Consider the following 40,389-nt stretch of genomic DNA (forward strand, 5'->3'; position numbering starts at 1 on the left):
GCCCGGCTCGACGTCCTGCCGGGTGCAGTACGCGGCCGACTCGTGGAACAACGGACTGGTCGCCACCATCACCGTCACCAACACCGGTCAGGCCGAAGAACTCGATGGCAACGCGGGCCATGCCGGTCGACGGAAGGCTGTGCCCGGCGCCCTGGATGCTGTACGCCTCCACCCGCACGGTGCCGGACGTGTCGGCGTAGCGGCGTCGGTTCCAGTTGGTCTGCGGGGCGTCCGTGGACGTGGGGGTCTGACTGAGGCCGGCGACATTCGTCCACTGCTCGATCCCCTCCTGCAAGAGCTGGAACGGGATGAGGTTGTCGTTGGTGCCGTGCCACAGTTGCACCCGGGGACGGGTTCCGCTGTAGCCGGGGTATGCCTGCCGGACGGCATCGCCCCACTGCTGCGGGGTCCGGTCCATCCGACCGTTGACGCACTGGCTGCTGGTGGGGGGAAAATCGGCGGCGTTGGCGAAGCAGTTGAACGGCACGCCCATGAACGCCGCGCCGGCCTTGTACACGTCCGGGTAGAGCGCCATCAGGGCCTGGGTCATCATTCCGCCCGACGAACTGCCGGTGGCGTACACCCGCTGCGGGTCACCGCCGTACTGGCGCTGCGCGTAACCGACCATCGACATGATCGAGACCGGGTCGCTGCCGCCGTCGCGCCGCTTGGCCGCGGCGGACCACACGTCGAAGCAGTTGCCGAAGCCGGCCTGCTGCGTCGCGGTGGGGTAGATGACCAGGAAGCCGTACTGGTCGGCGAGGCGGGCGAACTCGCTGCCCGAGTAGAAGCCGGTGCCGGATCCGCCGCAGCCGTGCATGGCCACCACGATCGCCGGGTTCGCCGGCCGGTTGTCCGGGGCGTAGATGTGCATCCGCATGTTGCCCGGGTTGCTGCCGAAGTTCGTCACCTCTACCAGGGACGCGGCGGAGGCCGGCGGCGGGGCCAGAACGACGCCCGCCACGGCGACGAGGAGTGCGACGGCCAGAGATCCCAGCGCCGCTACGGTTCGGTTCACGTCCACCTCCGTGGAGTACGAATCGACACCGGACCGGGCCACGGCGATCGCAGGTGTCTGTCGACCGAGGAGAAGGACCGGCATCGCGAGACGGGAGGTGCTGCCCTACGGAACTCGGTGTCCGTCCACCTCGCCCTGCCAACGGTGCATTTCATGCCAATCCGCGGCTCGCGTGCAGCCAAAGTATGGGCTCGGGTCGACCGGCACGGCAAGATGCTTGTAGATATCGATAATTTCGGAACACCATGATCGCGCTTTTCCACGATCGGATCGACCCGGCCGGTGGCACACCGATCCGCGGCGCGACGTCGTCCGGCTGGAGCGACGTGATCCCGTCGAGTGCCGAGCGTGGGTTGACCGCCTTGCAGCCACGAGCCGAGTGACCAGGCGGCCCCTTCTGCGCCTGCAATGCAGAAGGGGCCCCGGCCGCGCTACGGGTACTGCTTGAGATAGACGGGCGCACCTACCCGGTCCATGCCGGCCGCTTCACCGACGCCGTTGACGACGTGGTCGATGGTGCCGGCGCTGAGGTTCACCGTCATGATGTGGCGCAGCCGGATACCCGGCCGCACCGGCACCTCGAAGCCGTTCTCGGTCCGGATCGACGGGTTGTTCTGGTTGAACACGTAGACGCCGCCGCCGTAGAGGGTGTGGTGCCGCACCCGGTCGCCGACCTTGTAGCCGGCCCAACCGTTGACCTTGCCGTTGCGCCAGTCGGCCTGCGTCGGCGGGTCGTACGGCAGCTCGTTCTGGTAGAGGATCGTGGTGCCGTGCTCGCCGTTCCAGACCGTGTTGTACCGCTGGAAGTGCTCGACGAACAGGCCGGTGGCGGTCACGTGGTCGCCGTTGATGACCGCACCGTAGCGGCCGGTGTTGGTACGCCACCGGTCGGTGTCGCCGTTGACACCCTCGGTGAAGCCCTCGACGCCGTGGTCACCGCGCCACACCCAGGTGTGGTCGATCAGGACGTGGTCGCTGTTGACCTCCAGCGCGGTGTCCGTCTTGCCGATGTGCGGCCCGCCGACGCGGAAGTACACGTCGGACAGCGTGATCGGGTTGTTCGGCGTGCTGTGGTTGCGGCCGTGCTTCTGGCCGACCCGCAGCAGCACCGGCGACTCCTTGCGGCCGGCGTCGATGGTGACCCCGGCGACCACCACGCCGGGTACGCCGGCGACGTCGAGCGGCACCGCGCCGTTCACGGCGGTGAGGGTGGCGTGCCCGATGCCGAGGACCACCGTGTCGGGGCGGCGCACCTCGATGCTGCGCGCCACGTCGTACACGCCGGGGGTGAGCAGTAGGTGCTTGCCGCGGGCGAGTTGGGAGTTGATGACCTGCACCGAGTCGGACGGCCGGGCGACGAAGAAGTCGCCGATCGGGATGGTCCGTCCCGGCGTCACGCCGGTGGCCCAGGTGATCCCTCGGGTGTCGCGGCGGGCGACGGGTACCCGCACCTGGTACTTGCCCTTGGCGTCGACGAAGAGGTACGGCTTCTCCCGGCTGACCGGGGTGGTGTCGAGCGTGGTGTACGGCGGGTCGGGGAACCCGGCGTCGTCGGGGGCGCCGACCACGCCGGAGAAGACCTGGTTCCACACGCCGTTGGACCAGCTTCCGATCTCGCTGTCGCGGGTCAGCCACTGCTGTTGCGAGCCGTTGATGGTGTCGGGCAGCCGGGAGTCGGCGATGAAGCCGCCGCTGGCGTACTGCGGCCCGTTGGTGCAGTAGTCCATCAGCGACAGGCCGCCGCCGCTGATGTCGAGCCGGCGCATCGACACCGCCTGGGACACCGCCCAGAAGTTGGCCGAGGCGCGGCATCCGTCCTGGCCGGCGGCGTTGACGCGGAGCGACAGGTTGGACAGGGTGCGCCAGAAGTTGACCAGCGCGATGCAGTTGCCGGTGCCACCTTCGGTCAGGCAGCGGTTGTACGCCTCGATCTTGCCATTGATGACGACGTCGGTGGGGGAGGCGCCCAGTCCGGAGATCTCGGTGTAGTAGCCGACCTTGATCTGCAAGGGCTGGTCGGTGGTGCCGTAGCTACCCGGTCGGAACAGGTAGGCGTGCCGGGTGGTGCCCATCTCGTTGTCGACCTGCGCGGCGTGGGCCGCGTCCAGGGTCGCCTGGATCTGGCTGACCGGCATGCTCGGGTCGAAGATCGTGACGTTGGGCCCGAAGACGGGCGTGGTGGGGCGTGGCGGGCCGGCCGAGACCGGGGTGTTCGTGGCCACCGCGGTGGTGGTCAGCACGAGGCCGAGGGCGAGTGCCCGGCCGAGTCGCCGGCGGGAGCGTGGTGGGGTCGGCATGCGTTCGTCCTTCCCGTCGGGCCCTGTGCTCTCCGGCCCGACGACGTGGTGGACCCCGGCGTGAGAGCGCTCTCTTGCCGTGGCGGACTTGTATCACGGTGTGAAGGAACTGGGTTGAGATGTTTCTACCCCGTAACGCCGCCGCGCGCCATGGTCCAGACCATCGATTTCTTGCCCGGCCTGGCTCCACAGGGGAGGCCGCCGTCGAGGACGGGGTTCCCCGGAGAGCTTTCGGATCGTGACGGTCGTCCCGGCCGGATCGGGCGATCCGGCCGGGACGGAGCGGGTCAGCTGTCGGCGGGTGCGGCCCGGCCGCCGCCGCGCCGCGCCACGATGCCCAGGACGACGTCGACGACGAGGAAACCGAGCAGGGTCACGCCGAACCACGGCAGGGCCCAGCCGACCGCCACGGTCAGCGGCACGCCGAGCAGCAACGCCCACAGCGGTAGTCCGCGTAGGCCGCCCCGGGCCGGTGGCGCACCGACCAGGGCACGCCGGTCGGCGCGGGTGGGGCGGCGTTGCCACCACATGCGGTAGCCCCAGACGATGACGCAGAGCAGGCCGATGGCGAGTGCGGCGAGCAGGATCTGGTTGACCACGCCGAAGAGCAGGCCCATGTGGGCCTGGACGCCGAGAGCGCTGACCTTGGCCAGGAAGGGCCAGTCGGCGAAGTCGCTGCGGGCGGTCACGATCCCGGCGTCCGGGTCGACGGCCACCCGGTCCCGCCCGACGGGCCAGAGATTGTCGGTCTGGGCGACGCTCCAGGCGGTCCCGGGCTCGCCCGGGCTGATCTCGATCGGTCCGGACAGGCCGGCGTCGCGGGCGACGGCGAGGACCCGGTCGAAGGTCGCCGGGTCGGCCGCCGCCGTCGGCGCACCTCCGTGCTGGTGTTCTCCACCGCCGTCGGCCGGGGTGCCGGTCAGGCTGGTCGACAGGCCGGGCCGGGTGGCGTCGACGGCGGCCAGCCCGGCGGCGAAGTTCTCCCCGGCGAACCGGGACCAGGTCAGCCCGGTCGCCGAGAGGACGAGCAGTCCCAGGGCGAGCCAGACCCCGGTGGTGGCGTGCCAGCCCCGGGTGCGTCGGACGCCCTTGGCGGCCGAGAGGTCCGGCACCAGCAGGTGCTTCACCCGACCACGGCCGTTGCGGCGGCGGCGCCACCACAGGATCACCCCGCCGAGCGCCAGGACCCACAGCCAGCTGGCGGCGATCTCGGAGTAGTGCCGGCCGAGTTCGCCCAGGTGCAGGTTACGGTGCAGGTCGTCCAGCCAGGTGGTGGCGGGCGTGGAGCCGAACCAGGTGGTCAGCTGCCCCGTCACCTCGCCGGTGTGCGGGTCGACGTAGACGGTGTGCTGCTTTTCGCCGAGTTCCGGCAGCGCGAACACCACCTGCGTGGTCCGGTCGTCGACGCCGGGGGACACGGCGGCGAGGTCGCCGTCCGGGTGGGCGGCGCGTGCCGCGGTGATCTGCTCGGTCAGCGGCCTCGGCTGGTCGCCGACGTCGGCGACGGTGAGCTGGTCGCCGTAGAGCGCCTGGTCCAGCTGCGGTGTGACGGTGTACGCCAGGCCGGTCAGCGCGGCCACCACCAGGAACGGAGCGACCAGGATGCCGGCGTAGAAGTGCAGGCGGACCAGCAGCGCCGCCAGCGGTGACGGACGCCGTTGCGGGCGGGTGGCGGGCGTGCCGTCGGCGGCCGGTTCCGGGCCGGGGGAGGACTCCGGTGTCGGCGCACCGGACAGTTCGGTCAGAGACATGCACTTTTCCGATCGGACTAGAGGTGTACGTGTGGAGCTGGCCCGTGCCCCCTCGGGTCAGTGCTGTCGCCGTCGCCCGGATGCCCGCAGCCTGAGCACCTAGTCGCATGCCGGACCCCGCCAGTTCCCGGAGCCCCGGCCCGCGTCGAATCGCCCGGCAATATTCAATCTATTCATGACGGGCGTCCAGAATTTCTTGACATCTGATGGCCGGTGGCTGACCATGGCCAACACGGCAGGGTGACCCCACTCACACCCGAAACGCACTACAGGTCCGAGGCATCCGCCGGTATTGACGCACCCCACCACCTCCGCCCAGGAAGGGCCTCGTCAATGAAGAAGGTCATGACTCTCGGGCTGGTCGCCGCGGTGGCGATCGCCCTCACTGGATGTACAGACTCAGATGCGACCCCGTCCGACCAGTCCGACGGCGAACTGCGACAGGTACGGGTCGCGGCGCTGCCCATCACCGAGACCGCCGCGTTGTGGGGCGGCATCAAGGCAGGCATCTTCGCCAAGCACGGACTCGGGGTCGAGGTGCTGCCCGCGCAGGGCGGCGCCCAGGCCATCCCCGCCCTGATCAACGGCGACATCGAGTTCGCCATCGGTCAGCCGTTCGGTCCGTTCCGGGCCGACCTGCAGGATCTCGGCGTCGTGGTGATCGGCAACTACGCCTCCTCCTACGCGGAGGGCGACGACATCAACGCCGTCGTCGCGTCGGCGAAGTCCGGCATCACCCGCCCCGCCGAGCTCGCCGGGCGCCGGGTGGCGGTGAACAGCCTGGGCGCGGCCGGCGATGTGACGATCATGGCGGCGGTGGAGAAGGACGGTGGTGACCCGTCCACGATCAAGTTCGTCGAGGTCGCCTTCCCCGACGCCCCGGCCCAGCTCGAGGCCGGCAACATCGACGCCGCCTGGGTGCCGGAGCCCTTCGTCACGCAACTGCGTGGCCGTGGCGACACCTTCGTCGTCGCGCCCTACCAGGCAGTGGTCCCCGGGCTGACGACCCTGACCGCGATCACCACCAAGCAGCGTACGGAGTCCGACAAGGAGCTGGTCGCCGCCTTCTCGTCGGCCATGAAGGAAACGCTCCAGTGGGCGCAGGACCCCGACAACGAGGCCGACGTCCGTCAGGCCATCAAGGAAAACCTGCAACTGCCCGAGGCGGTGGCGGATTCGGTGAAGCTTCCGGCCTTCGGCTGGGAACTCGACCGGGCGAGCCTGGAGACCCTCGCGACGCTCGCCGGCAAGTACGGCGTGCTCGACCGGCAGCCCAACTTCGACCGCCTCATCCAGCAGCAGTAGCCAGCGCGGTCCCGCCCTCCCCGGTGACCGGCCGGGGAGGGCGGGACCGCCGACCACGGGAGCGACATGCACGTATTATCCGTCCGACGCCCCCGCTCGCTGCGCAAGCCGCTGCTGGGCGCCGTCGGTCTGGTGGGATTCCTCGTCGTCTGGCAACTGGTTCCGACCCTGGGCCTGGTCAACTCGCAGTACCTGCCGTACGTCACGGACGTGCTCGTACGGCTCTCCGAGGAGTTCGGTGACCTAGCCTTCTGGCGCAGGCTCGGCTTCACCATGACCTCGTGGGCCATCGGCCTGTCCGTGGCGACGTTCGCGGCGGTCGTCCTCGGTACGGTCGTCGGTCTGGTGCCCTTCCTGCGCCGGGCGACCCACACGATGGTCGAGTTCCTGCGCCCCATCCCGTCGGTCGCCCTCATCCCCCTCGCGGTGCTGCTGTTCGGCATCCAGATGCAGGCCGCGCTCGTCATCATCATCTACGCGTCGTTCTGGCAGGTGTTCGTGCAGGTGATCTACGGCGTCGCCGACGTCGACGCGGTCGCCCGGGACACCGCCCGCAGCTTCGGCCTCACCCGTCGGGAACGCCTGGCGTATCTGGTGCTGCCGACCGCCCTGCCGTACCTCATGACGGGAGTCCGGCTCGCCGCGGCGGTCGCGCTCATCCTCGCCGTCACCTCGGAGATGGTGATCGGCAATCCCGGCCTCGGCCGGATGATCGAACTCTCCCGCTCCGCCGGCGACGCCGTCGGTCTGTACGCCCTCGTCGTGGTCACCGGGCTGCTCGGGCTCCTGGTGAATCTCGTCTTCCGGTTCGTCGAGCGGCGCTCGCTGTCGTGGCACCAGTCCGTACGAGGGGAGGAGGTCCGTTGACCGCGCAGACCGGCCGGATCGCGGTGCGGCCACGCGGGCGGGGTGTCGGGCGCCGGGTGGCCGAAGGCTTCCTCTACCCGCTCGGACTGCCCTTCCTGCTCCTGGTGGTCTGGGGCATGGCGTCGACCGCGTCGGAGAACCGGTTCTTCCCCGGACCGCTCACGATCTTCGAAGCCTTCGGGGACACCTGGGTCGGTCCGGCGTTCGTCGACGACGTGCTGCCGAGCCTGTACCGGCTCGCCCTCGGCATCACCGCCTCGATCGTGATCGGCATCGCCGCCGGCACGCTCATCGGGCTGTTCCAGTGGCTGCGGGAACTGCTCGAACCGCTGCTGGAGTTCTTCCGGGCCATTCCGCCACCCGTGCTGATCCCGGTCGTGATGCTGCTGCTCGGCATCACCGACACGATGAAGGTGGTCGTCATCGTCTCCGGCGCGGTCTGGCCGATCCTGTTGAACACGATCGACGGTGTCCGGGCCACCGACAGCGTCATGTCCGAGACCGCTGACTCGTTCCGGATCACCTGGTGGGAGCGGCTCTGGTTCCTTGTGCTCCCGGCGGCGAGCCCACGCATCATGGCCGGCGTCCGGCAGGGCCTGTCGGTCGCGCTCATCCTGATGGTCATCTCGGAGATGTTCGCCTCGTCCGCCGGACTGGGTTATCGGATCGCGTACTTCCAGCGGAACTACCTCATCGCCGAAATGTGGAGCGGCATCCTTCTGCTCGGCCTTGTCGGCGTCCTGCTCGCCGCGACGTTCGGTGTCGTCGAACGGCGCGTGCTGCGTTGGTACCACGGAATCAGGGAGGTCAATCGTGCCTGACCGGAGCATGCTGCTGCGGGTGGAGCACCTGCGCAAGGTCTACGGGTCCGCGACCGGTGACGTCGAGGCGATCGGCGATGTCAGCTTCACGATGGATGCCGGTGAGCTCGTCTGCATCGTGGGGCCGTCGGGTTGCGGCAAGACGACGCTGCTGAAGTGTCTCGCCGGCCTGCTGCGGCCCACCAGTGGCATCGTCGAGATGGACGGGGTGCCGGTGACCGGCCCGAGCCCCGCGATGGCCGTCGTCTTCCAGGAGTACGGCCGCAGCCTCTACCCGTGGTTGACGGTCCGGGGGAATGTCGAGCTGCCGTTGCGCCACAAGCGGCTCTCCCGGGAGGCGCGGGAGAAGCTCGTCACCGACGCCCTCGATGCGGTGGGGCTGGGGCACGCGGCGCGCAGCCACCCGTGGCAGCTGTCGGGTGGGATGCAGCAGCGCGTGGCGATCGCGCGGGCCGTCGCGTACCAGCCCGAGGTGCTGATCATGGACGAGCCGTTCGCCGCGGTCGACGCCCAGACCCGCGCCGACCTGGAGGACCTCGTACGGGAGCTGCACACGGCGCGCGGGATATCGATCGTCTTCGTTACCCATGACATCGACGAGTCGGTCTATCTGGGCGAACGCGTTCTAGTATTGTCCAAGTCGCCGACCTGGGTGCAGGAGGATCTGGCGATCGACCTCCCGCCGGAGCGCGACCAGATCACCACTCGGGCGCTACTCCGCTTCACGGAACTGCGCACCCACGTGTACGACCAGATCCAGCGTGCCAAGCGCGGGGAAACGGCTGCCGCCCGGTGAACGTAGCGCCGACGGATTCGCTTGAAGGGGAGGGCTGTGCGTAGTCGTCAGCCGAAGCAACTGCTGCTCGCGTTCTTCGGCGAGCATGTCGTCGACGACGATCCGGGCCCGATTCGCGCCAGTGTCCTGATCGGGGTGCTCGAAGGAGCCGGCATCGCCGCCCCGGCGACGCGGGCCACCCTCGACCGGCTCGTGCAGACCGGCATTCTCGCGCGAAGCAAAAGCGGGCGGGAGATTCTCTTCTCGCTGACCGAGCATGGGGTGGCGGTGCTGCGTGAGGCGACGGCCCGGGTCCGCGGCCCGCGCCCCTTCGATCCGCAGGGCACGGGATGGACGCTTGTCACGTTCACGATTCCGGAGGGCCAGCGAACCCTTCGGCACCGGTTGCGCTCGACCCTCACCTGGGAGGGCTTCGCGCCGCTGCGTGACGGGCTGTGGCTCGCGCCCGGTGAGGTCGACCTCGCCGGGTCGCTGGAGCCGTTGTGCCAGGATCTTCCCCCCAACACGGTCATCGCCTTCCACGCGCGCGAACTCGCGGGGTTCCCGATCGCCGAGAGCGTCCGAGCGGCGTGGGACATCGAGGCGATCCGGCGCGAGCACCTCGCGTTCATCGAGGTGTGGGGCGATCCGGACGCGGCGGCGCAGGCACCGAGCGCGCTGACCGTGCGGACGATGCTCGTGGCGGACTGGCTCGCGTTGCTGCGTACCGACCCGAGACTGCCGCGCGAGTTCATGGACGAGCAGTGGCCCGCCGCGCGATCGACGCAGGTCTACCGGCGGATGCACGAGAGGCTGGCCGAGGCGTCCGCCGAGGAGTTCGCCGCGCTGGTCACCACCCGTGCCGTGGCTAGCCGCCGAACCGGGTCCGCAGGTCGGCCTTCCGTACCTTCCCCGACGCGGTCCGCGGCAGCTCGCTCACGATGACCACGTTCTTGGGCAGCTTGTAGCGGGCGACCTTGCCGTCGAGGAAGTCCCGCACCGTGTCGGTGTCGACGGCGGCGCCCTCCCGTACCGTCACGATCGCCCAGGGCACCTCCCCCCACCGCGCGTCGGGTACGCCGATGACCGCGACTCCGGTCACCCCGTCGATCTCGGAGAGCAGGAGTTCGAGTTCCGGCGGGTAGATGTTCTCGCCGCCCGAGATGATCATGTCTTTGAGTCGGCCCGCGATGTGGAGGTAACCGTCGGTGTCCAGATAGCCGAGGTCGCCGGAGCGGAACCAGCCGTCCGCCGTGAATGCCTCGGCCGTCTCCTCGGGTAGCTGATGGTAGCCGAGGAAGACGTTAGGGCCGGCGATCTCGATCTCGCCGGTGGTGCCGGGGGGAGCCGGCGCGCCGTTCTCGTCGGCGATCCGTACGTCGGTGAAGAAGTGGGGCAGACCCACGCTGCCCTGCTTCGCGCGGGTCATCGCCGGCGGCAGCGAGGTGGCCCCCGGCGAAGCCTCGGTCATGCCGTAGCCCTGCGAGAACGACAAGCCTCGTTCCTCGTACGCGTTGAGGATCCGGGTGGGTACGGCCGATCCGCCGCAGGTGAGCTTGCCCAGCGTCGACAGGTCGGTCGAGGCCCAGTTCGGGTGGTCGGCCATCAGCTGGTAGGTGGTCGGTACCCCGCTGAGCATCGTCACGCCGTGCCGCTCGATCTGGGCGAGCGCGCGCCCCGGCTCGAATCCCTTCTCCAGGACGAGTGTGGCGCCTTTGAGGATCACCGGCAGCGCCCCCATGCCGAGGGAGGCGACGTGGAACAGGGGCGAGATCATCAGCGCGACGTCGGTCGAGACGACGTCGTAGTCGACGACGCAGTTGAGTGCGACCCAGGTCAGGTTGCCGTGGGTCAGCACCGCGCCCTTGGCCCGGCCGGTCGTACCCGAGGTGTAGATGATCGCCGCGGGATCATCCATGGTCACCTTCGTGGGTTCGACGTCAGCGGCGGTCGTGCCGAGCAGCTGGGTGAGCCCCGGGCGGTCCGCGGTGCCCTCGCCGGTGACGAGTACGTGCCGGATCTGCGCGTCGGTCACGACGGCGGCCACGCGTGGCGCGAAGTCGGGGTCGTGGATCAGCAGCCGCGCACCGCAGTCGACGAGGACGTGAGCGATCTCGGGCGGCGCGAGCCGCGTGTTGACCGGGACGAAGACGGCGCCCAGCCGGGCGGCGCCGAACATCACCTGGAGGAACTCGGGACTGTTCTCGCCCAGGTAGGCGACGGCGTCGCCCTTGCCGACGCCGCGCCGCCGCAACAGCGCGGCGACCTGGTCCGCACCGTCGGCGAACCGCCGGTACGTCATGGTCGACTGGTCGCCGTGGACGAGGGCGATCCGGTCGGGCGACTTGAGTCGGCGCTTGGCCAGCCAGGCGCCGATCCCGTGCTGGTGCATCAGCAATCTCCTGGTGGTGGAGGTGGTGGTGCTCGGTACACCGCGCCCGGTGGCGGTCAGGCGTAGAAGCGGTACAGGCCCCGTGCGACGACTGCGGGCTTCGTCCCGCCCTCGATCTCGATCGTCTGGTCGACGGTGAGCTGGTAGCCGCCGCGGACCTCGGCGACCTCGGCGACGGTGGCCCGCATCCGCACTCGCGATCCCACGGCGACGGGAGCCGGGAAGCGTACCTTGTCGAGGCCGTAGTTCACCTTCGTGGAGACGCCCTTCACGTCGAGCAGTTCGGTCCAGAAGGGAACGGCGAGGGAGAGGGTGAGGAAGCCGTGGGCGATCGGCGCGCCGAACGGTCCCTCCTTCGCCCGCACCGGGTCGACGTGGATCCACTGGTGGTCGTCCGTGGCGTCCGCGAACAGGTTCACCTGGTCCTGGGTGACCGTCCGGTACGGGGTGTGACCGAGGTCGGTGCCGCCGAGATCGGCGAGTTGGTCGTAGGCGATGGTCGTCGTCATGAGTTTCCTCTCGTCCTCGTCACCCGGCCAGGCGCAGCAGCCGGGCGGCGTTGTCCTTCAAGATGCCCGGGAGCACGTCGGGCTTCAGATCGGTGCTCGCCACGTCCCGCAGCCACCGGTCGGGGGTGAGTAGCGGGTAGTCGGTGCCGAAGAGCACCCGGCGCTTCAGGATCGAGTTGGCGTAGCGCACCAGCTCGGCCGGGAAATACTTCGGACTCCAGCCGGACAGGTCGATCCAGGTGTTGGGCTTGTGCGTCGCCACCGACAGCGCCTCGTCCTGCCAGGGCACCGACGGGTGGGCCATGATGATCTGAAGGTTCGGGAAGTCGGCGGCGACGGGGTCGAGTAGCATCGGGTTGGACAGCCCGAGCCGGAACCCGTAGCCCCCGGGCAGTCCCGCGCCGATGCCGGTCTGTCCGGTGTGGAACAGCGCCGGCACGCCCGCCTTCTCGATGAGGCCCCACAGCGGTGCGTACTCCTCGTGGCTCGGGTCGAAGCCCTGCACGGTGGGGTGGAACTTGAGGCCGCGTACGCCCTCGTCCTCGATGAGCCGGGTGGCGAGTTCGAGTGCCGCCTCACCGGTGCGCGGGTCGACCGAGCCGAAGGGGATGAGCACGTCGGCGTGCTCGGCCGCGGCGCGGGCGATGTCGGTGCTGGACAACGGCGGGTGCGCCAGCTGCGTACGCGCGTCCACGCTGAAGACCACGGCGGCCATCCGCCGTTCGCGGTAGTACTGCGCCACCGCGTCGACGGCCGGACGCGGGCCGTCGGCCCGGAAGTACTTCGACACCGCGGCCACGAGTGGCTCGGGCAGCGAGGCGTGGCCGTGGTCGTCGACCTCGATGTGCACGTGCATGTCGATCGCGGTGACGGCGGCAAGGTCGATCGCCGGTTGGTACATGCTCAGAAACCTTCGGTCAGGCGGGTCAGGGGGCGGCCGGCCGGAACTCGTCGGGGAGTTCCGGGAAATGCTCGCCGACGCTCTGCAGCGCACCCGCGAACTCCTTCGGCCACGCCGCGACCAGCGCGTCGTAGGACCAGCCGCCTTCCTGGTAGGCGGTCAGGGCCGCGTCCGGGTGGGTCCAGATCTGGATGCGGTCGCCGCCCACCCCGATCACCTGGCCGGTCACGGCCTCGGCGGAGTCGGAGCCGAGGAAGGCGATTAGCCCGGCCACGTCGTCCGCGGTGCCGAACCCGAGATCGTGCCGGAAGAAGGCGGGCACCGATTCACCCTGTTCCTCCGCCTGCACCGCCGCGGCGAAGTAGGGGACGGTGGCGGTCATCGCGGTCACCGCGACGGGGACGACGGCGTTGACGGTGATGCCGGCCCGCTTGAGCTCCAGCGCCCAGGTCCGCACCATGCCGACGATGCCCGCCTTGGCGGCGGCGTAGTTGGTCTGGCCGAAGTTGCCGCGCTGGCCGGTGGGGGAGCCGATGCAGATGATCCGCCCGCCCTCGCCGGCCTGCCGCATGTGCCGGACTGCCTCCCGTACGGTGGTGAAGGTGCCGCGCAGGTGCACGTTGACGACGGTGTCGAAGTCGTCGTCGCTCATCTTCCAGAGCACGGTGTCGCGCAGGACGCCGGCGTTGGTGACCAGGATGTCGAGTCGCCCGAAGCTCTCGACCGCCGTGGCGACGAGTGCCTGCGCCGTCTCGGTGGGACCGACGGGTGCGACCACCGCGACGGCGCGCCCGCCGAGTGCCTGGATCGCCGCGACGGCGTCGGCAGCGGCCCGTTCGTCGACGTCGTTCACCACGACGGCGGCGCCCTGTCGGGCCAGCTGCCGAGCGTAGGCGAGACCGAGGCCGCGTCCGGATCCGGTGACGATTGCGACTTTGCCGTCCAGGGACATGGAAACTCCTTCGCGTCGAAGTCGATCGCAACACGGACCGTTGAAAATGTCAACTATTCATGAAACTTGCTACCATCTTCGGCATGCCCCGTCCCGAGAAACTCCGATCGGCCGGAACCGACGGCCTGCGGGACAGCGTTCTCGGCCGGGACCTCAGCTTCCTGCTGGTCCGCGCCAACGCGCTCACCCTCGCGGCGGCGAACGCCGCCCTCGCCGAGCACGGGTTGAAGGCCCGGTCCTACTCCGTGCTCGCACTGGCCGCCGACGACGCCCGCCCCACCCAGCGGGAACTGGCCGAGTTCCTCCGCCTCGACCCGAGCCAGGTGGTCGCCCTCATCGACGACCTGGAGAAGCGTCGCCTGGTCGAGCGCCGGATTGACCCCGCCGACCGGCGCGCCAACGTCCTCATCGCGACCGACGAGGGCCGGGCCCTGTTCGCCCGCGCGCAGGACTCCGCGCGGGCCGTGGAACTCGGCCTGCTGGCCGCCGTGACCCCCGAGGAGCACGAGCGGCTGGCCCACCTGCTGCGGCTGCTGGCCTTCCCCGGCTGACGTCTCTCCGCCGGGTGGGCCGGACGAACGCGATGCCACCTCCAGCCGGTGCCGTGACCGGGCGGCGCCGTGGTGGCGTCGCCCGGTCACGGGCCCTGGTGGTGGGTGCGACGATCAGAAGCGGATCCAGGTGTCGGCCAGCGACACCTGGCCGACGCCCGGCTTGGACCAGTCACAGACGCCGCCGGGGAAGACCGCCTGGAGGCGCTGCCACTGCTCGTCGGTGAAGGTCACTCCGTACGCCGCGCGGTTCAGCGGCTGGAGCTGGCACTTGATCACGGCGGAGCTGGTCGGTCCGCCCGCGATCACGCGCGGGTTGCGGTGGTACGGGAAGAGCTGGTTGCACCGCGCGGCCGGATCCAGGGTCAGCTCCTCCACGATCCGGTTTCCGTTGGACTCGATGCAGCTGTCGGCCAAGCCGTCGGGCCGGGACAGTCGGGTGAGTTCGACGGCGTCCAGGTCCGAACGCGCGGCCGCCAACTCGGCCCGAGCGGTCAGCCAGGCGTCCATGTCCGCCAGTGCCTGCGTCTGGGACGCCGTGGCGACGGCCCCCGACGCGGTGGTGATGCTGATGTGATTGTCGGCGTTGCCATTGGCCGCGACGATGCGCTCCCGCATGTTCCAGGACCGGAAGCGGTCGTGGAAGTCGCCGGAGGGGTCGGTGTAGCCACGGGTCTCGATGATCGGCGTCCACCGCAGACCGCCGTCGAACTGGTTGATGCGGCCGGTCGCGTACGCCACCTCGATTGCGTCGACATTCGCCGAGGTGCGCTGCGGCGTGCGGTTGCCCTGGACGTCGAGGCCGCCGATGCCCTCGTTGAGCCGGACGAACTGCTCGGCGGTGATCACGCCCGCCTCGAGCGTTTGCAGGCCGTACTGCACGCCGACCGTGTCGGGGATGATCGGGCGGCCGAAGCCGGTGGCCGGGTCGACGCCGTACACGTTGGAGATGAAGTCCGCCATGGCGCAGCGGATGCCGGTCGGGTTGTTGACCGGGTGGTAGCGGCGGGCTGCGGGGACGTGGTTCGGGCAGGTGGCAGGCCAGTCGACGCTGTCGAAGTTCTGGTAGCCGCCGCAGGTGTTCGGGCTGGCGAAGCCGGTCACCGCGGTGCGCTGCGCGGTCGACAGCCCGGCGGCCGAGGCCGTCTGGGAGATGAACCGGCACTCGTGGCCGGTGACCGTCACCGACCGCTCGTCGGGGTAGCCGATCTGGCCGATGACGCCGTTGAGGATGCCGGGGTAGGCGTTGGAGATCAGCATCTGCTGCATGGTGCCGGCCGAGCCGCCCCAGCCCATGGTGAAGTCGGGAGCGCCGTACGTCTTGGAGAAGTGCTCCTTGACCATCATGGTGGTCTCGGCCGACGTGACGTCGTTGCAGTTGTTGGCGAAGACGTTGAAGGTCGAGCTGGCGACGGCGTAGCCGCCGCTGAGCAGGCTGTGGTTCATGATCCCGCCGGTGCTGGTGGCCTGGGTGTAGCCGATGCCGCAGGCGCCGCCGAAGGTGTAGACCAGGCGTTCGTTCCAGCCGGGGGTGGCCGTCCACGGGTCGGGGACCGGGGTGCCCGGCTCATGCAGCAGCGCGATCTCGTAGACCGCCCGGTTGATGGTGCCGCGCTCGATCCGCACGATGTACGGGACGGTCTTGCCGTCGGTGGTCGTGGTGGTGGCCAGGTTGCTCGGCAGTGGACCGTCGGGAAGGTTGGCGAAGCTGCCGGTGGTGGTGCGGTACTGGTACGTCACTCGCGGCGCCGCCACGTGGCAGTTCTCGTCGACCGGGCCCAGATTCCACGGGTTGCCCGACGCGGTGCAGAACAGCGGGATGTGCGGGCCGGAGAGGACCGGGCCCTCGGCGGGGTGGTTGACCAGTGTCAGGCTGGCACGGGGCCGGCCGTGGCCGAGCCCGTTGGCGCGGACCTCGAGGAGGTTGTCACCCAACGCCAAGCCGTCCACGAGACCGAGCAGGGTGCGCTTGTCGCCCACCGGTCGGAACCCGGCGGTGACGTCACGGCCGCCGACCTGGACCGTCACCTGGTGCGGGGGAACGTTGCGGGGTACGTCGACGCGCACGAGCGCGTCACCGCCGCTGATCATGTCTGCCCGGCCGGAGACGACGGTCACCTCGAACGTGCGGTCGATGCCCGCGCCGGGTGGGGGTGCGGCCAAGGCCGGCGCGGTGGAGCCGCCAAGCAGCGCCACCGCGACGAACCCGGCCAGCGCCACCTTCAAAGATCGTTGTCTGCTTTGCTCCTCAGATCGATGGATATGCACAACAGGACCCCTTTCAGCCGGGGACGGACGGCTGGACCTACTGGTCACAGGCGTGTGGGCAACATAATGCAAAATCTGGCCGAGCGTCAACGATTCTGCAATGCATCCATTGTCGACCCAGGTCAGGTCGATGTGGCTACCGTCGCGCGGGCCGCGCCTGTAACTGGAGGGAGTGCCGGGAGGCGACGCCCGCTACCGCGTCCTCAGGGCCACTCGGGCGTTTGGACGAGTTCCTCGAAGCGGAGTTGGGCCGGCCCGGCCAGCGCGTCGGAGGTGCTGAGGAACATCACCCGTGCCTCGGCGCGCGGAAAGGACGGCGGTAGGAACTTGGCCGGCAGGTCGGGATCGTCTCCCACCAGCGCGCGCCAGTCGTTGACCAGCTCGGTGCGCGCGACGAGCGCTGCCGCCGGGGACAGACCACCCTCCGCCGCCCGCCGCGCCACGTCGCGGTGACGTGCCAGGAAATCCTGGTAGCCCGCGGCGAGCTCGTCGATGCGCCAGGCGGCCTCGAGCCGTGCCCGGCCGCTGGGCAGCAGTTCCAGGTCGTGGGAGCGCAGCACCACCGCGTCGGTGATGCCGAGTTCACTGAGTTGCTCGCGCACCTCGTCGTACCGGTCGTGCGGAGTCACCCAGGTCGCGTCGTACAGCGGCCAGAACGTCAGCCAGCGCAGGCGGGCCCGCAGCAGTCGGCGTTGGTTCGCGTCGTCCAGCGGCAGCGTGAACGCGATGAGTGTCCAGAGGCCGTTCCAGGCGTTCTCGTCGGTCCTGGCGAAGATGCGCCGGGCTCCCCGGCGGAGGGTCTGCGATGCGGGATCGGTCAGCCGGTAGCTGGTCCGGCGGCCCTCCTTGGTCCGTTCGAGCATGCCCCGTTGCGTCAGCCGGGCGAGGGTGGCGCGTGCGTTGGCGGGTGCGATGTCGAACTCGGACAGCACCGCGACCAGCCCGCCGGAGGGCAGCGGTGCCCGGCCGGCGTGCCAGTAGTCACCGAGCAGGGTCACCAGCAGCCGTTGCGCCCGGGCGCGGCCGACGGCCGCCCGATCCGACCGCGACGTGGTCGCCGGTTGCCGCCCCCGATTCTCGTTCACGATGCTGACCCGTCGGCCAGGCGGGGCGAACCCGGGGTGCCGGCCGGTTGCGACAGATGACGGACAACGAACACCTGGATAAGTTACTGCGTCCACCGACGGCGCGGTTACCGCCCGTGCGGTCCGCTGAGGGCCCGGGATATCACCCGTCCCGCCGCCTGCACCAGTGGTGCCAGGGCCAGCGGATCCGCCCGGTCGTACGCCACCACCAGCGAGATCGCCGCCTGCACCCCGTCCGGCCCGCGGATCGGCGCGGCGACCGAGAGGGCGTCCATGGTGACCTGACGGTCGCTGATCGCGTAACCGACGCGACGCACCTCGGCGAGTTGGCGGCGCAACCGCTTCGGATCGGTGCTGGTCAGCTCGGTGTACCGGTCCAGCGGCCCGGCCAGCACCTGTTCCTGGACCTCGGCCGGGGCATGGGCGAGCAGCACGAGACCGACGCCGGTGGCGTGCAGGGCGAAACGGCCACCGACCCGGGTGAGCACCGGCACCGCGTGCCGTCCGGCGATCCGCTCGATGAAGACGAGTTCGAGGCCCTGCCGGACGGCGAGCTGGACGTTCTCGTGGGTCACCTCGTACAGGTCCTCCATCACCGGCAGGGCCAGCTCGCGCAGCCCCAGCCCGCGCGGCGCCAGCGAGCCCACCTCCCACAGCCGCAGTCCGACCCGGTAACGCGCGTCGTCACCCCGCTCCAGCGCACCCCAGGCGACGAGCTCCGCGACCCGCCGGTGAGCGGTGGGCAGCGGCAGCCCGGCCCGGCGGGCAAGCTCGCTCAGGGTCAGCGCCGGCTCGGTGGGACCGAACGCGTCGAGCAGCGCCAGCACCTTGCTGGTGACCGAGCGTCCGGATCGCGCCTGCATCCCGCCATCATCCCCGCCGGCCAGTCACAGCTCCAGCACGAGCCGGGGCGTACGGGACCGGGAGACGCAGATCAGCATCGTGTCGCCCGCGGCCCGGTCCGCCTCGGTGAGCAGGCTGTCGCGGTGCTCCGGGACGCCGTCGAGCACGGCGGTCTCGCAGGTGCCGCAGGTGCCCTCGCGGCAGGAGGAGAGCACCTGGACGCCGGCCCCCTCCACCGCTGCCAGGATCGAGGTGCCCGGCGGCACGGTCACCGTCCGGCCGGAGAGCACGAGCTCGACCTCGACGGTGCCCTCGACGCCACCGACCTCGGCCGATGGGGTGAACCGCTCGACGTGCAGACTGCCGGCCGGCCACGCCTGGCAGCCCTGCTGCACCGCGTCGATCAGTGCCGCCGGCCCGCAGCAGTAGACCAGGCCGCCGCTCGGTCGGTCCAACAGGCCGGCCAGGTCGAGCAGCCCTGTCTCGTCCTGCGAGTGCAGGCTCACCCGGTCGCCGTACTTCTCCCGCAGCGCGTCGGCGAACGCCATGCTGGCGCGGCTGCGTCCGCCGTACACCAGCCGCCAGTCGGCCCCGGCGGCGTCGGCGGCGGCGACCATCGGCCGGATCGGGGTGATGCCGATCCCGCCCGCGATGAAGAGGTACCGCTGCGCCGTGACCAGCGGAAAGTTGTTCCGGGGCCCGCGCACCCGAACACCCGCGCCGGGTACGAGGTGCTCGTGCACGTGGCGGGAGCCACCCCGCCCGTCGGGCTCGAGCTGCACCGCGAGCTCCAGCGCGGTGCGCTCCGCCGGGTCACCGCAGAGCGAGTACGGGCGTACCAGCCCGGCAGCCAGCTCCAGGTCGACATGCGCGCCCGGGGACCAGTCGGGCAGGTCGCCGCCGCCGGGGCGGCAAAGGGTCAGCACGACGACGCCCGTCGCCACCGGCTCCCGGCGGGCGACGACCAACTCCAGACCGGTCAGCTCACCTACGGTCATGCCGGCACCGCCGGCCGGGCCGGCGACCGTGGCGCCGGCGCGACCGTCTCTGCCGACTGGTGGCCGCGCGGATGGCCGAGCAGCCACTCCCACAGCTCCACCGGTTCCTCGGCGATCCGTTCTGCCCCGCAGTGGCAGGTGCCGCGGAGCGTGTCGGTGCCCGGCAACCAGTGGATCCGGTACACCCGGTCGCCGGTCAGCGTGCCGGCCCGCGCGGTCAAAGCGGTGCCCCCACCGTCCCCGAGCCGACCATCCGGGCCAGCAGGCGTCGGGCGGCGAGCCCGCCGGTGTCGATGTTGATGCTGAGTTCCTGGTACCGCTCCGGCTCGGCGGCGATCACCTGCTCCAGGATGTTCAACGCCTGGACGTCCTGCATGACCACCGTGTGGTTGCTCTGGTGCAGGTACTCGCTGACCGACTCGTCGTCGATGGCGAAGTCCCGCGCGACCGCCCAGAAGTCGTAGGTGGTGTGCTCGGTCGACGGGGTGATGGCGTACACGATCTCGGCGTGGAAGGCGTCGCTGTCCGCACCCTCGGCCGGCGGGTAGACCCCCTGCGGGGCGATCCGGCTGTGCAGCAGGTACAGGCAGGGCGGGCGGTACTCGATGTCCTGCCATCGGGTGATCCGGCCCTGGATGCCGGTCGAGCGGGCGTAGAAGGGCGGGCACTCCGCGTCGTCCATGTGCCGGCTGACGTAGACGATGCCGCGCTCCTCGTCCACCTCCGTGGTGATCGGCGTGTTCGCCACCTCGGGTGTGCCGATGTAGCCGCCGTGCAGGTACGTCTCGTGGGACAGATCCATGAGGTTGTCCACCAGCAGGCCGTACCGCGCGTTCAGCGGCGCCATCCCGCGGACCACGGTGTAGCGCGGGTCGTCCAGCCACGGCGCACGGGGGACGGCCGCCGGGTCGGCCCGGTCCCGGTCGCCGATCCACACCCACACCAACGTGTCCAGCTCCACCACCGGATACGCCGCGACCCGTGCGGTACGCGGAATGCGCTGCTGGCCCGGTACGAAGACGCAGGCGCCGGTCGGGTCGTAGGTGAAGCCGTGGTAGCCGCACACGATGTTGTCGCCGTCGAGGCGGCTCTCCGACAGCGGGTAGCGCCGGTGCACACAGCGGTCGGCGAGCGCCAGCGCCTCCCCGGCCTCGCTGCGGTACAGCACCAACGGTTCACCGAGCACCGTGCGGGCGAGCAGGTCCCGCCCGACCTCGCTGCTGTAGGCGGCCACGTACCACTGGTCACGGGCGAACGGCATCCGATCGAACCTCCCTTGGCGACGAAGGACGGCGCGGTCGTATGGTCCCGCGCCGCCCTCGCGGTCGGGACCCGCGCTTTCACTGGATGAAAGCCGACCTCACCCGGCGATCCTGTGGGCGCCCGCGACGTTCAGAACGGGTAGCGGGTGATGTCGCCCCGCACGGTCAGCCACTGCGTCTCGGTGAACGCCGCCACGTTCGCCGCCGCCCCACCGAACCGGGAACCGGTGCCGGAGGCGCCGACGCCGCCGAACGGGGCCACCGCCTCGTCGGCGACGGTCTGGTCGTTGATGTGCACGATGCCGCTCGGGATGCGGTCGGCCAGCGCCATCGCCTTCGTCACGTCGCGGCTGAGGATGCCCAGCGACAGCCCGTACTCGGTGCCGCCGGCCAGCGCCGCGGCCTCGTCCAGGTCGCCGAAGGTGAGCACCGGAGCGACCGGGCCGAAGACCTCCTGCGCGTACGCCGGGGTGGTCGGGGTGACCTCCGCGAGCACGGTCGGGCGGTAGAACAACCCGTCGTACGTGCCGCCGGCGGCCAGCCGGGCACCCGCGTCCACGCTCGCCGTGACCAGCGAATGGATCTTGTCGCGCTGGACCTCGTCGATGATCGGCCCGAGCGCCACCTGCTCCTTGGCCGGGTCGCCGACCGGCAGGTGGTCGGCCTTCTCGGCGAGCCCGGCGACGTAGCGCTCGGCGAGGCTCTCGTGCACCAGATGCCGGCCGGTGGTCATGCAGATCTGCCCCTGGTGCAGGAACGAACCCCACGCGCCGGCCGACACGGCGAGGTCGAGGTCCGCGTCGTCGAGTACCACCAGGGCGGAGTTGCCGCCGAGTTCCAGGTGCGCCCGCTTGAGGTGCCGGGCGGCGGCCTCGCCGACCTTGCGGCCGGCGGCGGTCGACCCGGTGAAGCTGACCACCCGGACGTGCGGGTCGGCGACCAGCGCCTCCCCGGTGTCCACCCCGCCGGGCAGCACGTGCAGCAGCCCCTCGGGCAGCCCGGCCTCCTCGAAGACCCGGGCGATGGCCAGCCCGCCGGAGACCGCGGTGCGCAGGTCCGGCTTGAGCACCACCGCGTTGCCCAGCGCCAGCGCCGGCGCGACCGAGCGGATGGCCAGGATCAGCGGGAGGTTGAACGGCGCGATGACGCCGACCACGCCGACCGGCAGCCGGCGGGCCAGGCTGAGCCGTGGCTGGGCGCTCGGGATGATCTCGCCGAGCGGGTGCGAGGCCAGCCCGGCCGCCTCGTAGCACTCCTGGGCCGCGGTGGCCGTCTCGACGCCGGCCTTCGGCGGGATCGACCCGGCCTCGCGGACCAGCCAGTCACCCAGCTCGGCGGCGTGCTGCTCCCACAGGCCGCCGGCCCGGCGCAGCACGGCCGCCCGCTCCGGTGGGCGCGCGAGTCAGCCGGCCGCCGGGTCGGCATCCGGCGTCCGCACCGACCGGAACAGGATCTGCCGGCGCAGCGTGAAGCCGAGCGCCTCGTACAGCCGGATCGCCCCGGTGTTGTCCGCCGCCGCGTGCAGCAGCGGTCGGTCGCCGCGGGCCCGGATGCCGGCCACGACCGCCTGGATCAGGCGGCCCGCCAGGCCCTGACCGCGCGCCTCGGGCGCGGTGCAGACGGCGCTGATCTCGATCCACCCGGGCAGCCGCATCCGCTCGCCGGCCATCGCGACGAGCGCCCCGCCCCGCCGGATGCCCAGGTAGTGGCCGAGTTCGACGGTGCGGGTCAGGAACGGCCCCGGCCGGGTGCGGGCGACCAGGTCGAGCATCTCCGGTACGTCGGCGGTGGTCAGCCGCAGCGCCTCCGGGTCGACGGCGGCCTCGGCCGCGTCGTCGACCAGCTGCACCCCGTCGATCTGCTGGTCCACGGTCCACCCGGCGGGCAGCCGGCCCGCGTCGCCGGCCATCCAGACAACGGCCCCCGGGCCGGCCAGCGCCGCGAGGTCGGCCCAGGCGGCCGGGTCGTCGGCGTCGGCCACCGCGTGGAACGGCGAGACGTCCTGCTGGTAGCGCGCCGCGTGGCCGTGCCGCTCGGCGAACCCCTGGTGCGCGCCGCTCAGCGCCGCCCACACCGGGTTGTCCAGGACCTGTTCGGCGATGGTCCCCGTCATCTCGTCCCCCGATCGGCCGGCCGCGGCATTCGTCGTGGTCGTCGAGGCGATCCTAGATCGCGCGGGCGGAACACCCCGGACCGGCGGGTCCCGCCGCCGGCACCTCGCGCACACGCCTGCCGGGTCGGCCCCCCGCACGGCCGTGGTCTGCGGAAACGGCGGTTGCCCGGCCGGTGGGCGTACCACCATGTGAGGGGCGGCGAACGGGGGGTGACGTGAGCGCACTGCTGCTGATCATCACGCTGGGCGTCACCGTGCTCGTCGGCACCACGCTCGGTGGCCGGTACCGGGTCGCGCCGCCGGTACTGCTCATCATCTTCGGCGCGCTGCTGGCGCTGATACCGGCGTTGAGTCACGTGATGCTCGAACCCGAGGTGGTGCTGCTGCTGTTCCTGCCGGCCATCCTCTACCGGGAGAGCCTGACCAGCAGCCTGCGGGAGATCCGGGCGAACGTCGTGTACATCGCCCTGCTGGCGATCGGGCTGGTGGGCGTCACGATGGTGGCGGTGTCGCTGGTCGTGCAGCGGTTCGGCGTCGACCCGGCGGCGGCCTGGGTGCTCGGCGCGGTGCTCGCCCCGACCGACGCCGCGGCCGTGGCCGGCCTGGCCAAGCGGATGCCCCGACGCCTGCTCACCACCCTGCACGCCGAGAGCCTGATCAACGACGGTACCGCCCTGGTGCTGTTCTCCGTCGCGCTCGGGCTGCTCGGCGGGGGCGCGTTCCCGAACGCGTTCGCGCTCGTCGGGCGGGTCAGCCTGTCGTTCCTCGGCGGCATCGCGGCCGGCGTGCTGGTCGGCTTTGTGGTGATCCTGGTCCGTAAGCGTCTGGACGACCCGCTGCGGGAGGGCGCGCTCAGCGTGCTCACCCCGTTCACCGCGTTCTTCCTCGCCGAAGCCATCCACGAGAGCGGTGTGCTGGCGGTGGTGGTGTCCGGGCTGATGCTCGTCATCGCCAGCCCCCGGGTGATCCGGGCCCGGTCGCGGGTGCTCGCACTGTCGTTCTGGGACCTCACCACGTTCCTCATCAACGGCGGACTCTTCGTGCTGGTGGGCATGCAGATCCCGCGGGCGGTCCGGGCGGTCAACAGCACCTCGCTGATGCGCGCGATCGTCATCGCGCTCGTGGTGGCCGTCGTGCTGCTCGCGGTCCGGATGCTCTGGCTGAACCTGACGGCCGCAGTCGCCTGGTTGGTCGATCGGCGCCGGGCCAGGGGTGCCCGGTGGGTGAACTGGCGGGTGCGTACGGTGGCCGGGTGGGCGGGGTTCCGCGGCGCGGTCTCCTTCGCGGCGGCGCTCGCCGTCCCGCTGACCACCTCCAACGGCCAACCGGTACGGGAACGCGACCTGATCATTTTCTGCGTCGCGACGGTGATCCTGCTGACGATGCTCGTGCAGGGCACCACCCTGCCGCTGCTGATGCGCTGGGCCAAACTCTCCGGTGACCCGGAGCACGCCGACGAGACGAGACAGGCGCAGGCGCGGGCCACTCAGGTCACCCTCGCGGCGCTGCCGGACATCGCCGAGCGGGTCGGCGCCGATCAGGACGTCACCCAGCGCCTCCAGACCGAGTACCAGAACCACCTCGGCGACGTGCAGGCCGCGCAGGAGGAGGAGTCGGCGGCCGCCCGCGAGGTCGAGCGCCGGCTGCGGCTGGCCGCGCTCGATCACAAACGGCGCGAGGTCACCCGGATGCGCGACCACCGCGAGATCGACGATGCCGTGCTCCGTGAGTTGCAGGCCAGACTCGACGTCGAGGAGATCCGCCTGCTGGGGCCGACGACCCTCGAATGACCCACCGCGGCTCACCCTGCCGGCGCGACTCCGACCGGTAGCGCCAGCGCGACCGTGAGGTCGAGGAGGCTGCGCGGGTCGGTGAGCCGCTCGCCGAACAGCTGGCGCAGCTGACCCATCCGGTACCGCACGGTCTGCGGGTGGACGAACAGGTCGGCGGCCACGTCGTCGCGCCGACCCTGGTGCAGCAGCCAGGAGCGCAACGTCTCGGTGAGCCGTTCCGCGGTGGCCGCCGGCAGCGCCGCCAGTGGTTGCAGGACCCGGGCGCGCAGGTCGGTGAGGGCCTCGACGTCGGCGCTGAGCAGCAGCTCGGCCAGGTGCCGATCGGTGTCGATCGGTTCACCGTCGTCGGGGTGGGCGATGCCCAGGGCGACCACCCGGGTGACCCGCCGGTACGACGAGCAGGCCCGGGCCCACGGGCGGGCCGGCCCGAGCACCGCGCGGCGCCCGCGCAGCACCCGGGCAAGCTGCCGCCGCCGGTCGCCGTGCACGTCCGGTACGAGCAGCACCGCGGTCTCCTCGTCGGAGTCGCCGGCCGGCAGCTCCTCGCTGCTCTCCAGGGTGTGCTCGTCGAGCAGCGCGAGCGCGCCGCGCAGCTTCGCCTGCGGTAGCAGCGCCACGGTGAGGGTCTGCGGCACCGGCCAGTCCGCCCGCTCCGCGCTGCGCACCAGGATGTCCTCGGGCTCGCCGGCGAGCAGTTGCTGGGTGAGCCGTTCCAGGTTCCGCCGCCGGGCCCGGCCGACGCTGGCCAGCTCGTCGGCGTGCCCGGACACGCTGGCCGCGGAGAGCTCGTCGATGTAGGCGAACATCAGCTCGGCGAACTCGGCTACGGTCGCCGCGGGCAGCCCGATCGCCACGGTGGCGGCGGCCATCTCCCGCCAGGAGGCCCGCGCCCCGACCCGGTACGCGGCCAGCAACGCGTCCACGCTGCGGCCGGAGCGGGCCTCGCCGCTGCCCAGGGCGTACGCGGCCTCCAGCGCCGGGACCAGCGGGGTGCTGGGGTCGCTGGCCTGGGATCGTTCGAGCAACTGGAGGAACGTGCCCAACGCGATCTGCACCGCGTTCTCGATCTTGTCCCGCATCTGGCCGGTCAGGGTGCCGGAATAGCTGGGCACCTCGGCCGTGATCGCAGTGACGGTTCGCTCGGCTACCAGCGGTAGCCGATCACGCAGTTCGGAGGCCACCCGCTGGTCCAGCCCGACGCGGGCCGCCCGATGGGTGGTGCCGGAGGATTCCGCCACGGTTGTTCTCCCCGCACAAAAGGGATGGATCGCTTTACCTTCGCTGGCCAAGATTTTATGCCAGCCCGCCGCGACCATCGTCCTATGACCGCCACCGTCCCGCGACCGGGCACCAAGGGGTCCCTCCGGCGCCGCCTCTGGCGGCTCGCCGAGACGGTGACCACGCCGGTACTGCCCGGGGACTACCTCGACCTGGTCGCCCCACTGCGAGCCGGCGCCGACCTGCGCGGCCGGATCGTCGACGTACGCCCGGAGACCCCGGACGCGGCGACCGTGCTGATCCAACCCGGGCGCAGCTGGCGCGGGCACCTCCCCGGCCAGTACGTCCGGCTCGGTGTCGACGTCGACGGCGTACGCCAGTGGCGGGCCTACTCGGTGACCTCGCCGCCGGGCCGCCGCACCGACCCGATCTCGGTGACGGTCAAGGCGATTCCCGACGGCGTGGTCAGCAACCATCTCGTCCGCCGCGTGCGGCCGGGCACCATCGTGCAGCTCGACCAGGCCTGCGGCGACTTCGTCCTGCCCGAGCCGGTGCCGACGCGGGTGCTGTTTCTCACCGCCGGCAGCGGCATCACCCCGGTCGCCGGGATGCTGCGTTCCGGCGCACTGGCCGGCAGCGACGTGGTGCTGGTCCACTCGGCGCCCACCGCGGCCGACGTGGTCTTCGGCGCGGAACTGCGCCAGCTCGCCGACCGCGGCGTCATCCGGCTGGTGGAGCGGCACACCACCGTCGAGGGCCTGCTGGACGTCGCCGAACTCGACTCCCTGGTGCCCGATCACCTGGAGCGCCAGACCTGGGCGTGCGGCCCGGTGGGGCTGCTCGACGCGGCCGAGGAGCACTGGTCGTCGCGCGGCTGCGCGGAGCGGCTGCACACCGAGCGGTTCCGGCCGACCGTGATCACCACCGGTGAGGGCGGCACCGTCACCTTCACGCGTTCGTCGGTGACCGTCGAGGCCGCCGGCGCCACCCCGCTGCTCGACGCCGGCGAGAACGCCGGGGTGCTGATGCCCTCGGGTTGCCGGATGGGCATCTGCTTCGGCTGCGTACTGCCGCTGCGCCAGGGGGCGGTCCGTGACCTGCGCAACGGGCAGCTCACCACCGCGCTGCCGGGCGACGGCGTACGCGTGCAGACCTGCGTGTCGGCCGCGGCCGGCCGCTGCGAACTCGAGATCTGATCGGAGACCCGCCGACGTGACTGTCATCCAGAAGAAGGCCGACAACCCGATCGCTCACCTGAGCGCCGAGGACATCGAGACCCTCGGCAAGGAACTCGACGCCATCCGGCAGCGGGTGATCGACTCCCGCGGTGAGCGGGACGCCGCGTACATCCGCAAGATCATCTCGACTCAGCGCAAGCTTGAGGTCAGCAGCCGGGTGGTGCTGCTGTTCTCGCTGTTCCCGCCGGCCTGGATCGTCGGCACCGCCGGACTCGCGGTGGCCAAGATCCTGGAGAACATGGAGATGGGGCACAACATCCTGCACGGGCAGTGGGACTGGATGCGTGACCCGAAAATCCACTCGACCAGCTGGGAGTGGGACCATGCCACCCCGGCAGAGCAGTGGAAGCAGTCGCACAACGAGCTGCACCACCGCTACACCAACGTGGTCGGCAAGGACAACGACCTCGGCTACGGCATCATGCGGGTCGACGAGGACCAGCCCTGGCACCCGGCCTACCTGGGTCAGCCGTTCTACAACTTCGTCAACGCCTGCTTCTTCGAGTACGGCGTGGCCGCGTACGACCTCGACCTGGGCAAGAACCTGAAGGACGGACGGCACAAGAACCCGGAGTTCCGGGCCAAGCTCCGGGCGGCCGGCCGGAAGGTCCGTCGCCAGGTCCTCAAGGACTACCTGATCCACCCGCTGCTGTCCGGGCCGTCGTTCTTCCACACCATGGCCGCGACGTTCACCGCGAACCTGATCCGCAACCTGTGGAGCCACTCGGTGATCATGTGCGGGCACTTCCCGGAGGGCGTGGAGACCTTCGCGAAGACCTCGATCGAGGGTGAGACCCGGGGCGAGTGGTACCTGCGGCAGATGCTCGGGTCGGCCAACATCAGCGGCAGCCGGCTGCTGCACATCATGACCGGCAACCTGTCGTACCAGATCGAGCACCACCTCTTCCCCGACCTGCCGAGCAACCGCTACCAGGAGATCGCCCCCGAGGTGCGGGCGCTGTTCGACCGGTACGGGCTGAAGTACACCACCGGGTCGATGCCCCGACAGGTCTTCTCGGCGTGGAAGAAGGTCTTCCGGCTCGCCCTGCCGAACCCGCGCCGCTCCGACACCTCCTCCACCGACGACCGCCCGACCCCCACCCTCGCCACCGTCGGCGCCTGACCCGCAAAGCGATCTTGGTCCGGAAGTGCCCCGCAGAGGGCGGTTTCGTACCAAGATCGCGGGCGCGGGTTTGAGGTCAGGACGCGGTTTGGGCGAGGTAGACCGTGTTGGTCGATTGGCCGCCGGTCAGCGGGTTGGGGAACGCCACCACGTGGCTGCGGTGGGTGGGGAAGACCTCGGCGAGGGCGGCTTCGAAGACGGGGTCCGGCGGGTCGTCGGACCAGAGCGCGAAGACGCCCTCCGGATGCAGGTTCCGGGCCAGCCGGCGCAGCCCGTCGGTGGTGTAGAAGGCGGCGTGGCTCGGGTGCAACGGGTGTCGGGGGGAGTGGTCGACGTCCAGCAGGACGGCGTGGAAACGCCGTCCGGGATCGTCGGGGTCGAGGCCGCTACCGTCGGCCACCCGGGCGAAGAAGTCGGCCCGCACCAGCCGGGTACGCGGGTCGGTGGCCAACCCGGCGGCGAACGGCAGCAGGCCACGCCGGTGCCAGTCGATGACATCCTCGACCGCCTCCACCACCAGCAGTGAGGTGACCCGGTCGTCCGCCAGCGCGGTGCGGGCGGTGTAGCCCAGCCCCAGCCCGCCGACGGCCACGTCCAGGCGCGGCCCGGCCAGCGCCGCCAACCCCAACCGGGCCAGCTCGATCTCGCCGGCGGTGAACAGGCTGGACATCAGGAACTCGTCGTCGAGCTTGACCTCGTACACGTCGAGGTCGAGCCGCGGGTCCCGGCGCCGGCGCAGACTGATCTCGCCGAGCGGGGTCGGCCGCCAGGCCAGTTCCTCGAAACGGATGCTCACCGGCCGGATGCTACCGGTCGGCCGGGGTGTGGGTCCCGGCGACGACGCACGGTCCTCAAGACATCGACGCAACGCATATCCTGTGCCCCGACCGTCTCGCGGAGGGGACCGCATGCCGTCGCGGCAGGACCAGCTGCACTCGTACCAGTTCACCATCCAGCGGGCGGTGGCCGCGCTGGTGATGCGCGAGACCGATCCGGTCCAGTCACCGTTCCGCCGGCTCGCCGGCGCGGCACTGGCCAGCGTGCTGGTGGCGGTCATCGGCCTGGGCGGTTCCGCCCTCTACGGTCTGTTCACCGGTGGCGGCGCCAAGTGGCGGGACACCGGCGCGGTCATCGTCGAGAAGGAGTCCGGCGCCCGGTTCGTCTACCGCGAGGAGAAGCTGCACCCGGTGACCAACTACGCGTCCGCGCTGTTGATCACCGGGGCCGAGCGGCCGAAGACCGTGCTGGTGTCCCGCCGGTCGATCGACGGGGTGCCGCGCGGCCTGCCGCTGGGCATCGCCGACGCACCCGACTCGCTGCCGGCCGCCGACCGGCTGTCCACCGCGCCGTGGACGGTCTGCTCGGTCGGTGCGGCCGAGGCCGGCCGGAGAGAATCACGGTCGGTGCTGCTGATCGGTGCCGACGGCCAGGGCGGCCGGCCGCTCGGCGAGAACGCGCTGCTGCTGCGCGACCCCGACGGCCGGCTGCACCTGGTCCGGCACCAGCGGCGGCACCTGATCCGCGACGCCGACCGGGTGCTGGCCGCGCTGGCGGCCACCCGGGCCCGGGCCGTACCGGTCGCCGCGGCCCTGCTCAACACGGTGCCGGCCGGTACCGACCTGGCCCCGCTGGACCTGCCCGGCCTCGGCGAGCGATCAACCCGGGTCGCCGACGCCAGGATCGGCGACGTGCTGCTGGTGAGCAACTCCGGCGGTGGACGACAGTACGCGGTGGTGCTGCGCGACGGGCTCGCCGGCATCACCGAGTTGCAGGCCGGCCTGCTGCTCGCCCGTACCGGCCAGCGGGAGCCGGAGCAGCTCAGCCTCGGGCGGTTCGCCGCCCTGCCCCAGCTTCCCGATCTCACCCCCACCGGGCCCGGCGCACCACCGACCGCACCGCCCCGACTGGCCACCGTGGACTCGCCGGTGCTCTGTGCGCGGGTCGGTGACGACGCCGGCGCGATCGAGCTGCGGCTCGGCGTGGACCTGCCGGACCTGGCCGCCGCGCCCCGTACCGCGAGCCGGGCGGCCGGCCCGGCGCTCGCCGACCACGTGCTGGTGGAGCCGGGCCGGGCAGCCGTGGTCGAGTCCGTCGCCGCACCCGGCGCCACCGGCGGCGCGGTCTCCGTGGTCACCGACCTCGGCCGGCGGTACGTCCTCGCCGACGCCGGCGTGCCGGCCATGCTCGGCTACGGCGAGGTGACCCCGGTACGCCTGCCGGCGGGGCTGGTCAGCCTGGTTCCCGCCGGAGCGACCCTGGACCCGGAAGCCGCCCGGAAACCAGCCGCACCCGCCTGAATCTCAAAGGGTCAGGGTTCGAGCCCCTGGCGACGCCCTTGGGCGTTGTCGTTCGACTGCCCGTCGCGTCCCGGGACAGCGAGATCACGCTCGATCCTGGATCGAGTGGCCTCACCGCAGCTGTCAGGCCACTCGATCCTGGATCGAGCGTGGCGGCTGACCATCGATCGCGGTCGACAGGGGAGTGCATGGCAGGAGTAGCCACCGAGCCACGGTCAGGCGGGGCGGCGCAGGATGCTGACGGCGAAGTCCGCGTCGTCGTGCCAGGGGCGCAGGTCCCAGGTGGCGAAGCGGTGCTCCAGCCGCAGGCCGGCACCGGCCAAGTCGACGTCGAAGTCGGTTAGCGGGTAGCCCCGGTCGGTGCCGAAGCCGACCGCGACCACCCCGTCCGGCCGCAGGTGGGTGGCGACGCGGCGCAGTACCGCGCCTTCGGTGCCCGCGGCGACGAAGGCCATCACGTTGCCGGCCAGCACCGCCGCGTCGAACGGCTCGGGCTCGCCGGCCGCCGCTAGGTCCAGCTCCGTCAGGTCGGCGACCAGCCAGCGGGGTCCGGGGTGATCGGCGCGGGCGGCCTCGATCAGGACCGGGTCCGCGTCCACCCCGACCACCGTGTGGCCCCGGACGGCCAGCTCGGCACCGACCCGGCCGGTGCCGCAGCCGGCGTCCAGGATCCGCGAGCGCGGCGGCACCAGCGTGTCGAGCAGCCGGGCCTCCCCGGCCAGGTCGACGCCCTCGGCCGCCATCCGGCGGAACCGGTCGACGTACCACTGCGAGTGCTCGGGGCCGGTGTCGGTCACCCAGCGGGTCGGGTTGCTCATCGGCTCACCGTATCCAGCCGCACTCAGGGCCGCCGGGCCACCGTCACGAACTCGTTGTAGGTGAACAGCCGGCCGGCGGCGCGGGGGAAGGGGAACGAGTGCTGGCGCAGCACGGTGAGGCCGAGTTCCCGGCAGTCCTCGGCCGCCTCGGCGAAACCGACGAAACGGACATGTGAGGCGTCGCTGCGGTAGCCGCGCTCCTGCGGGGTGATGAAGACAGCCCGACCGCCGGAGCGGACGAACGGCAGGTATGACGCGACCACCTCGCGCGCCTGCTCGGCCGGCATGTGCTCCAGCAGGTGCGCGGCGAGCAGCGAGTCGAAGGCGTCCGGGCGGGCGTGCTCGGAGCGGAGGAATTCCTCGGTGGTGTACGCCTCGAGGCCGAGTGCGCGGGTGTGTGCCACCGAGGTCGGATTGTGGTCCACCCCGACTGCGCCCTCGCCCAGGTTGATCAGGTTGCGGCCGAGGCCGGAGCCGACGTCGAGGGTACGGCCCAGCCGCAGCCGCCGCAGGTTCCACCGATACGGCGCCTGCACGTCCAGGATCCGCTTCCAGCGCGCCCCGCTGAGCTGCTGCAACCGCCGGGTGTAGTCCTCACCCTCGGTGCCCGTGGGACCTTGCCGTGCCTGCCTCATTCGGGGCTCCTTCGCCTCGTACTGTCGCTCGACCTGCGTCGGTGCCCCCGTGCGCGGTGATCGACTCCTACCTTATCCTGGAGCCGTAGCGCTACCGGGATGTGACGCATGGTGAACTGGACTGCCCGACCGGCCGGGTCGGGCGCGGTGCCGACCGGCGGTGCCCTGGGCGGCAACGCGCCCCGACGCCACGCCGGCCTCTGGCAGCTGGCGGTGGACACGCTCGACGGCAACTGGGAGCACGACCACACCGTCCCGTCCCGCACCCTGTACCCGCACCAGTGGAGCTGGGATTCCGCGTTCATCGCGATCGGCTGGGCCCACGTCCGTCCCGACCGCGCCTGGCGGGAGCTGACCAGCCTGTTCCGGGCCCAGTGGCTCGACGGCCGGGTGCCGCACATCGTGTTCAACCCGGCGGTCTCCGGCGGTGCCTACTTTCCGGGGCCCGAGTTCTGGGCCTCGGCGACGGTCGACGGGACACCTCCGGTTGCCACCTCGGGGCTGGTCCAGCCGCCGGTGCACGCCCTGGCCGCCTGGCACGCGTACCGCATCGCGCCCTCGGCGGACGGGCTCGCCGCGCTGCGCCGGCTCTACCCGCGGCTGGTCGCGCAGCAGCACTACCTCGCCACCCGCCGCGACGTCGGCGGTGCTGGGCTGGCCAGCATCGTGCATCCGTGGGAGTCCGGGTTGGACAACAGCCCCGCCTGGGACGCTCCGCTGGCCGCGGTGCCGACCGAGGCGGCGGTGATGCGCGCGTACCGGCGGCGGGACATCGTGCACGCGGCGGCCGCGCACCGCCCCACCGACCTGGACTACGCGCGTTTCGTCGCGATCGTCACCGCCTACCGGGCGGCGGGCTACCGGGACGACGGCCTGGCCGGCCGGCATCCGTTCCTGGTGGAGTGTCCGCTGTTCAACGCGGCGATGGGGGCCGCCGAGCACGCGCTCGCCGGGATCGCCGGCGAGATCGGTGCCGATCCGGGCCCGCACCGGGAGAGCGCGGCCCGGATCACCGCGGCGGTGGTGGACCGGCTGTACGACCCGACGACCGGCACCTTCCACCCGCGTGACCTGCGCACCGGCCAACTGACCCCGGCCCGGACGGTGCTCGGGCTGGCACCGCTGATCCTGCCCGACCTGCCGACCCGGCAGGTGGAGGCGGTGCTCGTCGAGGCCGCCTCGGCCCGGTTCGGTCTGGCTGCCCGGATGACCCGCCCGTTGCCCAGTCACGACCGCACCGCGGCGGACTTCGAGCCGCTGCGCTACTGGCGCGGCCCCAGCTGGATGAACATCAACTGGTTGGTCCGGCAGGGCCTGCTCGCGCACGGGCACACCCGGTTGGCCGCCGGCCTGCGCGCGTCGATGATCGAGCTGGTCGGGGCCGGTTGCCACGAGTACTTCCATCCGGACACTGGCGCCGGCCTCGGCTCCCCGACGTTCGGCTGGACGGCGGCGCTGCTGCTGGACGTGCTGGCCGACTGACCACCGGCGGGCACCGGCGTCCGGCGGCGAGGTGCGCCCGGCAGGTAGGTTGCTGGCCAGGACCCGGGGCCGCCCGGCGCGGCGGACCGGTGCCGGTGCGCCGGGCGTCACCGGCCCGGATGGACGGAGGGACGATGGGCCGGGACAGCTACGACGAGCAGCTCGACCGGCTCACCGGTGTGCTGGCCACGATGAGTCGGGGTGCCAGCGCGGCGATCCGGGGTGCCAGCGTCGCCCTGCTCGACGTCGACCGGGGTGCGGCCGAGGCGGTGCTGGTCGGCGACGCCGTGCTCGACGGTCAGCGGGCCGACGTGGAGGCGTTGATCCCCCAGGTGCTGGTCCGGCACCAGCCGGTCGCCTCCGACCTGCGCCTGGTGCTCTGTGCCCTGCGCATCGCCAGCGACCTGGAACGGATGGGCGACCTCGCGGTGCACGTGGCGAAGATCGTCCTGATGCGACACCCGGTGGGGGTGGTCCCGGAACCGGCGGTGCCGCTGATGACCGCGATGGCGGACGCGGCGGCCCGGATCGCCGACAAGACCGCCGTCGTGCTGGCCACCCGCGACCGGCTCGACGCGATGCAGCTCGGGCTCGACGACGACGAGGTCGACGCCGCCCAGGAGCGCCTGCTGTCGATGCTCGTCTCCGCCTGGCCGTACGGGGTCGAGTCGGCGATCGACCTGGCCCTGGTCGGCCGGTACTACGAGCGGTACGCCGACCACGCGGTGAACGTCGCGCGTCAGGTGGTCTACCTGGTGACCGGGACAATCCGCCTCTGAGAGGTACGTCTCACCCGCCCATTCCGGGCATCCGGTGCGCTCGCGCCCCGAACGTCACATCCCGTCGCCCGTCGGCCATCAGCCGAGCCGCCAAGTTCACTTTCCGTTCATCTGGCGCCGGGAGTCCGGCTACCTCTGCCTCCTAACTTGACTCGCGTACGGCCCGGACGGGCTGTTGCATCCCGATAGAGAGGCTTACCTGGTGAACCGCAACGTGCTTTCGCGGCGCGTCCTTGTTGGCGTCGCGGTTGCCGCGCTCGCGCTTACCGGCTGTGGTAGCAACAACAACAGCACGGAGTCGGGCGGCAGTGGCGGCGACGGCTACGCGAGCCTGTCCGGCGAGCTGAAGGCGTCGGGCGCGAGCTTCCCGGACGCGTACTACCAAGAGGTCATCGAGGCCTTCAAGGGCGAGGCCGCCAACGTGACGGTCACCTACAACGCGACTGGCTCGGGCACCGGCAAAAAGCAGTTCGGTGAGGGTCTGGTCGACTTCGCCGGCACCGACAGCCTGGTCAAGGACACCGACGGCGTGGCCGCCGACTCCTTCCTCTACGTCCCGACGGTGGCGGCGCCGATCACGGTGTCCTACAACGTGCAGGGCGTGGACAAGCTGCAGCTGAGCCCGGAGACGCTCGCCAAGATCTTCCAGACCGACATCAAGACCTGGGACGACGCCGCCATCAAGGCGGACAACCCGGGCGTCGAGCTGCCGAACACGCCGATCGTCGTCGCGCACCGCTCGGACGGCTCCGGCACCACCAACAACTTCACCAAGTACCTGACCGCCGCCGCCGGCGACGCCTGGAAGCTGGGCAGCGGTGACACCGTGGCCTGGCCCGCCAGCACCCAGGGCGGCGAGAAGAACACCGGTGTCGCGCAGATCATCAAGCAGACCAACGGCGCCGTGGGCTACGTCGACCTGAGCGACGCGAAGGCCACCCAGCTGAGCTTCGCCGCCATCAAGAACAAGGACGGCCAGTTCGTCGAGCCGTCGCTGGAGGGCACCACCGCCGGCCTGGAGGGTGCCGCGGTCGAGGCGGACCTGAGCTACAACCCGCTCAACGCCGCCGGTGCCAGCTCGTACCCGATCACCGCCCCGACCTTCATCATCGTCAAGGCCAAGTACGACGACGCCGCCAAGGCGGAGCTGGTCAAGGGCTTCCTCAAGTACCTGCTCAATGACGGCCAGAACCTGGCCAAGGAGATCGACTTCGCGCCGCTGCCGGCCTCTCTCAAGGAGAAGGCGCTGGCTCAGGTCGACAAGATCCAGGGCTGATCAGGATCAAGATCGCTAGGGCGTTCTCTCTGGGGACGGGATCGAATCGATCCCGTCCCCAGCGGGGTACCTGAGCTGGAGTGAAGATGACCCTAACTACCAAGTCCCCCGACTCCCGGTCGACGCTGGCCCAGCGGGGCGGCAGCGCCCGGGCCGACCGCATCTTCTCCTGGTGGACGCTCGGCACCGGCCTGCTCGTGCTGGCCGTCCTCGGGCTGATCCTGATCACCACCGTCCGGGAAGCCTGGCCCGCGTTCGACGCGATGGGCCCACGGTTCCTCACCGAGCGGATCTGGGACCCGAACCCGGCGACCGGCGACGCCATCTTCGGGGCGTTGTCGTTCGCGTACGGCACGGCCCTGTCGTCGCTGATCGCCCTGCTGTTCGCGGTGCCGGTCTCGATCGGCATCGCGCTGTTCCTCACCGAGCTGGCGCCGCGCCGGCTGCGTGGTCCCGCGGTGACCGTGATCGACCTGCTGGCCGCCGTCCCGTCGGTGGTCTTCGGCCTGTGGGGCATCCTGGTCGTCGCCCCTGCCCTGGTGCCCGTCTACCAGTGGTTCCACGACGTCTTCGGCGGCGTGCCGGTGCTCGGCAGCCTCTTCGGCCAGGTGAGCAGCGGCCGCAACTTCATGACCGCCGGCATCATCCTCGCGATCATGGTGACGCCCATCATCACCTCGATCACCCGCGAGGTGTTCAGCACCGTGCCGCGCGCCGACAAGGACGCCGCCCTCGCGCTCGGTGCCACCCGCTGGGAGATGATCCGCGGCGCGGTCTTCCCGCACAGCTTCGGCGGCATCGTCGGCGCGGTGATGCTCGGCCTCGGCCGGGCGATGGGCGAGACGATCGCGGTGGCTCTCGTCATCGGCGGTTCGACGAACATCACGGCGAACCTGTTCGCGCCCGGCAACACGATGGCCGCGGTCATCGTGCAGCAGTTCGGCGAGTCCACCGGCACCTACACGGCCGCGCTGATCGGCCTCGGCGTGGTGCTGTTCGCGATGACGGTACTGATCAACGTGCTCGCCCAGGTGATCGTCCGCCGGGCCGAGGCGCGGATGAAGGGAAGCAGGTAGATGACCGTCACCGCACCACCCACCACCCGGGCCGGAGCCGGCGGGCCCGACCTGACCCGCGCGGCGCTGTCCGGCCGTCGTCGGTTCAGCAACCACCTCGCCACGACGGCCATCTGGGCGGCCGTGCTCCTCGCTGTGATCCCGCTCGCCCTGGTGACCTACGAGGTCGTCATCAAGGGCTCCGGGGTGATGAGCCTGAGCTTCCTGACCGAGGACATCCCGAACTCGTACCGGCGGGAAGGCGGCGGCATGGCGCCGGCGATCGTCGGCACGCTGCTCATCACCGGGATGGCCGCGCTGATGGCCATCCCGCTGGGCGTCTTCGGCGCCATCTACCTCAACGAGTACGGCAAGCAGTCACCGCTGGCCCGGCTCATCCGGCTGATGGCCGACGTGATGACCGGCGTGCCGTCGATCGTGATGGGCGTGTTCATCTACATCTCCTGGGTGTTGCTGGTCGGGCAGCAGACCGGCTTCGCCGGCGCGCTGGCGCTGGCCTGCCTGATGCTGCCGGTGGTGATCCGCAGCAGCGAGGAGATGCTCCGGTTGGTCCCGGACGAGCTGCGGCAGGCGAGCATGGCGCTCGGCGCCCGCAAGTGGAAGACCACCCTGACCGTGGTGTTGCCAGCGGCGATCTCCGGTATCACCAGTGGTTCGCTGCTGGCCGTCGCCCGGGCCGCGGGCGAGACCGCCCCGATCGTCATCGTGACGGGCATCGTCTTCGCGCCCAACTCGAACCTCTTCGACGGTTTCAACACGGCGCTGCCGGCACAGATCTTCCGCAACGCCAGCCAGCCCTTCGAGGCCGCCCAGGACCGTGCCTGGGGCGCCGCCCTGACGCTCATCGTGATCGTGCTCGGCTTCACGATCATCGCTCGACTCATCGCCAGCCGATTCGCCATCAAGGAGCGCTGACATGGCCCGAAACGACGCAGACCTGACCAGCCGACCGTCCGTGTCGGTCCACGCTCCCGGCACCGCGAGCGCCGGTGTCATGCCCTCCACCGCACCGGTGATGCAGTTGCGCGACGTGAGCGTCTACTACGGCAGCTACGAGGCAGTCCGGGGCACCTCGATGCCGATCCAGCAGAACCAGGTCACGGCCATGATCGGGCCGTCCGGTTGCGGCAAGTCCACGGTGCTGCGTGCGCTGAACCGGATGAACGACCCGATCCCCGGGGCCCGGGTCAGCGGTGAGGTGCTCTACCACGGCCAGGACCTGTACGCCAAGGACGTCGACCCGATCCAGGTCCGGCGGCGGATCGGCATGGTCTTCCAGAAGCCGAACCCGTTCCCGAAGTCCATCTACGACAACGTCGCGTACGGGCTGCGGATCAACGGCATCAAGGGCCGGCTCGACGACCACGTCGAGGAGGCGCTGACCCAGGCTGCGCTCTGGGACGAGGTCAAGGACAAGCTCCGCAAGAGCGCCCTGGCGCTCTCCGGCGGTCAGCAGCAGCGGCTCTGCATCGCCCGGACGATCGCGGTCAAGCCCGAGGTCATCCTCATGGACGAGCCCTGCTCGGCGCTCGACCCGATCGCCACCGCGAAGATCGAGGACCTGATGTTCGAGCTGACGAACGACTACACGATCGTGATCGTCACGCACAACATGCAGCAGGCCGCCCGGGTCAGCCACTACACCGCCTTCTTCACCGCCGAGGTGGACGAGAAGCAGGTGCGGCACGGCCGGCTGGTCGAGTTCAGCCAGACCGGCAAGCTGTTCACCAACCCCGCCGACAAGCGTACGGAGGACTACATCACCGGTCGCTTCGGCTGAGCCGGAAGCGGCGGTCGATGGTGGGTCGCCGGGCCGCGCCCGGCGACCCGCCGGGCGCGGCCCGGCGCCGCAGGCGCTCGCCCGTACCCACCGACCGCGCGGTGTCCTGCAGTGCGGCGGACCGTCCTGCGCGGCGCAAGGGTGTCGCGATGGGCCTGAACCTGAACCGGAGCCGGTGAGCGATGAACAACCTCGTCGAGGCCACCAGGGGTGACCACCGATCCGACGGGCGTTTCGTACTGCTGGTGGTGGACGACGACGAGACCGTGGGCGCCGCGCTGGTCGCCCAGCTGGCCGACCACCGGGTACGGGGACACCACTTCCCGCACGCCGCCGAGGCGCTGCTGGCCGCGGGCGCCCTGCAACCGGACGCCGCGGTGGTCGCCGCCGGGCTGGTCACCATGAGCAGCACGGAACTGGTGCGGCTGCTGGCCCGTCGGGCCGGCATCCCGACCGTGGTCGGGGTGGGTGACGACGACGGCGGGGTCGCCGTGGCGGCGCTCAAGGCCGGCGCGACGGCCTGCGTCCGGCGCCCGTACCGGCCCGAGGAGGTGCTGCCCATTCTGCGGGCCATCCGCCCGGAGACCGCCGGTGCCCTCGACCCGCCGATCGAGCTCGGCGGACTGCGGGTGGACCCGGCCACCTTCGAGGTGCGTCTGCACGGCCAGGCGGTGGCGCTGCCGATGAAGGAGTTCAGGCTCCTCTACTTCTTCATGAGCCACGCCGAGCGGACGGTCACCCGCGAGCAGTTGCTCGCCGCCGTGTGGGGCGGGGTCTCCGACGAGACGTCCAACACCCTGACGGTGCACATCAAACGGCTGCGCCGGCGGCTCGCGCTGGACGGGGAACAGACGCCGATGATCGTGACCGTCCGCGGCCTTGGGTACCGGTTCGTGCCCGCGCCGGCCGCCGCCTCGCCGACGACCTCGTGAACGTGCTGCCGGGAGAGCCGCCGTACCCGCCCCTGGTGGGTGGTGCGTCGGGTGCCGCCCCGGAGGGCATGGTGCTGGTGGCGGTGCCGCTGGCGTACATCCCGCACGTCGCCCGGCTGCTGGCCGACCTCGACGCCCGGCAGCGGGTCGCGCCGGTGCCCCGGCGCCGCTCCGAGCCGGCGCGGAGGCCGCCGACAACGGACTGGACGGTGGACGATCTGCGCCGGCTCAGCCAGGGACGCAGCGCCACCCACCGGACGGTGGCGGCGGTGCTCGACGCGCTCGCGGCGGAGCCGGACCGGCTGTTCACCGTGCCGGATCTGGCCCAGGCCACCGGGCGGCCGCGCAAGAAGATCATCGGCGCGATGGCCGGGCTCACCCGGCTGCTGAAGGCGCACTACGACTACGCCGGTCGGGGGCTACCGTTCGCCCGGGTGGCCGGACGGCCGGAGGGGCCTCGGGAGCTGTGCTACACCGTGGACGCCCGGCGGGCGGCCCACTGGCGGGAGGCCCGACTGTCGCGGGCGGCCGACGACGGGACGCCGACGGCGGCCGACGAGACTCCGCCGGCCGACGGCGGGGCTCCGACGACCGGCGGCGCGCTCAGCTGAGCAGCACGAAGGTCGGGACGGCGACGAGCGCGCCGACCGTCGCGCCCGCGAGCACCTGGCCGAGGGTGTGGTCGGCCAGCCGGACCCGTGACCAGCCCACCAGCGCGACCAGGGCCACCAGCGGGGCTGCCACCGCGCCGAACAGGACGATCAGCACGGACACCGAACCGGCGCTGACCGCCGCGTGGGCGCTCAACTTCCACACCTGGTTGACCACGGTGACGGCGGCCCCGACGGCGAACATCACCACCACCATGGCCACCAGCGGGCCCGGCGCGCCGAGCAGCACCAGCGCCGCCAGACCGACCAGCACGGAGAGCAACCCGTAGAGCAGGGGCCGGCGGCGCTGGCTGCGTTCGCCGATGTGGTGGTCGGTCAGCTGACCACGCCGTACGCCCAGCCAGATGATGCCGTACGGGACGGCGGAGCAGAACAGCACGGCCAGCGCGGCCCAGCCGAGCCCGGCCACGACGGCCGGCGCGGTGCTGTGCACCGAGACGACCAGGGGCATGACGGCGGCGAGCACCGCGGGCGCGAACACCTCGGTGGTGACCCGGGCCAGCCGGTACGAGGCGGCGCGGGTGTTCGGGTCGGCGGCGGTGGGCACAGGTCTACCTCTCGAC

The 40,389-nt window shown here is 71.3% G+C and carries 37 protein-coding genes and 1 pseudogene; 18 read left to right on the plus strand and 20 right to left on the minus strand.

The features are described 5' to 3' along the window. The 3 genes from C1I95_RS06915 to C1I95_RS06925 all read right to left on the minus strand — a co-directional run. On the minus strand, window positions 1-1,018 hold a 1,018-nt coding region (locus tag C1I95_RS06915), incomplete at its 3' end, for an extracellular catalytic domain type 1 short-chain-length polyhydroxyalkanoate depolymerase (RefSeq protein ID WP_233513403.1). 431 nt (window positions 1,019-1,449) lie between these two features. Continuing rightward, the gene (locus C1I95_RS06920; protein WP_111212936.1) at window positions 1,450-3,315 is read right to left on the minus strand and encodes a pectate lyase-like domain-containing protein; all 1,866 of its coding nucleotides are present in this window, start codon (window positions 3,313-3,315) and stop codon (window positions 1,450-1,452) included. Between the two features lie 287 nt (window positions 3,316-3,602). Then, a complete protein-coding gene (locus C1I95_RS06925) occupies window positions 3,603-5,066 on the minus strand; it encodes a PepSY-associated TM helix domain-containing protein (protein WP_111212937.1) in 1,464 nt (487 codons plus the stop codon). A gap of 345 nt (window positions 5,067-5,411) precedes the next feature. Here C1I95_RS06925 and C1I95_RS06930 point away from each other — a divergent pair, with 345 nt between their 5' ends. The 5 genes from C1I95_RS06930 to C1I95_RS06950 all read left to right on the plus strand — a co-directional run bounded on the left by C1I95_RS06930 (window position 5,412) and on the right by C1I95_RS06950 (window position 9,779). After that, window positions 5,412-6,371 carry an ABC transporter substrate-binding protein gene (locus C1I95_RS06930; RefSeq protein WP_233513404.1) on the plus strand — a complete coding sequence of 320 codons (960 nt, stop codon included), beginning with the start codon at window positions 5,412-5,414 and terminating at the stop codon, window positions 6,369-6,371. 66 nt (window positions 6,372-6,437) lie between these two features. Continuing rightward, complete coding sequence (locus C1I95_RS06935; protein ID WP_111212939.1) at window positions 6,438-7,238, plus strand: ABC transporter permease; 801 nt, start codon at window positions 6,438-6,440, stop codon at window positions 7,236-7,238. Next, window positions 7,235-8,059 (plus strand): ABC transporter permease, encoded by an 825-nt coding sequence (locus C1I95_RS06940; RefSeq protein ID WP_199523631.1) that lies wholly within the window; start codon window positions 7,235-7,237, stop codon window positions 8,057-8,059. The genes C1I95_RS06935 and C1I95_RS06940 overlap by 4 nt, the downstream gene beginning before the upstream one ends. Beyond that, complete coding sequence (locus C1I95_RS06945) at window positions 8,052-8,855, plus strand: ABC transporter ATP-binding protein (RefSeq protein WP_111212940.1); 804 nt, start codon at window positions 8,052-8,054, stop codon at window positions 8,853-8,855. Before C1I95_RS06940 ends, C1I95_RS06945 begins: the two co-directional genes overlap by 8 nt. Before the next feature lie 36 nt (window positions 8,856-8,891). Further along, entirely contained in the window at window positions 8,892-9,779 is an 888-nt protein-coding gene (locus tag C1I95_RS06950) for a PaaX family transcriptional regulator (protein ID WP_111212941.1), read from the plus strand. Here C1I95_RS06950 and C1I95_RS06955 read toward each other — a convergent pair. From C1I95_RS06955 to C1I95_RS06970, 4 genes are read right to left on the minus strand one after another with little or no spacing between them, the layout of a single operon-like run. Beyond that, window positions 9,703-11,226, minus strand: coding sequence for an acyl-CoA synthetase (locus C1I95_RS06955; RefSeq protein ID WP_111212942.1), 1,524 nt, complete (start codon window positions 11,224-11,226; stop codon window positions 9,703-9,705). The genes C1I95_RS06950 and C1I95_RS06955 overlap by 77 nt on opposite strands. A gap of 56 nt (window positions 11,227-11,282) precedes the next feature. After that, on the minus strand, window positions 11,283-11,735 hold the full coding sequence (locus C1I95_RS06960; protein WP_111212943.1) for a MaoC family dehydratase: 453 nt from the start codon (window positions 11,733-11,735) through the stop codon (window positions 11,283-11,285). A 19-nt stretch (window positions 11,736-11,754) separates the two neighbouring features. Then, a complete protein-coding gene (locus tag C1I95_RS06965; protein ID WP_199523633.1) occupies window positions 11,755-12,636 on the minus strand; it encodes an amidohydrolase family protein in 882 nt (293 codons plus the stop codon). A 25-nt stretch (window positions 12,637-12,661) separates the two neighbouring features. After that, window positions 12,662-13,588, minus strand: coding sequence for an SDR family oxidoreductase (locus tag C1I95_RS06970; RefSeq protein WP_111212944.1), 927 nt, complete (start codon window positions 13,586-13,588; stop codon window positions 12,662-12,664). A gap of 83 nt (window positions 13,589-13,671) precedes the next feature. On the opposite strand from C1I95_RS06970, the gene C1I95_RS06975 reads away from it, so the two are divergent. After that, the gene (locus C1I95_RS06975; protein ID WP_111212968.1) at window positions 13,672-14,139 is read left to right on the plus strand and encodes a MarR family winged helix-turn-helix transcriptional regulator; all 468 of its coding nucleotides are present in this window, start codon (window positions 13,672-13,674) and stop codon (window positions 14,137-14,139) included. A gap of 114 nt (window positions 14,140-14,253) precedes the next feature. Here the strand turns inward: C1I95_RS06975 and C1I95_RS06980 are convergent, their stop codons facing one another. The 8 genes and pseudogenes from C1I95_RS06980 to C1I95_RS07015 all read right to left on the minus strand — a co-directional run bounded on the left by C1I95_RS06980 (window position 14,254) and on the right by C1I95_RS07015 (window position 22,708). Next, window positions 14,254-16,359 carry a DUF6351 family protein gene (locus C1I95_RS06980; protein WP_111212945.1) on the minus strand — a complete coding sequence of 702 codons (2,106 nt, stop codon included), beginning with the start codon at window positions 16,357-16,359 and terminating at the stop codon, window positions 14,254-14,256. A 251-nt stretch (window positions 16,360-16,610) separates the two neighbouring features. Continuing rightward, window positions 16,611-17,492: a PaaX family transcriptional regulator gene (locus C1I95_RS06985; RefSeq protein WP_158566313.1), complete on the minus strand. Its 882-nt coding sequence runs from the start codon at window positions 17,490-17,492 to the stop codon at window positions 16,611-16,613. A 107-nt stretch (window positions 17,493-17,599) separates the two neighbouring features. After that, on the minus strand, window positions 17,600-18,355 hold the full coding sequence (locus C1I95_RS06990) for an IclR family transcriptional regulator (protein ID WP_111212946.1): 756 nt from the start codon (window positions 18,353-18,355) through the stop codon (window positions 17,600-17,602). Window positions 18,356-18,379: 24 nt separating this feature from the next. Then, entirely contained in the window at window positions 18,380-19,333 is a 954-nt protein-coding gene (locus C1I95_RS06995) for a PDR/VanB family oxidoreductase (protein WP_111212947.1), read from the minus strand. Then, the gene (locus C1I95_RS07000; RefSeq protein WP_111212948.1) at window positions 19,330-19,554 is read right to left on the minus strand and encodes a hypothetical protein; all 225 of its coding nucleotides are present in this window, start codon (window positions 19,552-19,554) and stop codon (window positions 19,330-19,332) included. Before C1I95_RS07000 ends, C1I95_RS06995 begins: the two co-directional genes overlap by 4 nt. Further along, window positions 19,551-20,594 carry an aromatic ring-hydroxylating dioxygenase subunit alpha gene (locus tag C1I95_RS07005; RefSeq protein WP_111212949.1) on the minus strand — a complete coding sequence of 348 codons (1,044 nt, stop codon included), beginning with the start codon at window positions 20,592-20,594 and terminating at the stop codon, window positions 19,551-19,553. Before C1I95_RS07005 ends, C1I95_RS07000 begins: the two co-directional genes overlap by 4 nt. A 131-nt stretch (window positions 20,595-20,725) precedes the next feature. After that, window positions 20,726-21,976, minus strand: a pseudogene (locus C1I95_RS07010) (benzaldehyde dehydrogenase); the annotation flags it as partial. Window positions 21,977-21,997: 21 nt separating this feature from the next. Then, window positions 21,998-22,708: a GNAT family N-acetyltransferase gene (locus C1I95_RS07015; protein WP_111212950.1), complete on the minus strand. Its 711-nt coding sequence runs from the start codon at window positions 22,706-22,708 to the stop codon at window positions 21,998-22,000. A 215-nt stretch (window positions 22,709-22,923) separates the two neighbouring features. Between C1I95_RS07015 and C1I95_RS07020 the strand changes: the two genes are divergently transcribed. Further along, window positions 22,924-24,498, plus strand: a complete 1,575-nt coding sequence (locus C1I95_RS07020) for a Na+/H+ antiporter (RefSeq protein WP_199523634.1) — start codon at window positions 22,924-22,926, stop codon at window positions 24,496-24,498. A gap of 11 nt (window positions 24,499-24,509) precedes the next feature. Here C1I95_RS07020 and C1I95_RS07025 read toward each other — a convergent pair whose 3' ends face one another. Next, window positions 24,510-25,739, minus strand: a complete 1,230-nt coding sequence (locus tag C1I95_RS07025; RefSeq protein WP_111212951.1) for a PucR family transcriptional regulator — start codon at window positions 25,737-25,739, stop codon at window positions 24,510-24,512. Window positions 25,740-25,823: 84 nt separating this feature from the next. Here C1I95_RS07025 and C1I95_RS07030 point away from each other — a divergent pair, with 84 nt between their 5' ends. Both C1I95_RS07030 and C1I95_RS07035 read left to right on the plus strand, forming a co-directional pair. Then, complete coding sequence (locus C1I95_RS07030; protein WP_111212952.1) at window positions 25,824-26,915, plus strand: ferredoxin reductase; 1,092 nt, start codon at window positions 25,824-25,826, stop codon at window positions 26,913-26,915. Window positions 26,916-26,931: 16 nt separating this feature from the next. Next, on the plus strand, window positions 26,932-28,080 hold the full coding sequence (locus C1I95_RS07035; protein ID WP_111212953.1) for a fatty acid desaturase family protein: 1,149 nt from the start codon (window positions 26,932-26,934) through the stop codon (window positions 28,078-28,080). A gap of 76 nt (window positions 28,081-28,156) precedes the next feature. On the opposite strand, the gene C1I95_RS07040 is transcribed toward C1I95_RS07035, so the two are convergent. Then, window positions 28,157-28,876 carry a polyamine aminopropyltransferase gene (locus C1I95_RS07040; RefSeq protein ID WP_111212954.1) on the minus strand — a complete coding sequence of 240 codons (720 nt, stop codon included), beginning with the start codon at window positions 28,874-28,876 and terminating at the stop codon, window positions 28,157-28,159. Between the two features lie 112 nt (window positions 28,877-28,988). On the opposite strand from C1I95_RS07040, the gene eccB reads away from it, so the two are divergent. Continuing rightward, on the plus strand, window positions 28,989-30,377 hold the full coding sequence (gene eccB / locus C1I95_RS07045) for a type VII secretion protein EccB (RefSeq protein ID WP_111212955.1): 1,389 nt from the start codon (window positions 28,989-28,991) through the stop codon (window positions 30,375-30,377). A gap of 215 nt (window positions 30,378-30,592) precedes the next feature. Here eccB and C1I95_RS07050 read toward each other — a convergent pair whose 3' ends face one another. Together C1I95_RS07050 and C1I95_RS07055 are read right to left on the minus strand one after the other, a co-directional pair. Beyond that, on the minus strand, window positions 30,593-31,195 hold the full coding sequence (locus C1I95_RS07050) for a class I SAM-dependent methyltransferase (protein ID WP_111212956.1): 603 nt from the start codon (window positions 31,193-31,195) through the stop codon (window positions 30,593-30,595). Between the two features lie 23 nt (window positions 31,196-31,218). Further along, the gene (locus C1I95_RS07055) at window positions 31,219-31,830 is read right to left on the minus strand and encodes a class I SAM-dependent methyltransferase (protein ID WP_111212957.1); all 612 of its coding nucleotides are present in this window, start codon (window positions 31,828-31,830) and stop codon (window positions 31,219-31,221) included. Between the two features lie 108 nt (window positions 31,831-31,938). Between C1I95_RS07055 and C1I95_RS07060 the strand changes: the two genes are divergently transcribed. The 8 genes from C1I95_RS07060 (at window position 31,939) to C1I95_RS07095 (ending at window position 39,766) form a co-directional block, all read left to right on the plus strand. Beyond that, the gene (locus C1I95_RS07060; RefSeq protein WP_233513406.1) at window positions 31,939-33,312 is read left to right on the plus strand and encodes an MGH1-like glycoside hydrolase domain-containing protein; all 1,374 of its coding nucleotides are present in this window, start codon (window positions 31,939-31,941) and stop codon (window positions 33,310-33,312) included. 134 nt (window positions 33,313-33,446) lie between these two features. Next, window positions 33,447-34,091 carry a phosphate signaling complex protein PhoU gene (gene phoU, locus C1I95_RS07065; RefSeq protein ID WP_111212958.1) on the plus strand — a complete coding sequence of 215 codons (645 nt, stop codon included), beginning with the start codon at window positions 33,447-33,449 and terminating at the stop codon, window positions 34,089-34,091. Window positions 34,092-34,293: 202 nt separating this feature from the next. After that, on the plus strand, window positions 34,294-35,367 hold the full coding sequence (pstS, locus tag C1I95_RS07070; protein ID WP_111212959.1) for a phosphate ABC transporter substrate-binding protein PstS: 1,074 nt from the start codon (window positions 34,294-34,296) through the stop codon (window positions 35,365-35,367). Window positions 35,368-35,453: 86 nt separating this feature from the next. Next, window positions 35,454-36,443, plus strand: a complete 990-nt coding sequence (gene pstC, locus C1I95_RS07075) for a phosphate ABC transporter permease subunit PstC (protein ID WP_233513407.1) — start codon at window positions 35,454-35,456, stop codon at window positions 36,441-36,443. Then, window positions 36,444-37,358: a phosphate ABC transporter permease PstA gene (gene pstA, locus C1I95_RS07080; RefSeq protein ID WP_111212961.1), complete on the plus strand. Its 915-nt coding sequence runs from the start codon at window positions 36,444-36,446 to the stop codon at window positions 37,356-37,358. Between the two features lies 1 nt (window position 37,359). Beyond that, a complete protein-coding gene (pstB, locus tag C1I95_RS07085; RefSeq protein WP_111212962.1) occupies window positions 37,360-38,223 on the plus strand; it encodes a phosphate ABC transporter ATP-binding protein PstB in 864 nt (287 codons plus the stop codon). A 182-nt stretch (window positions 38,224-38,405) separates the two neighbouring features. Next, entirely contained in the window at window positions 38,406-39,155 is a 750-nt protein-coding gene (locus C1I95_RS07090) for a winged helix-turn-helix transcriptional regulator (RefSeq protein WP_111212963.1), read from the plus strand. Between the two features lie 35 nt (window positions 39,156-39,190). Beyond that, on the plus strand, window positions 39,191-39,766 hold the full coding sequence (locus tag C1I95_RS07095) for an SMC-Scp complex subunit ScpB (protein ID WP_199523635.1): 576 nt from the start codon (window positions 39,191-39,193) through the stop codon (window positions 39,764-39,766). Here the strand turns inward: C1I95_RS07095 and C1I95_RS07100 are convergent. Continuing rightward, the gene (locus tag C1I95_RS07100) at window positions 39,759-40,277 is read right to left on the minus strand and encodes a phosphatase PAP2 family protein (RefSeq protein WP_438941290.1); all 519 of its coding nucleotides are present in this window, start codon (window positions 40,275-40,277) and stop codon (window positions 39,759-39,761) included. The two genes, C1I95_RS07095 and C1I95_RS07100, sit on opposite strands and share 8 nt — an antisense overlap. Between the last annotated feature and the right edge of the window lie 112 nt (window positions 40,278-40,389).

It is taken from the genome of Micromonospora craterilacus (genome assembly GCF_003236315.1).
In the GTDB taxonomy this organism is placed as follows: domain Bacteria; phylum Actinomycetota; class Actinomycetes; order Mycobacteriales; family Micromonosporaceae; genus Micromonospora; species Micromonospora craterilacus.

Coding starts and splice junctions, on each gene's coding strand:
- C1I95_RS06920 (WP_111212936.1), bottom strand. CDS start 3,315: ATGCCGACCCCACCACGCTCCCGCCGGCGACTCGGCCGGGCACTCGCC.
- C1I95_RS06925 (WP_111212937.1), bottom strand. CDS start 5,066: ATGTCTCTGACCGAACTGTCCGGTGCGCCGACACCGGAGTCCTCCCCC.
- C1I95_RS06930 (WP_233513404.1), top strand. CDS start 5,412: ATGACTCTCGGGCTGGTCGCCGCGGTGGCGATCGCCCTCACTGGATGT.
- C1I95_RS06935 (WP_111212939.1), top strand. CDS start 6,438: ATGCACGTATTATCCGTCCGACGCCCCCGCTCGCTGCGCAAGCCGCTG.
- C1I95_RS06955 (WP_111212942.1), bottom strand. CDS start 11,226: ATGCACCAGCACGGGATCGGCGCCTGGCTGGCCAAGCGCCGACTCAAG.
- C1I95_RS06960 (WP_111212943.1), bottom strand. CDS start 11,735: ATGACGACGACCATCGCCTACGACCAACTCGCCGATCTCGGCGGCACC.
- C1I95_RS06965 (WP_199523633.1), bottom strand. CDS start 12,636: ATGTACCAACCGGCGATCGACCTTGCCGCCGTCACCGCGATCGACATG.
- C1I95_RS06970 (WP_111212944.1), bottom strand. CDS start 13,588: ATGTCCCTGGACGGCAAAGTCGCAATCGTCACCGGATCCGGACGCGGC.
- C1I95_RS06975 (WP_111212968.1), top strand. CDS start 13,672: ATGCCCCGTCCCGAGAAACTCCGATCGGCCGGAACCGACGGCCTGCGG.
- C1I95_RS06990 (WP_111212946.1), bottom strand. CDS start 18,355: ATGCAGGCGCGATCCGGACGCTCGGTCACCAGCAAGGTGCTGGCGCTG.
- C1I95_RS06995 (WP_111212947.1), bottom strand. CDS start 19,333: ATGACCGTAGGTGAGCTGACCGGTCTGGAGTTGGTCGTCGCCCGCCGG.
- C1I95_RS07005 (WP_111212949.1), bottom strand. CDS start 20,594: ATGCCGTTCGCCCGTGACCAGTGGTACGTGGCCGCCTACAGCAGCGAG.
- C1I95_RS07015 (WP_111212950.1), bottom strand. CDS start 22,708: ATGACGGGGACCATCGCCGAACAGGTCCTGGACAACCCGGTGTGGGCG.
- C1I95_RS07030 (WP_111212952.1), top strand. CDS start 25,824: ATGACCGCCACCGTCCCGCGACCGGGCACCAAGGGGTCCCTCCGGCGC.
- eccB (WP_111212955.1), top strand. CDS start 28,989: ATGCCGTCGCGGCAGGACCAGCTGCACTCGTACCAGTTCACCATCCAG.
- C1I95_RS07050 (WP_111212956.1), bottom strand. CDS start 31,195: ATGAGCAACCCGACCCGCTGGGTGACCGACACCGGCCCCGAGCACTCG.
- C1I95_RS07055 (WP_111212957.1), bottom strand. CDS start 31,830: ATGAGGCAGGCACGGCAAGGTCCCACGGGCACCGAGGGTGAGGACTAC.
- C1I95_RS07060 (WP_233513406.1), top strand. CDS start 31,939: ATGGTGAACTGGACTGCCCGACCGGCCGGGTCGGGCGCGGTGCCGACC.
- phoU (WP_111212958.1), top strand. CDS start 33,447: ATGGGCCGGGACAGCTACGACGAGCAGCTCGACCGGCTCACCGGTGTG.
- pstC (WP_233513407.1), top strand. CDS start 35,454: ATGACCCTAACTACCAAGTCCCCCGACTCCCGGTCGACGCTGGCCCAG.
- pstA (WP_111212961.1), top strand. CDS start 36,444: ATGACCGTCACCGCACCACCCACCACCCGGGCCGGAGCCGGCGGGCCC.
- pstB (WP_111212962.1), top strand. CDS start 37,360: ATGGCCCGAAACGACGCAGACCTGACCAGCCGACCGTCCGTGTCGGTC.
- C1I95_RS07090 (WP_111212963.1), top strand. CDS start 38,406: ATGAACAACCTCGTCGAGGCCACCAGGGGTGACCACCGATCCGACGGG.
- C1I95_RS07100 (WP_438941290.1), bottom strand. CDS start 40,277: ATGCCCCTGGTCGTCTCGGTGCACAGCACCGCGCCGGCCGTCGTGGCC.